Annotated in this window: 54 protein-coding genes, 8 tRNA genes, 2 rRNA genes and 1 other annotated feature (2 of these 65 cut by a window edge); of the genes, 11 read left to right on the top strand and 53 right to left on the bottom strand. The window is 39.7% G+C overall.

Annotated elements, in window-relative coordinates:
- The 8 genes from IGI68_RS05200 to IGI68_RS05165 all read right to left on the bottom strand — a co-directional run.
- Window positions 1–682, bottom strand: the 5' portion of a protein-coding gene (locus tag IGI68_RS05200) for an SDR family NAD(P)-dependent oxidoreductase (RefSeq protein ID WP_071874684.1). It extends 92 nt beyond the left edge of the window; the window shows 682 of its 774 coding nt (coding positions 1–682); it begins with the start codon at window positions 680–682; its stop codon lies beyond the left edge, outside the window.
- The gene (locus tag IGI68_RS05195) at window positions 683–1,159 is read right to left on the bottom strand and encodes an S-ribosylhomocysteine lyase (RefSeq protein ID WP_071874685.1); all 477 of its coding nucleotides are present in this window, start codon (window positions 1,157–1,159) and stop codon (window positions 683–685) included.
- 73 nt (window positions 1,160–1,232) lie between these two features.
- Window positions 1,233–1,466 (bottom strand) — a binding site (T-box leader).
- 116 nt (window positions 1,467–1,582) lie between these two features.
- Window positions 1,583–2,179 (bottom strand): nitroreductase family protein, encoded by a 597-nt coding sequence (locus tag IGI68_RS05190; protein ID WP_438731037.1) that lies wholly within the window; start codon window positions 2,177–2,179, stop codon window positions 1,583–1,585.
- Window positions 2,180–2,413: 234 nt separating this feature from the next.
- Entirely contained in the window at window positions 2,414–3,247 is an 834-nt protein-coding gene (locus IGI68_RS05185) for an energy-coupling factor transporter transmembrane component T family protein (protein WP_438731034.1), read from the bottom strand.
- Window positions 3,244–4,950 carry an ABC transporter ATP-binding protein gene (locus IGI68_RS05180; protein WP_438731030.1) on the bottom strand — a complete coding sequence of 569 codons (1,707 nt, stop codon included), beginning with the start codon at window positions 4,948–4,950 and terminating at the stop codon, window positions 3,244–3,246. The genes IGI68_RS05185 and IGI68_RS05180 overlap by 4 nt, the downstream gene beginning before the upstream one ends.
- A gap of 82 nt (window positions 4,951–5,032) precedes the next feature.
- On the bottom strand, window positions 5,033–5,581 hold the full coding sequence (locus IGI68_RS05175; RefSeq protein ID WP_071874689.1) for an ECF-type riboflavin transporter substrate-binding protein: 549 nt from the start codon (window positions 5,579–5,581) through the stop codon (window positions 5,033–5,035).
- The gene (locus IGI68_RS05170; protein WP_071874690.1) at window positions 5,578–6,447 is read right to left on the bottom strand and encodes an SAM hydrolase/SAM-dependent halogenase family protein; all 870 of its coding nucleotides are present in this window, start codon (window positions 6,445–6,447) and stop codon (window positions 5,578–5,580) included. The genes IGI68_RS05175 and IGI68_RS05170 overlap by 4 nt, the downstream gene beginning before the upstream one ends.
- 205 nt (window positions 6,448–6,652) lie before the next feature.
- The gene (locus IGI68_RS05165; RefSeq protein ID WP_438731026.1) at window positions 6,653–7,687 is read right to left on the bottom strand and encodes an NADH:flavin oxidoreductase/NADH oxidase; all 1,035 of its coding nucleotides are present in this window, start codon (window positions 7,685–7,687) and stop codon (window positions 6,653–6,655) included.
- 207 nt (window positions 7,688–7,894) lie between these two features.
- On the opposite strand from IGI68_RS05165, the gene IGI68_RS05160 reads away from it, so the two are divergent.
- Window positions 7,895–8,860 carry a phosphoglycerate dehydrogenase gene (locus IGI68_RS05160; RefSeq protein ID WP_071874691.1) on the top strand — a complete coding sequence of 322 codons (966 nt, stop codon included), beginning with the start codon at window positions 7,895–7,897 and terminating at the stop codon, window positions 8,858–8,860.
- A gap of 162 nt (window positions 8,861–9,022) precedes the next feature.
- Here the strand turns inward: IGI68_RS05160 and IGI68_RS05155 are convergent, their stop codons facing one another.
- The 13 genes from IGI68_RS05155 to IGI68_RS05095 all read right to left on the bottom strand — a co-directional run bounded on the left by IGI68_RS05155 (window position 9,023) and on the right by IGI68_RS05095 (window position 21,192).
- Window positions 9,023–9,463: a hypothetical protein gene (locus IGI68_RS05155; protein ID WP_084131217.1), complete on the bottom strand. Its 441-nt coding sequence runs from the start codon at window positions 9,461–9,463 to the stop codon at window positions 9,023–9,025.
- Between the two features lie 99 nt (window positions 9,464–9,562).
- Entirely contained in the window at window positions 9,563–10,594 is a 1,032-nt protein-coding gene (locus IGI68_RS05150) for a M42 family metallopeptidase (RefSeq protein WP_071874692.1), read from the bottom strand.
- Window positions 10,595–10,714: 120 nt separating this feature from the next.
- Complete coding sequence (locus IGI68_RS05145) at window positions 10,715–11,479, bottom strand: SDR family oxidoreductase (protein ID WP_438731021.1); 765 nt, start codon at window positions 11,477–11,479, stop codon at window positions 10,715–10,717.
- Between the two features lie 34 nt (window positions 11,480–11,513).
- The gene (gene folE / locus IGI68_RS05140; RefSeq protein ID WP_071874748.1) at window positions 11,514–12,164 is read right to left on the bottom strand and encodes a GTP cyclohydrolase I FolE; all 651 of its coding nucleotides are present in this window, start codon (window positions 12,162–12,164) and stop codon (window positions 11,514–11,516) included.
- A 254-nt stretch (window positions 12,165–12,418) separates the two neighbouring features.
- Window positions 12,419–12,556, bottom strand: coding sequence for a hypothetical protein (locus IGI68_RS05135; RefSeq protein WP_071874694.1), 138 nt, complete (start codon window positions 12,554–12,556; stop codon window positions 12,419–12,421).
- A 285-nt stretch (window positions 12,557–12,841) separates the two neighbouring features.
- On the bottom strand, window positions 12,842–14,035 hold the full coding sequence (locus tag IGI68_RS05130; protein ID WP_071874695.1) for an MFS transporter: 1,194 nt from the start codon (window positions 14,033–14,035) through the stop codon (window positions 12,842–12,844).
- Window positions 14,036–14,342: 307 nt separating this feature from the next.
- The gene (locus IGI68_RS05125) at window positions 14,343–15,218 is read right to left on the bottom strand and encodes a DUF1295 domain-containing protein (protein WP_273232561.1); all 876 of its coding nucleotides are present in this window, start codon (window positions 15,216–15,218) and stop codon (window positions 14,343–14,345) included.
- Window positions 15,219–15,667: 449 nt separating this feature from the next.
- Window positions 15,668–16,681, bottom strand: coding sequence for a PfkB family carbohydrate kinase (locus IGI68_RS05120; protein ID WP_438731016.1), 1,014 nt, complete (start codon window positions 16,679–16,681; stop codon window positions 15,668–15,670).
- A gap of 1 nt (window position 16,682) precedes the next feature.
- Window positions 16,683–17,330, bottom strand: coding sequence for a bifunctional 4-hydroxy-2-oxoglutarate aldolase/2-dehydro-3-deoxy-phosphogluconate aldolase (locus IGI68_RS05115; protein WP_438731014.1), 648 nt, complete (start codon window positions 17,328–17,330; stop codon window positions 16,683–16,685).
- Window positions 17,327–18,508, bottom strand: a complete 1,182-nt coding sequence (locus tag IGI68_RS05110) for an MFS transporter (protein ID WP_438731011.1) — start codon at window positions 18,506–18,508, stop codon at window positions 17,327–17,329. Before IGI68_RS05110 ends, IGI68_RS05115 begins: the two co-directional genes overlap by 4 nt.
- Before the next feature lie 116 nt (window positions 18,509–18,624).
- Complete coding sequence (locus IGI68_RS05105; protein ID WP_438731008.1) at window positions 18,625–19,416, bottom strand: gluconate 5-dehydrogenase; 792 nt, start codon at window positions 19,414–19,416, stop codon at window positions 18,625–18,627.
- A gap of 47 nt (window positions 19,417–19,463) precedes the next feature.
- Window positions 19,464–20,300: a 5-dehydro-4-deoxy-D-glucuronate isomerase gene (gene kduI, locus IGI68_RS05100; RefSeq protein ID WP_438731005.1), complete on the bottom strand. Its 837-nt coding sequence runs from the start codon at window positions 20,298–20,300 to the stop codon at window positions 19,464–19,466.
- A 127-nt stretch (window positions 20,301–20,427) separates the two neighbouring features.
- A complete protein-coding gene (locus tag IGI68_RS05095) occupies window positions 20,428–21,192 on the bottom strand; it encodes an IclR family transcriptional regulator (protein WP_438731002.1) in 765 nt (254 codons plus the stop codon).
- Window positions 21,193–21,422: 230 nt separating this feature from the next.
- On the opposite strand from IGI68_RS05095, the gene IGI68_RS05090 reads away from it, so the two are divergent.
- Window positions 21,423–22,253 (top strand): sugar phosphate isomerase/epimerase family protein, encoded by an 831-nt coding sequence (locus IGI68_RS05090; protein WP_438730999.1) that lies wholly within the window; start codon window positions 21,423–21,425, stop codon window positions 22,251–22,253.
- 178 nt (window positions 22,254–22,431) lie between these two features.
- On the opposite strand, the gene IGI68_RS05085 is transcribed toward IGI68_RS05090, so the two are convergent.
- From IGI68_RS05085 to IGI68_RS05045, 9 genes are all read right to left on the bottom strand, one after another.
- On the bottom strand, window positions 22,432–23,946 hold the full coding sequence (locus IGI68_RS05085) for an extracellular solute-binding protein (protein ID WP_438730996.1): 1,515 nt from the start codon (window positions 23,944–23,946) through the stop codon (window positions 22,432–22,434).
- 57 nt (window positions 23,947–24,003) lie between these two features.
- Window positions 24,004–25,581 (bottom strand): glycoside hydrolase family 43 protein, encoded by a 1,578-nt coding sequence (locus IGI68_RS05080; protein WP_438730993.1) that lies wholly within the window; start codon window positions 25,579–25,581, stop codon window positions 24,004–24,006.
- Window positions 25,582–25,611: 30 nt separating this feature from the next.
- Window positions 25,612–26,007: a DUF4064 domain-containing protein gene (locus tag IGI68_RS05075; RefSeq protein WP_438730990.1), complete on the bottom strand. Its 396-nt coding sequence runs from the start codon at window positions 26,005–26,007 to the stop codon at window positions 25,612–25,614.
- Entirely contained in the window at window positions 25,991–26,908 is a 918-nt protein-coding gene (locus IGI68_RS05070; protein WP_438730987.1) for a pectinesterase family protein, read from the bottom strand. Before IGI68_RS05070 ends, IGI68_RS05075 begins: the two co-directional genes overlap by 17 nt.
- Entirely contained in the window at window positions 26,878–27,771 is an 894-nt protein-coding gene (locus IGI68_RS05065; protein WP_438730984.1) for a dienelactone hydrolase family protein, read from the bottom strand. Before IGI68_RS05065 ends, IGI68_RS05070 begins: the two co-directional genes overlap by 31 nt.
- A gap of 6 nt (window positions 27,772–27,777) precedes the next feature.
- The gene (locus IGI68_RS05060) at window positions 27,778–29,031 is read right to left on the bottom strand and encodes a glycoside hydrolase family 28 protein (RefSeq protein ID WP_071874750.1); all 1,254 of its coding nucleotides are present in this window, start codon (window positions 29,029–29,031) and stop codon (window positions 27,778–27,780) included.
- 86 nt (window positions 29,032–29,117) lie between these two features.
- On the bottom strand, window positions 29,118–30,221 hold the full coding sequence (locus IGI68_RS05055) for a glycoside hydrolase family 88/105 protein (RefSeq protein ID WP_438730981.1): 1,104 nt from the start codon (window positions 30,219–30,221) through the stop codon (window positions 29,118–29,120).
- 36 nt (window positions 30,222–30,257) lie between these two features.
- Complete coding sequence (locus IGI68_RS05050) at window positions 30,258–30,890, bottom strand: DUF624 domain-containing protein (RefSeq protein ID WP_438730978.1); 633 nt, start codon at window positions 30,888–30,890, stop codon at window positions 30,258–30,260.
- 21 nt (window positions 30,891–30,911) lie between these two features.
- Window positions 30,912–31,877: an ABC transporter permease gene (locus IGI68_RS05045; protein WP_438730975.1), complete on the bottom strand. Its 966-nt coding sequence runs from the start codon at window positions 31,875–31,877 to the stop codon at window positions 30,912–30,914.
- A 273-nt stretch (window positions 31,878–32,150) separates the two neighbouring features.
- On the opposite strand from IGI68_RS05045, the gene IGI68_RS05040 reads away from it, so the two are divergent.
- Entirely contained in the window at window positions 32,151–33,050 is a 900-nt protein-coding gene (locus tag IGI68_RS05040) for a carbohydrate ABC transporter permease (RefSeq protein ID WP_071874721.1), read from the top strand.
- A gap of 112 nt (window positions 33,051–33,162) precedes the next feature.
- Here IGI68_RS05040 and IGI68_RS05035 read toward each other — a convergent pair whose 3' ends face one another.
- Complete coding sequence (locus tag IGI68_RS05035; RefSeq protein ID WP_438730971.1) at window positions 33,163–35,421, bottom strand: helix-turn-helix domain-containing protein; 2,259 nt, start codon at window positions 35,419–35,421, stop codon at window positions 33,163–33,165.
- A gap of 259 nt (window positions 35,422–35,680) precedes the next feature.
- On the opposite strand from IGI68_RS05035, the gene IGI68_RS05030 reads away from it, so the two are divergent.
- The 7 genes from IGI68_RS05030 to IGI68_RS05000 all read left to right on the top strand — a co-directional run bounded on the left by IGI68_RS05030 (window position 35,681) and on the right by IGI68_RS05000 (window position 43,752).
- A complete protein-coding gene (locus tag IGI68_RS05030) occupies window positions 35,681–36,688 on the top strand; it encodes a LacI family DNA-binding transcriptional regulator (RefSeq protein ID WP_071874723.1) in 1,008 nt (335 codons plus the stop codon).
- A gap of 67 nt (window positions 36,689–36,755) precedes the next feature.
- A complete protein-coding gene (locus IGI68_RS05025; RefSeq protein ID WP_438730968.1) occupies window positions 36,756–38,177 on the top strand; it encodes a tagaturonate reductase in 1,422 nt (473 codons plus the stop codon).
- On the top strand, window positions 38,178–39,686 hold the full coding sequence (locus IGI68_RS05020; protein ID WP_438730965.1) for a UxaA family hydrolase: 1,509 nt from the start codon (window positions 38,178–38,180) through the stop codon (window positions 39,684–39,686).
- 100 nt (window positions 39,687–39,786) lie between these two features.
- A complete protein-coding gene (gene uxaC / locus IGI68_RS05015; RefSeq protein ID WP_438730962.1) occupies window positions 39,787–41,175 on the top strand; it encodes a glucuronate isomerase in 1,389 nt (462 codons plus the stop codon).
- Window positions 41,176–41,198: 23 nt separating this feature from the next.
- The gene (locus IGI68_RS05010; RefSeq protein ID WP_438730959.1) at window positions 41,199–41,921 is read left to right on the top strand and encodes an alpha/beta hydrolase; all 723 of its coding nucleotides are present in this window, start codon (window positions 41,199–41,201) and stop codon (window positions 41,919–41,921) included.
- 24 nt (window positions 41,922–41,945) lie between these two features.
- Window positions 41,946–42,668, top strand: a complete 723-nt coding sequence (locus IGI68_RS05005) for a rhamnogalacturonan acetylesterase (RefSeq protein WP_438730956.1) — start codon at window positions 41,946–41,948, stop codon at window positions 42,666–42,668.
- Entirely contained in the window at window positions 42,652–43,752 is a 1,101-nt protein-coding gene (locus IGI68_RS05000) for a mandelate racemase/muconate lactonizing enzyme family protein (RefSeq protein ID WP_438730953.1), read from the top strand. Before IGI68_RS05005 ends, IGI68_RS05000 begins: the two co-directional genes overlap by 17 nt.
- A 149-nt stretch (window positions 43,753–43,901) precedes the next feature.
- Here the strand turns inward: IGI68_RS05000 and IGI68_RS04995 are convergent, their stop codons facing one another.
- The 5 genes from IGI68_RS04995 to IGI68_RS04975 all read right to left on the bottom strand — a co-directional run bounded on the left by IGI68_RS04995 (window position 43,902) and on the right by IGI68_RS04975 (window position 46,735).
- Window positions 43,902–44,081, bottom strand: coding sequence for a hypothetical protein (locus tag IGI68_RS04995; protein WP_438730950.1), 180 nt, complete (start codon window positions 44,079–44,081; stop codon window positions 43,902–43,904).
- Between the two features lie 327 nt (window positions 44,082–44,408).
- Window positions 44,409–44,801 carry a 30S ribosomal protein S9 gene (gene rpsI, locus IGI68_RS04990; protein WP_071874730.1) on the bottom strand — a complete coding sequence of 131 codons (393 nt, stop codon included), beginning with the start codon at window positions 44,799–44,801 and terminating at the stop codon, window positions 44,409–44,411.
- A gap of 15 nt (window positions 44,802–44,816) precedes the next feature.
- The gene (gene rplM, locus IGI68_RS04985; RefSeq protein ID WP_342741497.1) at window positions 44,817–45,245 is read right to left on the bottom strand and encodes a 50S ribosomal protein L13; all 429 of its coding nucleotides are present in this window, start codon (window positions 45,243–45,245) and stop codon (window positions 44,817–44,819) included.
- 195 nt (window positions 45,246–45,440) lie between these two features.
- Window positions 45,441–45,929 carry a DNA starvation/stationary phase protection protein gene (locus IGI68_RS04980; RefSeq protein ID WP_273231972.1) on the bottom strand — a complete coding sequence of 163 codons (489 nt, stop codon included), beginning with the start codon at window positions 45,927–45,929 and terminating at the stop codon, window positions 45,441–45,443.
- Window positions 45,930–46,015: 86 nt separating this feature from the next.
- Window positions 46,016–46,735, bottom strand: coding sequence for a DUF5105 domain-containing protein (locus IGI68_RS04975; RefSeq protein WP_438730946.1), 720 nt, complete (start codon window positions 46,733–46,735; stop codon window positions 46,016–46,018).
- 115 nt (window positions 46,736–46,850) lie between these two features.
- On the opposite strand from IGI68_RS04975, the gene IGI68_RS04970 reads away from it, so the two are divergent.
- Window positions 46,851–47,516 (top strand): prepilin peptidase, encoded by a 666-nt coding sequence (locus IGI68_RS04970; protein ID WP_438730943.1) that lies wholly within the window; start codon window positions 46,851–46,853, stop codon window positions 47,514–47,516.
- A 47-nt stretch (window positions 47,517–47,563) separates the two neighbouring features.
- On the opposite strand, the gene IGI68_RS04965 is transcribed toward IGI68_RS04970, so the two are convergent.
- The 17 genes from IGI68_RS04965 to IGI68_RS04885 form a co-directional block, all read right to left on the bottom strand.
- The gene (locus IGI68_RS04965) at window positions 47,564–48,910 is read right to left on the bottom strand and encodes a C40 family peptidase (RefSeq protein ID WP_438730940.1); all 1,347 of its coding nucleotides are present in this window, start codon (window positions 48,908–48,910) and stop codon (window positions 47,564–47,566) included.
- Window positions 48,911–49,090: 180 nt separating this feature from the next.
- Window positions 49,091–50,476 (bottom strand): sialidase family protein, encoded by a 1,386-nt coding sequence (locus IGI68_RS04960; RefSeq protein WP_438730937.1) that lies wholly within the window; start codon window positions 50,474–50,476, stop codon window positions 49,091–49,093.
- Window positions 50,477–50,566: 90 nt separating this feature from the next.
- Window positions 50,567–51,073, bottom strand: coding sequence for a rod shape-determining protein MreD (gene mreD, locus IGI68_RS04955; RefSeq protein ID WP_071874737.1), 507 nt, complete (start codon window positions 51,071–51,073; stop codon window positions 50,567–50,569).
- A 2-nt stretch (window positions 51,074–51,075) separates the two neighbouring features.
- Complete coding sequence (gene mreC, locus IGI68_RS04950) at window positions 51,076–51,933, bottom strand: rod shape-determining protein MreC (protein WP_071874738.1); 858 nt, start codon at window positions 51,931–51,933, stop codon at window positions 51,076–51,078.
- Window positions 51,934–52,059: 126 nt separating this feature from the next.
- A complete protein-coding gene (locus IGI68_RS04945; RefSeq protein WP_071874739.1) occupies window positions 52,060–52,698 on the bottom strand; it encodes a thiamine diphosphokinase in 639 nt (212 codons plus the stop codon).
- On the bottom strand, window positions 52,695–53,348 hold the full coding sequence (gene rpe / locus IGI68_RS04940) for a ribulose-phosphate 3-epimerase (RefSeq protein WP_071874740.1): 654 nt from the start codon (window positions 53,346–53,348) through the stop codon (window positions 52,695–52,697). Before rpe ends, IGI68_RS04945 begins: the two co-directional genes overlap by 4 nt.
- Window positions 53,349–53,362: 14 nt before the next feature.
- Window positions 53,363–54,244, bottom strand: coding sequence for a ribosome small subunit-dependent GTPase A (gene rsgA, locus IGI68_RS04935; RefSeq protein WP_071874741.1), 882 nt, complete (start codon window positions 54,242–54,244; stop codon window positions 53,363–53,365).
- Between the two features lie 151 nt (window positions 54,245–54,395).
- Window positions 54,396–54,469 (bottom strand) — tRNA-Pro (locus tag IGI68_RS04930).
- Between the two features lie 13 nt (window positions 54,470–54,482).
- Window positions 54,483–54,556 (bottom strand) — tRNA-Arg (locus tag IGI68_RS04925).
- Window positions 54,557–54,565: 9 nt separating this feature from the next.
- A tRNA-Leu gene (locus IGI68_RS04920) sits at window positions 54,566–54,651 on the bottom strand.
- Window positions 54,652–54,666: 15 nt separating this feature from the next.
- Window positions 54,667–54,738 (bottom strand) — tRNA-Gly (locus IGI68_RS04915).
- Between the two features lie 16 nt (window positions 54,739–54,754).
- Window positions 54,755–54,827, bottom strand: a tRNA-Thr gene (locus IGI68_RS04910).
- Between the two features lie 10 nt (window positions 54,828–54,837).
- A tRNA-Leu gene (locus tag IGI68_RS04905) sits at window positions 54,838–54,919 on the bottom strand.
- A gap of 19 nt (window positions 54,920–54,938) precedes the next feature.
- Window positions 54,939–55,011 (bottom strand) — tRNA-Lys (locus IGI68_RS04900).
- A gap of 4 nt (window positions 55,012–55,015) precedes the next feature.
- Window positions 55,016–55,088: transfer RNA gene (locus IGI68_RS04895), tRNA-Val, on the bottom strand.
- A gap of 31 nt (window positions 55,089–55,119) precedes the next feature.
- Window positions 55,120–55,235: ribosomal RNA gene (gene rrf, locus IGI68_RS04890) — 5S ribosomal RNA — on the bottom strand.
- A gap of 87 nt (window positions 55,236–55,322) precedes the next feature.
- Window positions 55,323–57,671: ribosomal RNA gene (locus IGI68_RS04885) — 23S ribosomal RNA — on the bottom strand (it continues 566 nt past the right edge of the window).

The following is a 57,671-nucleotide window of genomic DNA, read 5'->3' as shown; positions in this document are numbered from 1 at the left end:
CGTCTTGTGGATTTCCTGTTCGACCAAGTGGCACTTGGCTTTGATCTTCGGCCAAGACTTCCTCCTTGGTCATTCCACGTAGTAACCCACCATCGATGCGTTCTCGGTGCTTCATCGGCGTTTCGATAATTCCTGGACAAACCGCATTGACTAAGATTCCTTGATTCGCTACTTCAATTGCTAACGTTTTCGTCAGTCCTAAGACTGCATGCTTGGAAGCCACATAAGCCGACATGCCACGATAGCCATTTTTCCCCGCTTGAGACGCAATTAAAATGACCCGGCCTGACTTTTGATGTTTCTGCATGAGTCGCACAATATATTTACAACTAAGATAAACGCCTCGTGCATTGACTTCTTGGACTTTGTCATAATCTTGCGTGGCACTTTCCGTCAAAAAAGCCATCGTAGAAATCCCTGCGACTGCTACAAAGACATCTGGAATCAATTGTTGTTCTTCTAATTGGTTAACCAGACCAATTAGTTGTGATTCTTTTGCGATATTGACATGAATTTGGTAGTGATTGGGCGAAAGTTGCGTCAATTCCTGTGCGACATAACCAATGTCCGCAGCAATGACGATTGCCTCTTCCTTCAAAAAAGTCTCCACGACTGCTGCCCCAATCCCTTGTTTTGTTCCGATAACAAGGACCACTTGTTTGTTCAATGACGGAAACACCATTTATTTCACCACACGACGCTCAAACGCATCTTCACTAATTCCTTCTGCTAAAATAATTTTGGCATACTCTTTGGCGCCAAATAAAGAATGATCTCGGTAATTCCCACAACTTTCGATGCTGACACCTTGGATATCTTCGAATTTCGTCTCATAGGCAATAATCGTTAAGACTTCGGTCAAAGCTTCTGCGACTTCCTTCGAACTTGGCACACCCCAGGTAATTAAGTGGAAACCTGTCCGGCAACCAAAAGGAGAAATATCAATAATGCCCTCAATTCGGTCACGGAGTAAATCCGCTAGTAAGTGTTCAAAGGTATGAACGACACCGGTTGGTAATTCTTTTTCATTCGGTTGTAAGAAACGAAGATCATAATTTGCAATAACATCGCCTTTAACCCCTTGCTCCTGTGCGATTAATCGAACATAAGGTGCTTTCACCTTTGTGTGATCGAGTGTAAAACTTTCTACTTCTGCCATTTTTTCTTCCTCCTTGAATCATCCATTTTTTCTTAAAATAAAAAAACCGCCCCTTTGCCAATATAAATATCGACAAAGGGACGGAGAATTCCGTGTTACCACCCAAATTTATGCTACTTTTACAAGTAACACCTCTACAGTTCTATTCCATAAAACCTGGTGAGATAACGGTCACACCCGTCAATCAAGCGTTAACCTGATCGAAAACTCTGAGTTCATCTTCACCATTTTATTTGTTCCTCTTTTTCACCAGTCGGAGGTCTCTTTTAACAAATGCCATCGCTACTCTTCTCATCAACGTTTCATATGAACTTAACGATACTTTAACGAAAAGTGTTTTGCTTGTCAAGCATTATTTCTTTTTTAAACGTAAAAAAAGCTATCGGATAATTTCTTATCTGATAGCTTAAATTGTAACAATTATTATTTAATTACCATGAAACGATCAGCATCGTCCATGAAATCTTTTGGTGCAGCTGATGATTCGATAGAACCAAATGGCATTTGACCTGTTAATTTCCAATTAGCAGGGATGTTCCAAGTTGCAGCAACTTCTTCATCAATGATTGGATTGTAATGTTGTAAGTTCGCACCAATATTGGCTTCTGCTAAAGCAACCCATACAGAATGTTGCGCGATTCCTGCTGATTGATCGGACCAAATTGGGAAGTTTTCTGCATAAAGAGCAAATTGTTCTTGTAAAGAACGAACAACGTCCATATCTTCAAAGAATAAGATCGTGCCTTTACCTGCTGCAAAGCTCGCTAATTTCGCTTGTGTATTCGGGAAAGCTTCTTCCGGTGTTAGTGGTTCTAATGTTTTTTCAACGATATTCCATAATTTTTGATGTGCGTCGTCCATTAAAATCACGACACGAGACGTTTGAGAATTAAAAGAAGAAGGGCTTGCTTTGACTGCCGCTTTAATTAATGCGGTCACTTCTTCCTCTGAGATTGGTAACTCATTTCCAATTGCATAGATTGAACGACGATTTTCGAATAATTTGATTGCTTCTGACATGTTAATGATACTCCTTCATATGTATTGAGTGCGTTATGAGAAACAACACTCGCATTTTTTTTAGTGTAAGAGACGATAAACAACTATCTCCCACGAGACACTTGCTTATTCCCTCGATTTCGAGATAACTATTATACTATAAATCAATTTGATTTATCCGTCAATAAATTGAACTCAACAAAAAACGATAAAAGAAAACCGAATGACGAAATGGTTTCTTTTATCGTTGTGCTTTTAAATAAATGGATTGTAAAACCTGCCACCATTCACTTGGAAGAGCCATAATGTGATCAGCAGCAAAATCAAAGCACCGACTACTAAGACACTATCTTTTACCTTAAATGGTTGTCCAACATACCACGTACGCGTCTTTTTTTGACCAAAGCGACGAAGTTCCATCGCCGTACTAATACTTTCAATCCGGTCTAAACTAGAAAAAATCAACGGAACAACGATTTGTGCGGTCCCTTTGACTCGTTGTAAGAACTTGCCTTTTTTCGACATTTCAAACCCTCTTGCTTGTTGCGCTTGTGAAATCGTAAAAAATTCTTCTTGAATATCAGGAATATAACGCAAGGCCAACGATACAGCGTAACTAATTTTATAGCTCACACCAATTTTGTTTAAACTAGAAGCAAAAGAACTGGGATTCGTCGTCAGTAGAAATACGAGCGCTAATGGAATCGTGCAAAAATATTTTAACACTAAGTTCACTAAATAAAAGACTTGCTCTTGAGTTAAGGTAAAACGCCCAATACCTTCAAAAATAAGATGCCGCGTTCCATAAAGTTTCACCCCATACTCCGGTTCAAAAAGATAGACCGTGACTAGATTCAACAAAGAGAAAATCGCAATAAACTTAATCACAAACGAAACTTGATGCCATTTGATATGGGCTAGGGGAAATAATCCCACGGAAAATAAACTCACGAATAGTAAGAAACGGGTATCATACGTCGTCATACATGCGATGGAAACCACTAACAAGAAAATCAATTTGGCAGTTGGATTCAGATTGTGAATCCTCGTCTTTCCTGGATGGTACCCTAATGTTTGATGCTCCTTCATCGGACTCTTCCCCCTTCCTCAAATGCAATGAAGCGTTGGGTAAAACCAATTGGATCGGTTAAACCAAGACGTGTCGCAAAGGTGAACAACGTTGTTTCTTTGAGCGCCGCTTCTTTGACGAGTGGAGGTGACGTCAAGATGTCAATCGGCGCGCCATCTGCTAAAATTTTTCCGTCGTTGATGACTAAGGTACGCTCACTATATTCTAACATCAAGTGCATATCGTGGGTAATCATCACAATTGTTTTTCCAAGACGATTGAGCTCATCTAAAAACACCATCATTTCGGTATAATGGCGATAATCTTGCCCCGCCGTTGGTTCATCCAGAATCAACATCTCTGGTTCTAAAACTAAAATTGACGCAATCGTTACACGCTTCTTTTGTCCGTAACTTAAGGCTGAAATGGGCCAATGACGAAATGGATACAAGCCACAAACATGTAACACTTTTTCGACTCGTGTCTGAATATCTGCCGGGTCAACACCTCTGAGTCGCAACCCGAGTGCCACTTCATCAAAAATCATTTTTTGCGAAATCATCTGATTCGGATTTTGTAAGACGTAGCCAATTTTGTCTGCGCGTTCTTTAATCGAATCGCTCGTTAAGTCCGTCCCTTGCCACGTCATCTTTCCTTGTGCCGAAATAAAGCCACAAATCGCTTTAAATAACGTCGATTTCCCTGCACCATTGCGACCGACAATACTAATTTTCTCCCCTTGATGAATCGTCGTACTTAAGTGGTCTAGAACAAAAGGATCTTGTTTACGATATTGATACGACACGTCCGTTAACGTTAAAAGAGGCGTCTTTTTTTGTTTTTTCTTTGACTCTTGTGTGATACCTTGCCAGCTTTTCAAGGCGTCTTTTAAGCCAGGACCTTGTACGTGATAGAGATTTGCAATTTCAGAAACTGTTGCTAAATCAACATTAGCCGCTTTCATCGCGGTAATATATAACGGTTCGCGAATCCCACTTTCCGTTAAAAGATTCGTTTTGAGTAACGCGTCAGGATGTTGATCGGCAATAATTTCGCCTTCGTTAAATACGATAATCCGATCAACGGGGCATTCTAAAACATCTTCTAAGCGGTGCTCAATAATCACAACCGTCGTATCGCCTTCATTATGAATGCGATCAATTAAATGAATCGCTTCTTTACCCGCCGCCGGATCAAGATTGGCTAACGGCTCATCAAATAATAGAATAGGCGCTTCATTAATCAAGACTCCCGCCATCGATACCCGCTGCTTTTGACCACCTGATAAATCTTGCGGACGTTTATCCAAATGCTGGTTCACATCCACCACTTCTGCCCATCGCGCGACTTGTTGCTTCATTTCTTCTTGAGCAACCGTATCATTTTCGAGCACAAAGGCGATGTCTTCTGCCACGGTTAAGCCTATAAATTGACTATCGGTATCTTGGAGGACCGTACTCGTACTAAAGGAGAGATCAAAGAGCGAGTGTTGTGCCAAATTTTTACCGTCAATGACGACCTCACCCGTGATAGTCCCTTCATATTGATTCGGAATTAAGCCATTGATACAATTGGCAAAAGTTGATTTCCCACTACCTGAAGGTCCAACGATTAAGATTTTCTCCCCTTCATAAATCGTCATATTCACATTTTTTAGCGTGGGTTCAGATTGACTATGATACTGAAAGGTAAAGTTTTCAAAACTAATTATTGCTTTTCTCATCGTTTTCTCCTTCATTTTTGAGTCTCACTTTCACAAGAACAGACAAAAAGCCGAGTCCGTTCACTCGGCTATTTTCATCTACCTAATCTTTTTTTAAGCTACCTTGCTTAATTTGTGTTGCAGCATAAGCCTTCATTAATAATGTGCCAATAATTCCCACTGCGACAATATTTAAGCTCGCAGAAATAAGACCTTGAGTATAGACTTTATTTACGGGTTCACTATAGATTAATACGTCTAACGTTGGGGCAATTAATCCCCAAACAATGGCATTGCCAATCACTTGATAGACATTAAACGTGATCATGTCTTTTTTATCAAAAACACCTTGTCGTAAATTAATTTTACGTCCTGCGAAGCCATAAATCAAGCCTATAATCCCAGAACAGACAATCCAACTCCACCACGCACTCCCATAGGTTGTAAAGTCTTTTAACGTGTGACCAATCAAACCGATTAAAGCTCCTGCAACCGGTCCGTAAACGACTGACATTAACGCCAAGAACGGATACGATGTTTCAAGGTTGGTATTCGTAAAAATAGGAATCACTGCAAAACGGCCTAAAATGACAAAAACTGCCGACCCAATCCCAATGGCAACAATTGTTTTAACTGAAAGTTCTTTTTTCATTCTGTTTCCTCCTCAAAAATAATTTTCTTCGCTTTGCGTAATTCTAATTTCCAGTCAATCCCCGTGCCAATATGATACAAATCAGAAAACGAATCTTGGTTGACGGCAATGCCAATATTGACTAAAGAATTGACATACACCAACGGTTCTCCAATGTTCACATCCGCAAATGACTTCGCAAATTGAAGTAAATTTTGATACACTTTTTTCCCTTTATGATAAATCGTTACTTGTAATAAATCGCCATGTGTAATATTCGTTTGTTTGAAAAATGCTAATGGAATATTCGTCCATAGTGAACCAAAACGAACGTCAAGCACGTCAATACTACCGGTTAAGCGATTATTTTCAATTTTTGCTTCGTCTATCGTCAATAATTCGACACTATTTAAGGCTGTCACGTCGCCTAATTCTTCAAAGGTAATTTCACCACTTGCTAAACGGGCGCCATTATAAGCGTAAATATCCCGTCCATGAAACGTGTGGCTTTCTTCCGAATGCGGTAAACGACTGGTGATTTCATCAATTTCACGAATCTCCTCAATCCCATCATAATGCTGTATATGCGTTAATGTGCCGTTGTCCGGCGTAATAATATAATGGCCGGATGTTGTTTTGCAGACGATACTCCGACGTGTACTTCCCACACCAGGATCAACGACTGAGACAAAAACGGTCCCTGCTGGCCAATATTTAACCGTTTGGTATAAACGATAAGACGCTACCCAAATATCGTAAGGCGGAATTTCATGCGTTAAATCACTAATTTTAATTTCCCCGCTGACCATTCTCGCCACGCCATACATCGCACTAACCGCACCGTCCCCTAAACCAAAATCTGTTTGTAAAACTAAATCGTTTGCCATCGCATTGTCCACCTGCTCTTTTCATTTAATTCTCATCATTTTACAATCTTTGGAGATGAAATACAATCAAAAAAAAGCAAATGATTGATTTTAAAGACTTGATTAGATCTTAGATTTAAAAAAAGCACTTATTTTTATCATGGTATTCTCATTTAATTGATTAACGAGACAATCATCCTCTAATGACGCGTTTCATTAACACTCATTATTTTTTCCCTCTCGCATACGATCCATTAAAGACTTCAAACTCCTGATCGTGTAGGTCCGTTGCAGCGTCGGCTAACCAATTTGCATTTCGGATTAAGCCTCGCCCAATCGCGACTAAATCAACTTGTCCAGTCTGTAATAATGATTCACACAAGCCCGGATTATCCAGTAGCCCTACGGCAACGACCGGAACCGTCACGGCTTGTTTCAAGGCAACAGCATAGGGTACTTGATAACCGGGATAAACCGGGATATTTGGCGTACGATCAAGGACACCACCGGTTGAGATGTCGAGACAATCGATCCCATCTGCTTCCAACCATCGCCCAATTACTTGCCATTCTTCGAGACTATTTTGTTCATCATCGGGAGCATAATCCGTTAAGGACAACCGAATCCAGAGGGAACCTTGGTAAAACTGACGAATCTCCGCAATGATTTCTTTCACAAAACGATACCGATTTTCTAAACTCCCACCATATTCGTCCGTCCGTTGATTCGTTTGAGGAGATAAAAATTGATTGATTAAATAGCCATGTGCCCCATGTAATTCAATCATATCAACGCCCGCTGTTACGGCACGTTTAGTTGCCTCAATAAAGGCTTGTTGCACTTGCCGAATCTCATCAAGCGTCATCTCATGTGGTGTTTGATACGCTGCACTAAATGTAATGGCACTCGGGGCTAATGGATAAATCGCATCTTTGGCTTTTCGTCCACCATGATTTAACTGAATCCCAACCTTGCTCCCTAAAAAATGAAGACTATCCACTAATTCCTGTAGTTTTTGTGCTTGAGTGTCGTTCCATAGTCCCAAATCTTGATCGGTTAAGCGACCATCGGGTGTTACGGCGGTTGCTTCAATGATAATCAGTCCGACTTTCCCAATCGCACGCGCGCCATAATGCGCAACGTGAAACGGCGTGATTTCGCCATCTTTTTCATGGACTTCATACATACACATCGGTGGCATGACTACCCGATTGTTTAAAGACAATTTCGCTAAATTAACTGGTGACAACAATAATGACATGCTTCTTTTCTCTCCTTTATACTTTCGCTTCGATTGACGAGGTAACGATTGATCGTAACAATCGCTACTGTTCGCATTTCAAAGATGATTTGATTGGTTGTCAATTTCTAAATGACGCCTATTTCGTATTTTACCACACTCCATTCGTTTCTACTTTTACGAATCTTTGTTACACTGAAAGTATCACATCGTAAAGGAGCTTCTATTATGGAATCGAAAATCATTTATCTTGTTCAAGAACTAGACGCCCGTCATCAAGAAACATTACACCAACTAGCGCCGAACTATGAATTTCGCACACAAGAAAATCCACCAACCACGTCAGAGTTGCCGTTTGTGGAAATGATGCTAGGGTGGGATCCGGAAATTGGCAAAGACATTTTAGCTTTAGAAAAGAGTCACTTGCGATGGATCCAAGCCAATAGTGCTGGCGTTGATTATCTCGACCTTGTAACGTTAAGAGAAAAAGGGATTTTACTGAGTAATATGAGTGGGATTCACGCAATTCCGATTGCCGAATCGGTTATCGGGATGCTTTTAGCACGTTATCGAGGGATTCAAACAGCGATTCGTGCGCAAACAGCCAAACAGTGGTTACCGCATACAGAAATTACCTATGATGAATTAAACGGGAAAAAAATGGTCATTATCGGTGCCGGAAAGATTGGGCAGCAACTTGCAAGTATCGCAACTGCACTGGGCGTGGAGGTTTCCGGGGTCAATCGTAGTGGACGACAACTCGAGCATTTCGCTACCGTTTATCGTCAAAGCGACTTATGCACTCATCTCAATAAATTTGATATTGTCGTGAATATCTTGCCGTTAACCAATGAAACGCATCATTTTTATAACGACGCCTTTTTTTCACAGGTCAAACCTGGTGCGCAGTTTATTAACGTTGGGCGTGGCGCAAGTGTCGACACCGCGGCAATCATTCGAGCACTCGAAGAAAAACAACTTTCTTTTGTCGGTCTCGATGTGTTCGAGACCGAACCACTTGAAGAAACCAGTCCGTTATGGACGATGGAAAATGTGATGATTACGCCGCATATTGCAGGACTAGTGCGGCACTTCCAACAAAAAATCATGACGATTTACGAAGCCAATCTCACGAGCTACCTTCAAACAGGAACGCTAGCCCGTAACGAGGTCGACTTGACTTCAGGATATTAACGTACTTGCGAGTGGAATGAAAAATGATCTTATTCTGATAAACTGAATGAAAAATGATCTTATTCTGATAAACTGGAGGAATCATTAAAAAAAGGGGCTCTTTTCATGACTCGCATGACGGATCATTTTGGCTAGAGCAGCCTTTTATCCCTTATTACCCCCTCAAATAGTTGGATCACTGAGAGGTTTCTGCGATTTGTCTTGCTTCGCCAAAAATGTCTCACAACGACCAATCCAACAATCTTCATATTCTGCTTGCGACACAATTTTGTCAGATAAATCAAGAATCTCGTGTAGTTGTGCCACTTGACACCAATCCACGCATTGGTGATACAGATTTTCTAATTCGTCAGAGATGATGTCCTCCTCTATGATCACTGGCAAAGCTCGAACGCCCTTTTGTGCCGCAACAAAGGCTCGTGTATGGCCGTCGATGAGGACTGGTTTTTCACTCCACGAAAAGGAACGAATCGTAATTGGTGAAAAGTTCGTCAAATCAGACGAAAACCATTCATTTATTTTCACAATCTTCGCATGCGATAAAAATAATTGGCTCAATTGAAGCTCTTTTATTGTCAGTATCTTTTCCTTAAAGTTATCCACTGTGGAAAACTCCTTCCGCTTTTTATTTTATTTACCCACAATTTAATAGAATAAAAGGTTGTGACGCTCGTGGGTCACAACCTTTTTTGAGCTATTCTTCTATCCCATTGGACTTAGTAAATAAGTCTCCACTAAACGATACGTCGCTTCAATCGAATCACGATGGGTCCGCTCGTAAGCGTGACTTGCTTCAATTCCGGCACCAATTAGTCCATGTTTCACATCTGCTCCTGCACGCATCGCCGCAGAAGCATCACTGCCATAAAACGGATAAATATCTAATTTATAAGGAATATCGTGCGCTTTACATAACGCCACAAAATGATTACGTAACCCTAAATGATATGGTCCCGTTCCATCTTTGACACAAATAGAAACCGTGTATTCATCGGTTTGTTGGTCATCACCCATCGCACCCATATCCACCGCTACGTATTCAACGACACGCGGATCAATGTTTGAATTGCCGCCATACCCAATCTCTTCATTATTTGAAAATAAGAAGCAAGTCGTATACGGTAATTCAATGTTTTCTTCTTTGATTTTTTGTAAAAATGCGACTAAAATTGCGGCACTCACTTTGTCATCTAAATGACGCGACTTAATAAAACCACTCGGTGTGATTTCAGTACGGGGATCAAAACTAATAAAATCGCCCACTTCAATTCCTAACGCTTGTGTTTCTTCGGCATTGGTCACTTTCTCGTCCAAGCGAATCTCCATATTGCTTTGATTTCGTTCCGCTGTCCCTGCGTCTTGATAGACATGAACACTCGTTTGATGCATTAAAATCGTACCAGTAATTTCTTTGCCTGCTTGCGTATGAACGGTACAATATTCGCCTTCAATCGCATTGTATTTAAATCCACCAATCAAATCCATTTTAAGTCGTCCGTCAGGTTTAATCGCTCGAACAATCGCGCCTAATGTATCCACGTGCGCCGTAATAAAGCGTTGTTGTTCCGTATTTTGACCCGGAACGGTCACAATTAAGCTGCCTTTACGATTTTGTTGCGTATCATACCCTATTTTTCCTAATTCCTCTTCTAAAAACGACATAATTTCAGTCGTGTAACCTGTAGGTGAAGGGATTGTGGTTAAGCTTTTTGTTAATTCTAATAAGTTCTCCATTAAAACACTCCTTTACTCAATACCTTTTTATTATAGCGGATATTTTGACCGGTGAGGAGTCTTTCAGCAGAAAACAAAATTTGTTATGGAGTAAAACATCGGCCTTTTTATCCCACCGTGTCATTCTTGGTTTCGTTTTGCTAATACGTCTTTGCCACCGGTCACCTCAATGATTGCACCCGAAATTTTATCGGCATTATCCTCACATAAAAAGGCCACTGTTCGCGCAATGTCTTCTCCCACTTCCGGACGCATCTGGACGTCAGCCACCATCCGAGCATCCTCAATCGTCATTTCTTTCCACTGACTCGTAATATCACCCGGACAAACCATATTGACTGTGATCCCATTGTCGGACTCTTCTAAAGCAAGCGTTCGAATCAATGAGGCACTCCCCGTTTTAGCCGCCGCATAAGCGCCACGATACTTCCAAGCAGGCGCATGACCGACTCGATCAAAACCGAGCATGACAATCCTACCCCAGCGCTGGGCTTGCATCACGGGTAGTAGGACTTTTAATAAATAGAAAAAACTATTTAGATTTCCATCAATCATCTGTTGCCACTCCACGATGGTATACTCACTGATTGTTTTCTTTTCTCGTATAAAAGGACCGGCATTATGCACGAGGATATCAATACTGCCCATCTTAGCGATACTTTCGGTCGTGACTCGCTGTACATCTAACCTATTCGCCATATCACCTTGAAGGACAAGTACTTTAACACCATATGTTTCAGCGATAAACGCCGCTGTTTCTTCCGCTTCTTTTTGACTGTGGACGTAATTTATCACTAGATTAATGCCTTTTTTCGCCAGTTCAATTGCACTCATCTTTCCTAACCCTTTCGCACTACCCGTCACCAATGCGACTCTATTTTTCATGATTCCAACCCCTTTTTCCTGATTTAAAACACGCTTATCCTTTAATAAGGGTTAAAAATTCTGCACGCGCCTCGGCTTTTTCAGCAAAAATCCCTCTGACAGCTGACGTCGTCGTCATGGCACTCGTGTTTTTGACCCCACGACTACACATACACGTATGTTTAGCTTCTACGACCACCATTGTCCCAATCGGTTCAAGAATCTCCTCTAACGCTTCCGCTATTTGCATTGTCAGACGTTCTTGGACTTGAAAACGGCGTGCATAACCTTCTACCATCCGGGCGATTTTCGAGAGTCCCGTCACTTTTTCATTAGGGATATACCCCACATGCACCACACCAAAAAAAGGCGCGAAATGATGTTCACACATCGAATAAAATTCAATCTCTTTGACTAACACCAACTCTTGATATGGAACATCAAAAATTTTGTGCAAATGCGCCTTTGGATCTTCTCGATAACCTTGAGTATATTCTAAAAACGCTTTCAAAAAACGGTACGGAGTCTCGCGTACGCCTTCTCGATCAGAATCATCCCCACAAAAATCAATCAATCGCTTCATCGCATCTTCAAGCATCATCATTTCCTCCAGTTTAGGCGTTAACAACGCTGGATTACTGGCTAATTCCGGAAAATTATTCATTAACAATTGTTTTTCACGGATTTCATTTTTTTCATCAATCATCTCTGCCACTTCCCTTCTCATTCCTACTTATGTAATTTGTGTTTCCTCCTCAAGTATAAAAATCTTTGTCAAATAACACAACTGATTGAGACTTTCCTTTACCAAAAGACACTCTTTTTGAAGTACGATCCTAAAACGTCTTTACTTATCCACATTAAATGTTGTGGATAACCATTTAGAGGTGTTAGGCGACAGCCACAGTTTCCATAAAAAAAGACAATTTCTCTGATGGGAGAAACTGTCTTTTTTATGACTTATTTATTGTAAATCTTTGGACCCTTACGCATATTCTTACGATCATTTTTTGGTGCTTCCATGTCTTTTGACCGGCCGCCACTTTGTTTCTTTTTAATTAACTCGAGCATTTTTTCTTTTTTCTCTTGTGGATTCATTTCATACACTCCTCTTATTCCGTAACACTGACACTACCATTATTAGAATGAATCATTAATTGTTTTATACATGAGAAAGCACGCCCTACTTTACAGCCCTTCGTTCCAAAAAGGATGAGGATTCGTCTGTCTTTCTCTTGACAATATTCGCTTGATCTTCCTTCGTAATCATACATGAAAAAGTGTCAACTCACAAATAAAAGTTCGCTTCTAACAGACAATCTTAATGAAATAAAAGACAATTCACGCTAACAACATCGCTCTTTCATGTCCACTCACTTCTTGCTATAGCGAATGGTTCTGCCCTAGTGAATCTGCAGACCGTTCATATTTCTGACCTGATAATAAAATGAAAAAGCCGATTAATGAAAAGAAACTCGCAGTCGCTAAAAGCGTCGTTAAATTAGTCGCTTCCAAAATCACACCACTCAGTAAACTACCGACACCACTACCAATTCCTAAGTAACAAACTCCAACGGCGGCTTGCGCCTTCACCGCATCTTTCGCAGGAAGAATCGTCCGGATAAATTGAATATTCCCGGCCCAAAACAAGCCATTCCCAAGCATTTGCATCATTTGTGCGATATTTAAAAGCAACAGATTCGGTGCTAACATAATCAAGAAAATCCGTAAAAACGCAAAGAAAAACGATAATAACATTAATCGGTAAATCCCTAAGCGATCCGCTAGACGCGTAAAAATAATCGCGGCAGGGATTTCACTCGCAGCCAGTAAAAAAGTTCCCAAGCCGTAATCACGGTTATTCCCACCTAACGAACGATACACATCAATTAAAAAACTCGAACTTAATTCTTTTCCAATAAACGAAAAAATAATCGCGATTAAAAATAATTTGAAAAAAGGAAACGCACGCAATAATGCAGGATAAGAAAAAGACTGATTTTCGGATTCATGATGCGTGGCATCGGCCCCTTTCACACGATCTATTTTCAAAATAAAAAAGAGCAACGGAAAAAATAAGAAAAATTGCGCCACTAAAATCCGTTCCGGAGCGACAAACAAGCCTATCAAAAGCGCGCTAATCGCATAGCTCAATGAACCCGCCCCCCGTGCCACCGGATAGTTAATTTTCTGACCTTTATAAAAATATAACGTCGACATCGCATCGATAAATGAAACCATCCCATAAGTCACAATGCCATACATCATAAAAATGAACGTCATTCCAAAAAATCCCGGATTTAAAATTTGAATCCCAGTCATCATCATACTAATGATGATCATCACCGCAATCAATTGATTAAAAGAAATCACAGACTTAAATTTGTCCATCACATTGGCAATAATCGGTTGAAAAATGACACTAAATAACGCTCGTAGCGCCAAGAAAAAACCAATTTGCGTATGATTAAATCCTTGTGTTTGTAAAACAGGTACCATATAACCAATAAAACAGGCGGACATCGCATAAAAACTACACTGCAACATCACATATTGATAATGCAACTTTTTCTCCATCGTGACCTCACTTTGATTGTGATAAATCCCTTCGCACCTCTACATCCTAAGCTCGCAAATCAAGGATTTATCGCTAATTTCAAATACTTTTTGAACCAGCTTCATCATACCTTCCCTCTTAGGTTTCTTCAAGCCATTTTTTCGGGAAAAGGGCAACAAAAAAAAACGATAAAGTGACTACCGAATCGGTCATTCAATCGCCCAATACTTTACCCTTCTTTGCTATCAAAAAAAGATGCATGAGGGATAAATGACTTATCCCTCACACATCTTTTCATCAACATTATTAAAAAACAAACAATACTGTTTATTTTTTAGCCCAAGGGAAAATCATTGGAACTCTCTTCGTATATTCTTCCCATGAAGCATATTTTTCCATGTTTTTCTCGAGTAGTGGTGTAGAGACTTTTATTAACACCGTCGTCATTAACACAGGTGAGATGATTAACAGTAGATAATAAAACGGGTTAACAGAATTCGTAAAAATCAACGTAATACCACTTGCGTATAATCCAATCCAAATTAAGATTTCGCCAAAATAATTAGGATGACGTGTAATCGACCACAAGCCTGTTTGTAACAGCGTACGCGATCCTTTCGCGATATGTCGTCTTAATTGTTCGTCACCAACGACTTCAAAAAACAAGCCGACAAACGCGATCAATAAGGCGAGATAAACCAAATACTGATGATTTGACCCAATACTAAATTGGTTGTATTTGATGACCGTATAACTAGCTGACCCAACGACAAAGTTAATAATTCCTTGCACCATGAACACTCGGAAAAAAGCAATGATGACGACTTTATCGCCCCACTCTTCTCGCCACTGTGCATATCTGAAATCTTCAGGTTTTCCATAGTTTCGTCTCAATAAACGGGCGGAGAGTCTCACACCCCAGACAGTAATAAAACCAACAATGACATACGATAAAATCGTCGGGTTTTCAGTGACAAATAACGTCAGCCAACTTCCAACAACGAACCCCATCCCCCAACCAATATCAACAATTGAATTGTTTTTAATAGCGGTTGCAATAAGGAAGATTATCGTAAAATAGGCATAGGTGAACATTAATGGAACCACCAATCCATCAAAACCGGTCTTCGTAAAACCTTGTGTTGCGATTGCGAATGTTGCCAAAAATAACAACGTATAAATGACTACTCTTTTTTTATCCACAAAGTGCCTCCTCTAAATTTTTATTTATTGTATCATACTACCCATAAAAAGACAGAGATAAGCGCTTAATTTTGGCGATAACATACTTAGGATTGGATGCATAACAGCCATTGATGTGGATCTTATTTTTTCTATCTAACTATTCATTCTAGTACCATCTAACAAGCGCTACTCTTCACGTTATTTTTAAAATAAATAACTCTAACACACTTATCGGCTATCTTCACCAATATTACCGTCTGTTAGAGTCGCTCACTATCTTTTTATTGATTCATCTCTACACGCTATACTGCGATTTGGACTGCGGAAGCCCATGGAGAGGTATATTTATGTTGGAATCATTTTTTTCGACAAAAAGTTAATAAGGCTCCCTATTTGAACCATTCTCAATTACTTGCGGTTCATAAATCGGCATAGACACGACACTTCTTAAAACAAGGTCCTTACTCCTATCGATTAATTTTACTGGAATCAGATTGAACAAATAATTCCACTTCTTTTTCAGTTAAAGATAACGCATCACCTGCAACTGTATGTTTTAAAACTGTATTTCCTGTCGCAAAATCAATGATCTCTTGCGCGTCTTTTCCTTCTAATAGTCCGTGCAACACCCCTGCTGAGAAGGCATCGCCTCCGCCAATTCGATCGACGATATAAGGAATATGGTATTTCTTTGACGTGTAGTAGGTTTCGTTAAGCCATAACGTTCCTGTGAGATAATTTTCATCACTTGAAACGACCTCGCGACGTGTCGAATAAAAAACCTCGATATTCGGATATTTTTCTTGCATTTTTTGGTAGTAGTAAGCGAGTGCTTCTTCTTCAGATAGCTCTCTATTTGCAGCCTCTATCCCCAAAATATTCACGGCATCAAGCGCTCCCATTGAACAATAATCAACATCCGGTAAAATTTGTGCAAAGACTTTGGCAGCTTCTGGTAACCCCCATAATTTGCCACGATAATTACTATCAAAAGAGACTAAAACGCCACGCTTTTTTGCTTCCTTGACAAAATCAATCGTCAACTGTGCTAAAAACGGTGATAGAGCCGGTGTGATACCTGAAACATGAAACAAAGAAACATCCTCAAAAAGATGATCATAGTCCCATTCATTGGTTTCTAAAAGTGAAAAAGTGGAAGATTTTCGATCATACACGACTGATGTCGCTCGCGGACCAGCACCGGTTTCGACAAAGTAACTGCCCATTCGTCCTTCCCCAAAATGAACCTGATCAGTATTCACTCCATAACGCTTCAATTGGTAAAGTGAACCTTGACCAAAGGGATTGTCCGGAATTTTTGACACTAAGGTGACGTCATGGCCAAAACCAGATAAGCCAATCGCTACGTTCGCTTCACTTCCACCATAGTGTAAATGTAGCGCTGCTGCATGACTTAATTGTTCGCCTTTCGTCGTTGAATATCTTAATAATAGTTCTCCTAAGGTTAACACTTTACTCAATTTATTCACCTCGAATTTCGCGTAATTTTGCGATATAAGATTGGGCATTTTTGGTCACGACTTCATAATTATCTCCTGTTAAACCACGCGTTAAATCGCTCCCAATTCCTACTGAAATCACACCATTCGCAAACCACTCAGCCATATTATCTAAATTCACGCCACCCGTTGGCATTAAATTTACGTATGGCAGTGGTCCTTTAACGTCTTTGATAAAGCGAGATCCAACAATATCTCCAGGAAAGACTTTAATGATATCAACCCCTGCTTTTAAAGCCGTCGTCATTTCAGTAATCGTCATACAACCAGGCATGTAAGGAATTTGGTATAAATTACATATTGTGGCAACTTCTGCATCAAATGCCGGACTTACAATAAAATCCGCGCCATTTTCAATCGCCAAGCGGGCTGTCACTGGATCCAATACGGTACCAGCTCCAATCACAACTGTTGGATCTTCTGCATAATATTCCGTTAAATCCGCAATCAGTTCGCTGGCATTGGGAGTGGTATAAGCGACCTCTAATGCCTTTAATTCTCCCGCCACACTTGCTTTACAGATCCCTAATCCTTGTTCTTTTGATTGCCCACGGATAACTGCTACCACACCATTTTCTATCAACTGGTTTAATGTTTTTACTTTTTTCATACTATTCCTTCTTTCTTTTCATTGACTAACCGATACCAAAGCACTCCGATAAGCATGACAATAATGGCTACAATTACTGCTGAAAATCCGGCAAAAACGCTCACTTTTTCCGACAAAACACCTGTAATTGTCGGCATTAAAATCGCTCCGATACCTCCGATGATTAATAACCAGCCCATCGCCATTGGATATTTTTTTATCGAAACACCTGCGATGGTCATGGCTGTTGGGTAAACCCCTCCCATTGTGAATCCAAGACCAAGAACAGAAAATACGATCATGCTTAAATTCGTACTCATTAATAACAAGAAGTAAAAAATCGTCATACCGATGCTAATAGCTGTAATCAAATTTCCTTTTTTAAAACGGTACCCATAAAACACACAGAACAATCGTCCTAGTAAAATCGCTATCCACAATAAAGATGAAATGAGTTGTGCTTGGGTCACTTGGAGGATATCCGAGTCAATAAAATATTTTACCAACCATCCTGTAATGACGGATTCCGCACACAAGTAAAAAAATAAAATGACGATTGTATTTAAAAATAATGGATCTTTAAAAAATGAATAATCTTTAATTTTTTGTTTGGTAGTTTCAACTTGCTCATTGACTTCCATTTTACTAAACAACACTTGAGAAATCGCGATTAATACAATGATGAATCCCGCCGTCCACTTCCAACCACTATCACCAAAGATTCGAGTCGCTACGACGACTAAAAAAGGTGAGATTAAAGCCCCAATTGCAAACGTGCTATGTAACAAATTGGATGCTGCGGGATCGCTATGTGAAATGTCATTCACCGTTTTATTGTTAAAATTCGAAATACTCCCTCGACTAATTCCAGTGAAGAAAAAAGCCATAATCAGTAAAATCGGATTACCGGTCACAATCATGATGAAAAAACCAAGCATCACAAAACTGCTTAAAAAAAGAATCGAATGTTTACGTCCATAATAAACAGGTAAAATCCCCGCAACTAACCCCGCAATTAAATTCCCTAACTGATGTCCCGACAAGAGCAAGCCACTGACGGTGTCGCTTAATTGATATTCTGCGCTAATTAGCGGAATCATTGCTCCAAAAACCATTGCATAAAAACCGTTTACAAAAAAGATAAAATAACAACATAACAATATGTATTTATCTGAATCGTTCAATTCGTTGTATCTCATTTATCCCTATCCCATCGTTTTCTATCATCAAAAAAGGCTAGGATTAAACTCAATATTGACGTTTATCCTAGCCTTTTTCCATAAAGCTGAAAATTAATCTTCATTCAACCTAATTTTTATGGTTGTTTCCCAATGTAAGCTAAAATGCCACCATCAACATATAAAACATGCCCATTTACAAAATCAGAAGCTTCCGAAGATAAGAATACTGCTGCTCCTTGTAAATCTTCTACTGTTCCCCAACGGGCAGCTGGTGTTTTGGCAATAATGAAATCATTAAACGGATGGCCTTCTTCACGTAAAGGTGCCGTTTGTGGTGTTGCGATGTAGCCAGGGCCAATGCCGTTACATTGAATATTATGCTCGCCAAACTCCGAACAAATATTTTTCGTTAACATTTTCAAGCCACCTTTAGCCGCTGCATACGCACTTACAGTTTCGCGACCCAGTTCACTCATCATTGAACAAATATTAATGATTTTACCGTGTCCTTTTTCAATCATTCCTGGTAATACGGCTTTTGCCATAATAAATTGTCCTGTTAAATCGATATCAACCACTTGACGGAAATCTTCGGCAGACATCTCTAACATTGGAATGCGCTTGATGATACCCGCATTATTCACCAGAATATCAATGACGCCAACTTCTTCTTCGATTTGTTTCACCGCTGCAGCAACTGCTTCTTCATCTGTAATATCAAAGACATAGCCTTTTGCATCGATGCCTAATTTTTCATAATCCGCCTTTGCTTCATCAATGGCTTCTTGCGTCAAACTGTTATAAACAATTTTTGCGCCTGCTTCTGCTAAAGCGGTTGCAATTCCAAAACCAATTCCATAAATACCACCCGTAACTAACGCCACTTTACCGTCTAAACGAAATGAATCCATGCTAAAATTTGACATATTCCTTCTCCTCTTCCGTTTTAAAGATTTTTAGTTTCTCTTTTTAGCTATTTCAAATCTTTCATATCAACCATGTCCATGTCTGTATAGGTGATATTTTCGCCACACATCGCCCAGATAAACGTATAGTCTGATGTTGCCACACCCGTATGGATTGACCAACTTGGTGAAATACATGCTTGTTCATTCGAAATAACTAAATGTTTGGTTTCCTCTGGTGTACCCATGAAGTGGAAGACACGTGTATCTGGATCCATATCAAAGTAGAGGTACGTTTCCATTCGGCGTTCATGCGTGTGACAAGGCATCGTATTCCATGCAGAGCCCTCTTCTAAAATAGTGTACCCCATTTGTAATTGACAACTTTCGCACACATTCGGATGCACATATTGGAAAATTTTACGTTGATTTAACGTTTTTGCCTCACCTGTCTCAAATGGCGTAATGGCATCAATGCTAATTTTGACATTTGGATAAACTTTATGGGCTGGAACAGAAACACAGTAGAACTTCGCCGGATTATTCGCATCATCCGATTTAAATTCAATTTGTTTCGTTTCTTTGCCAATATAATAACCATCTTGTTTCTTCATTGTTTCTTCATTACCATTAATGACAATTGAACCGGGTCCCCCAATATTGATGACACCAAGTTCGCGACGTTCTAAGAAATACTCGACTCCTAATTCACTTGATAATTTGATCTCTAGACTTTTCGTTGTGGGTGTGACACCACCGAAAATCATCCGATCATTATGGGTGTATGTTAATAACACTTTGCCCGGAACAAATAGTTCTTCAACTAAAAATTCCTCTCTTAGTTCTTCCGTTGAAAAATGACGAATCATTGATGGGCTACTACCATATCTTGTTTCCATTTCCATTTTGATAACCTCGCTTTTAATTTCCTATTAAGAAATATCTTTTCTAAAAAAGAAATTCTATACTTTAATTATAACGAGTAACAAAAAAAATGCAAGCCCTTTCTAGCAAAAAAATAAATCCACCCTATTAAGGATGGATTTTAGCTTCGATACGATTTTTTGCTTCAGTCATTTTTTCAATTATGTGATCAACATATTCTTGCGTCCCTCGAAATTTAGGCATACTCACACTAAAAGCTCCTTCAATGTTTTCTTTCCCTCGAATTGGCATCGCAATACAAAAACAATCTTTTTCCATTTCTTCATCGTCATACGCGACGGCTGTTTGCCGTATTTCTTCTAGTTCTTTTTCGAGTAAAAATTTGTTCGTAATCGTTTTTTCTGTATAAGCAGTCAGTGGAACCCGCGAAAAATATTGGTCTAGCATTTCATCATTATAAGAAGATAAAAAGATTTTTCCCATTGCTGTACTATATAGTGGACGGCTTACTCCCACTTTTGATGACATGAAAATCGATTGTTTTTTTGGTTCTAACTTATCTAAATAGACTAATTCTTGACCGTTAGGGATTCCTAGATGAATGGTTTCATCGACACCCAGTTGCAACTTTTCTAACTCTGGTGTGGCAACATTTTTTAAAATCGAATGCTCAAAATATTGACTACTATATTTTACTAAAGAAGGGCCTAAAAAATACGTTTTCTCGCGTTCGTTGCGACTGACATAGCCAATCAATAATAAGGTATCTAAAATTTTTAACGTTGTAGACGTCGTCATTTCGACTGCCTCTGCAATTCGTTTAAGCCCGACACCTTGGCTTTGTAATGCTAAAAAGTCTAAAATTTTTGCAGCTCGGATTAACACCGTGCCATATGGTTTTTTATCTTCCATCTCACTATTCCTTTCCTATTCGGAAAACAAAATCATTTTACAGGAAATTCTAACATAAAACTTGGGAAAAATCTATCTCTTTTAGTCGTTGCCCATTTTCATTTGAATTATTTCCCTCTAAACAAGTCGAATTTTCATTCATCCTCACTAAAATAAGACCGCTTACAACGAAATTGTGATACACTAATTGTAAGCGATTATTTAATTAATTCAACTAAAAGGAGAGTATTATGTATAATTTAGTCATTCGCGGACATGATTTGTCGAATATTTCGACTCCCGAGCAATTAGCACAACAAACGAAAAGCGTTGGAATTCATAACTTACAATTTGCCTTAGGGGCTTCTTTTCCTCAACTGGATTCTTCAGCTAACGCGCTTAATCCTGGTATGGGAACATACTTTAAAAACTTATTTGCCAAACATGATATCCAAATTGCGTTACTGAGTTGTTACTCTAATTTAATTCATCCTGATCCGATTAAACGAGAAGAAATTTTGCATAAATTTGAAACCTATTTACGTGATGCGCACTTTTTTGGGGCATCGATGGTGGCAAGTGAAACTGGATCCGTACTCCCAAACTTAGGGTATACCGAAGACAATTTCAGCGATACGGTTTTTACTGATTTAGTAAAAGTTGTAGAAAGACTGGTTAAAACCGGTGAAAGGCATCGAACTTTAGTTGGGATTGAAGCCGGTTTAAACCATCCGCTATCTTCTATTGAAAGAACAAAACAACTACTTGAAGCGGTTGATTCAGATTATCTTGGCATTATTTTGGATCCGACTAACCTCATTACGATTGAGACTCATGAATCGATTGTAGGCATCGTGGAAGAAGCATTTCAACAATATGGTTCTAAAATTTGCGCTTTTCATTTAAAAGATTTTATGATTAAAGATGGAAAAATCGTACCCACTTCATTAGGCAAAGGACTGATTGATTATCCCGCCATTTTAAAGATTATTCAACAGTATAAACCCTACTGCTATATTGTCTTGGAGCAAACAAAAGATGAAGACATCCGCGTAGCCAAAGAACTGATCGCAAATCTCTGATTGTTTTAATTTCATCATCATACAATCTAAAAATCCGTTAACCAATTTTTGGCCAACGGATTTTTTAGATTGTTTTATTTTTAAAAAACTTGAGTATCGATCAACGGTGAACTCGATTTCAGCCAAAACAAGCAACTCCACAAAGCGAGCTGCTTGTTTTCACCTTCATTAGAAGACGTTATTTTGTTTCTTTGTAACTTGCCGTGAATTCATCGATAATCGTTTGTCCGCCATTTTTCTTAAATGTCTCAACCGCTTGATCAAAACCATCCATTTCAATTTCACCCATCATATATTTATAATAGGCATCACTAATTCCTTCCACTAATGTTGACCATTGGGTATTGTAAGTTTCTGACGTTAATGGTTGCGACGGATCAACGATCGCATAAGCTTCATTGTCAGCGATTTTCTCATTCGCTAAGTTGACTAATGGATCAGTCGATTTAAATGTTTTCACTAATTCAGATGGACGAGAAGAAGAAAATGGTTGTACTTCTTGTTGCCATTTCGTATCGTCAATCTTTTCATATGCACCATCTGCATTGATTTCATAGTGTACATCTTCTATCCCTTGAGTCATCAAGGTATACGGCTCTTCATCCATCAAATCATTAATAAATTTTAGGACTACTTTCAAATCTTCTTCTGTTTTCACTTTATCTTTCGGAATGGCTAACCAACCACCCATTCCGCCATTCGTATCTGATAAAATCCGACGTTCAACATCGCCATAAGTAATATCATTGATTAGTTCCCACTCCATGCCTTCTTGAGGCGTTCCTTTGGCACCATCGACATAGTTACGTGCTTCTTGTAACCCAGTAATCACAATTCCCCCTTTGCCTTGAATAATGTAATCTTTTTGATCATTTTTAGCCATCACCGCAAAATCTGAATTCATCCAACCATTTTGATAAATGTCACGGAACCACTCCATCGCTTCTTTATATTCCTCTTGCATAAAGGAAGGCAGGACTTGTTCATCTTCTGTTACAGCAAACCAGTTGTCTGCTCCAAAATAACCCGATAGCGAGCGGAAACCAACGTTAAATGATTCATTACGTTCAACAAAGCCAACAGTATCATCTTTGCCGTTACCGTCAGGATCGTTTTCTGTGAAAGCTTGAGCTACTTTGGCTAAGTCTTCGACTGTATGAGGCACATCTAACCCTAAATTTTCTAACCAATCTTTTCTTACCGCTACCCCATAGCGAGCAATTGGTTTTTGGAAAGGAACGCCATAAATTTTGCCATTAATTCGAGAAGATTGGAGTCGTTCTTCTGAAATATTCGATAAGTTCGGATATTCTTGCAAATAGGGTTCCACATCCCAGAACATTCCTGACGCAAGCGAGCTACGAACGGTTGTATTCTTAATATCCGCTAGCGTCACAATATCTGTGAGTGAATTGGATGCTAGCGCTGCATTAATTCGTTCTGATTTTGAGGCATCTGGTACCCAGCTGAAATCAATGTTCATGCCCGTATATTCTTCCAATTTATTCTCAACATCACCTGAAGGCGGAGCAGCTGTGTGAAGCATCGCCATCCATGAAATCGTATCTTTCGTGGATGCAGCTACTTCGTTACCCCCTTTGTCAGTAGCAGAGCCGTCTGTCCCACCATTTCCACAAGCTCCTAATACTAACGCTGATAACAATAATGCACCCATGATTTTTTTGTTTTTCATTTTTTTCTTCCTTTCGTTCTCTTTATTTTTTATTTGTTAAAGCTTTTAAGACCCTTTTTATTCCTTGTTTGAACCATGAATCGGTGAATAATCAAAGAAAGCAAAGTCGGCATGAATTCCTTCTTTTAAATCTAGATCTTGCACTCCTATGCCAATAAAATTGCCCGTAAAACCTCCAGCTAAAAAGAGTAAATCTTGTTCTTCACCTAATTTCGCCCAAGGTTCATTTTGAGATTGTCGCCAATAATAATTTCCTGTTGTTTCCTTGACAACGATTTTTAGATCGAGCGGTTGCTCCCTGATAAGGACGACTGTCGAAAACAAAGTATGTTCCCCATTTTGACAACGCATCATGCGTAAGACGCGTCCTTGATCGTCATCAAATGTCATATAGCCATATAAATAATTGCTTTCATTTAAATACAAGAATAGTCCCGCCATCTGATTAAATGTTTTTGGCATAAACTCAAGTTGAGTCGTCGCTTCGAATGAAAAATCTTTTTGACGAATCGCAAGTAAATGATTTTCAAAAGATGATTGAGGAGATTCTCCTGAAACAAGCCGTAAATAACCTGGGCGACTCGTTACGTCACACCAATTCGAACTTGGTAATATGCGTCGTGCATTCCATTCCTTATTCAAAATGTTAGAACTAAAATCATCGTGAAATGCAGTGTCAATTTGTTGTTCAATTTCTTTGGTTGTTTCGATTAATGTAACCGCTTCAGGTTTTGTGGTGCCGTTCGCTAAACGTAACCAACCATCGGACGTCCATACGACTTCCTGAATCGCGGTTTCGCGTCCTAAAATGGCCTTCCCTTGAAGTGGTCTTGTCGTTAAATACGCCATGTACCACTTACCGTTTAACCCTTCCACTAAACTTCCATGTCCCGTACATTGAAGAGGTGAATCTGGTAGATTGCTTGCCGTCAACATTGGATAGTTTGGATCGAGCTCATATGGGCCAGTAATCTTTTTCGCGCGACACACCGTGACACTATGATTCACCCCGGTTCCACCTTCCGCCGTGACTAAATAATAGTACCCATTTCTTTTATATAGATGGGGTGCTTCCGTTTTAGCTAAAACCGTCCCGTCAAAAATCTTGTAGACTTCCCCAATTAATGTTTGGCTTATTGGATCATATTCTTGCAACACAATCCCTGCTGATTTGTTGCTAGTCGTGACGCGATAATCCCATATCTCATTTAAAAACCAGTACCGACCATCCTCATCATGAAACAATGAGGGATCAAACCCACTCGAATTGAGATAAATCGGTTCACTCCAAGGTCCCGTCATTCTTTCAGCCGTAATCAAATAGTTATGGACATCTTTAAATGGTCGCGTCGTATTTTTAACATCGGAATAAATACAATAAAATAATCCATCGCGATAACTCAATTGTGGTGCCCAAATACTTCCATCTTTTGGATTTCCTTGTAAATTCACTTGTTCAGTCAAAATATCCGTTAAGTGTGACCAGTTTACTAAATCATTTGATTGATAGACACGTAGTCCCGGTAACCACTCAAAAGATGAAACAACAATATAATACGTCTCTTCTACTTTTAAAATAGTTGGATCAGGATTAAATCCTCTTAAAATTGGATTTTGAATTTGTGTTTGAACCATCTGTTTGTTTACTTCCTTATCTATTTTATTTTATCTTTTCTTAAAACAAAGACCACCGGCTACGAAAAAGGGGAAAGCCAATACAAATGCTAAAAACTGGCTTCCTACTAAGGTTATTAGACCTGTTGCTATGTATAATAACCCCGTTAAACGGCGATCATATCGACTATTTAAAAATAAACTAGCAAGTGCCGTCATCACCAAAACAAGGACCACTGTGATACCAAACCAGTTTCCTAAGCGGTGGAAAAATTCTAATCCTTGATCCACCGATACCTCGCTTAGTTGCTCGGCAAAGACAGGTAAAAAGGTTTCTTTGTATTGAATACTCGTTAATTCGCGCATAATCAAGGATAACGGACCTAGGATTAGCGTTACGAGTCCAGCTGTAATCCAACCGATCCATAATTCAAGTCTTCTTTTCATTCGTCTTTGCTCCTTCCAAAGTCATCCAATTCGCTCTTTGCGGTAGGATTGCATAAGTACAATCTATTTCCTTATAGCACACGCTTTTTTGAGCTGAAACTTTATCCCAATCATGCCAACCAGCACTCGTCAACCACTTGTCAAAGATACATTTTTCAAAACGAGTCTTTGCATGGTCACGCCACGGTCGGCCCAGATAATACGGACTCTCGCCAGAAATCTGACAGTTCATAAAAATGAATCCTTCTGCTCCTTTTGGCGTAGAGGCAGCTGTTAGATAGTTCACTTGTGCCCTCTTCCGGCTATAAATGTGACAAGAAGTGAACAGGGCTTGCCCACCACCAAAAATAAAATCAATCGTTCCCGAAATCTTACATTCATTAAAATAAGACAGTTGCTGCGAAAAGACTCGAGAGCGCCAAGGACTCAGTAAGGGGGTTTCATCCTTAGTCATTATTGGTAAGGGACCTAAACATAATGTATCTTGATAGGCATCTAAAGAACAACGATTAATCGTGACATTGGTTCCTTCTATATAGAGTGCTACTGCTTGTGCTGCGACGTGATCTGGACCTGCCGTATTTTTGATGGTGATTCCTTCTAAAGTGACGTCTTTTGCATTGATAAACACTGTAGCGGTTTGAAAGGTCCCACGTAGTTCACCATTAGGTAGCAAGTCTTTGGCTGACCAATTGCCTTCAATCCTGACATCGCCAATACCGATGAGCGTTAAACCATCATTGTATATGCTGATATTTTCTTCATATACTCCAGGATAGACGATAATTTTTTGGATTAATTTCTTTTTTGAAGCACAGACAATAGCTTGTTGAATCGTCTGATAATTGCCACTACCATCTTTTGCAACCGTTACAGATGCTGGCGTAAAAACTGAATCCATCGTTCACGCATCTCCCTTGTTTCTTGGTGTCCACCATCTAATATTTCACATGCCCACTGATTACTTGCCTGTTGATCAAGATAACTTTTATGTAATCGCTTGTCCAAATCTGTCACTCCAACGAGTGGGCACAGAGGATCCGCGCGCCCAATCAAGCATAGTCGTGCCCGGGGAACAATCAACTGTTGGATATCATTCGTCGTTAGTTCTTTTAAAATACCTGGCACGTAGTAATAAAATCCATGACGGTCTAAACGCTTTTCTTTTATCAACGCCTCATATTCCACTTGAGCGGCAATGTCAACCACGACATGGATCCGTTCATCTAACGCTGCTAACCACCAGCTCATCATTCCGCCCATTGACATTCCCATCGTTGCCACTTTTTCTGGGTTTACTTCTGGACGGTCCAGTAAGTATGTTAAAAATTGTTGATTATCATAAATCCGCATACCCCAAAGCGTGTGCCCCTTCAGAAGAAATTCTTTGAATAATTCACTTTCTTTTTGTTTATTTCGTTCGCCAAATCCCCACATATCAATGACACCGACTGCATACCCTTCTTTTGTTAACGTTTGCAAAAAACTCGTAGGCTGTAAATAATCGCTACTTTGAATCAGCTCTTCTTTACCTTTCGTAAAATCACCGCCATGCGAATGATTAAATAATACTAGTGGGCATGATTGAACTTGAGCGGTTGGAGGATACGCAAAGTATGCTGGAACGGTTTCAATTTCATTTAATTCTAGGAGGATTGTTTCTAACACATAATCCGGCGTGACCACTTTCGACAGAATCGTTGCGCGCGGCTCAACTAAAAGTCCTGGTCCTAAACAAGTGAGGATTTTTGCTTTTATATCCATCACTTTCTACTCAATTTTTTCTTGATTGGCATAGGAATCATGAATTTGGATACCTTGACTGTTCTCAATATGGAAGATTTCTCCCTCTACGCCGTCTAATGTTATCCGGTCAAAGCGGACGTTCGTCGCGCATCCAATATAAAATCCACTTTTTTGCATATCTTCAATTCCCGTCATCATTGCCGGTTTGCCAGGTATGGCATCTTTTGCCATTGAAATAGCAATATCATGGAACGTGATATCGCTCACTGGTTGTTCCGTTAAACCATAAATAAATCCTGCTGATGCGTGGACATTACGCGCTGTAATATCCGCAAAGTGAATACGACGGAACATTGGTGTTTCTTCTGTAATCGGATAGGCAGCTTTATCCCACACGTATTGATCTTTTCCACGTGGACCACAGAAATAATATAAATTCAAAATAAAGGGACAGCTAACGTTATCCATCACAATGTTACTGACGCGAATATCTTCAATCGTTCCACCACGACCGCGCCTTGATTTCAAGCGAATTCCGCGATCGGTGTCTTGGAATGTACAATTACTAATCGTTACATTTCGGATATCACCACTCATCTCACTCCCTAACACCACCCCACCATGGCCGTGAATCATATGACAATTCGTAATCGTAATATTCTCGCAAGACACCCGTTCTTTTGTGTCTTCCGTCCCTGCTTTAATTGCGATACAGTCATCGCCGACGTCAATTTGACAATTACTAATGCGTACATTTTTACACGATTCAGGATCAATACCATCTGTATTTGGGGAATCAGCAGGATTCTTAATTTTTACATTCTCAACGGTAACACCATGACACAAAATAGGATTGACCGTCCAACTAGGTGAATTAATCATCGAGATATCTTTAATCGTCACATTTTCACACGAATCAAAACTGATTAATTTCGGTCGCGGATAGTTTAACTTTTCTCGCTCATTACGGAAAATTTGCCACCATTTTTGGCCATTTCCATCTAACAATCCAAATCCAGTCACCGCAATGTTCTGAACATTTTCGGCATATAAACAAGAAGCATATACTTCACGCTTAACCCCTTCCCATCGCGAAATGACAACTGGATAATCTTCTTGATTATCAGAAAATTTTAACACACTACCTGGTAACAAATGAAGCTCGATATGACTTTTTAAGCGCAATGAAGCCGTATAAAATTCACCGGCTGGTACACTTACACGTCCGCCACCTTTTGCAGCAACCGTATCAATTGCTTTTTGAATTTTATCCGTCATTAATTCGCCATTTGGTTTCGCTCCAAATTCTGTGATTAACACTTCCAACTTTCTTCCTCCTTACAAATTCATCATTTTATAGAACACTATTCAAGTAACGGTTCATTTTCAAGTGCGGCTTGTAAAAATGCCCCGTACCCTTTGAAATCATTCGTAATAATTGGTTCGCTGATATAGTACACAAAGGAACCATCACGAGCGTCTTCTCCACCCAGTCCAGCTACTTCACAATTTCTCGTTAAATTGAGCCATCCTTCATTGGTTAAAAAAATAAATTCATTGATCACGCCTTGATAAGTTTCCTGACTAAAAGATCGCCATTCGTCGGATAAGACTTTTAGTCTAAGCGCTTTAGCCGTCGCGTAAGCAATCATGCTGGAAGCAGAAGCTTCTAAATAATTTCCATGTCGCTCCCCTTGATCCAACACTTGATACCACACGTGTGTATTTTCATCGCGAACTTTTTTTAATGCCTTTAAGCACCTCACAAAAATTTCTTCTAACGTTTTCGTATCCGTTGAACCTTGCAAGAGTTCAATGGTATCGACCAGTGCCATCATATACCAACCCATTGAACGTCCCCAAAAATTTGGTGATAAACCGGTTTGAGGATTTGCCCAAAATTGTTCTTTTTTTTCATCCCAAGCATGATACAACAGACCCGTTTGTTGATCGACCGTCCGATTGTAGCATAACTCAAAATGATGGATCACTTCTGCCATTCGTTCACCCTTTTTAAAAGTAAGCAAATATTCTGCTAAAAAAGGCGTTCCCATGTACAAGCCATCTAACCAAATTTGATTGGGATAAATCTTCTTATGCCAAAAACCGCCTTCTGACGTACGAGGCATATTTTCTAATTGCTGAAATAATAAATCTAAAGCTTTTTTGTACTTTTCGTTTTTGGTTTCTTTATACAATAAAAATAGTAATTTGCCGTTATTGACATAATCGATATTCATCGATTCATAGTTGTATCCTTTAATGGAACCATCTTCCTGAATATAATAATCCATCGTTTCCTGGATATAATCATAATAAACAGCTTCATTTGTTTGAAGATACGCCATTTTAACCCCTTGTAGGACAACCCCTATATCATACGACCATTTCCCATGGTATGTTTTCGTTTGAGGTAAAATAGGATACCTTTCAAATAACGTCGTTAAAGCTACTTGAGAAAGTTTCATGAACATCTTTCCCTCCTTCTATTTATAGTAATGACTCTATCTTGATTCAAAAATCATTGCCGAATCGACTTTTTTAGGAGTAAACTCTTTTAAAATCAACTTTCCAGCATACCCCACAACAAAACCAACAAAGCCTACTCCCCAAATAATTAGTAACGCCAGTGAAATCATCGATGCGATCATATAGGTAATCGTAATAATGGTCCAAGCTAAAATAGAATAATGTAAATAACCTAATCCGATTAAAGCAGCCCCTTGTAATATTTCTCTGATCGTCTCAAACGTTGTCGCTGCCATCACCGTATAAATATGACTGGTCGCAAACAACACGATGATGAAAATAAGCACATTTGCGACTTGAAAGTACCATTGGCTTAACGTAAATAGATTGATAATGACGATTGCAAAAACCGCTATAATTAGCCAACTAATCAATAAAGACTGGCGAAACCTTTCTTTGAAAAAAGTATAGAAACTGCGTGCCACAGGAGGTTGTTCTCCCAAGCGCAGCCACTTATCATAATAGGCCATCATTGCATAAGTCGCCGGACCTACTCCGAAAAGACCAAGTCCTAACAGGGTAAATAGGCTCCATAAGAAACTTAAATAAGCAATGATTAAAACGTTCGTCATATAGACATTGATTTTACTAATTTTTTCCATCGTCATTTTCTTGTTTCCTTTCTATCCTTAGTAGATTCCTTCTTCGCCCACTTTACGCGCTGCTTTGTTCGCTAAGACAACTAGAACTAATCCGACTAAGCCTTTAAATAGACCCACAGCTGTGGAATAACTTAATTGTCCATTTTGAATCCCGGCAGTATAGACGAAGGTATCAAAAATTTGAGCGACTTCTTTATTCATTGGGTTCATTAATAGGAACATATGCTCAAATCCCATATCTAACACGTGACCAATTTTCAAAATAAATAAGGTAATAATCGTTGGTCGAATACAAGGTAAGGTAATGTGCCACATTTTACGTAGTTTTCCAGCACCATCCATATCAGCTGCCTCATATAATTGTTCATCCACATTGGTGATCGCCGCTAGATAAACAATCGTTCCCCAGCCTGCACCTTTCCACATTTGTTGGAAAATATAAATGGGACGTAACCATTCTGTGTTTGTTAAAAAAGAAATTTTTTCTCCGCCAAAATAAGTGATGATATTATTAAAGACGCCACCTTCTGTTGTTAATAGAACATAAAAAATCGAAACAACCACTACCCAAGACATGAAATGGGGTAAGTAAATCACCGTTTGGACAAATTTTTTGAATCTTGCAGCCCGTAATTCATTTAACATCAATGCTAGTATAATCGGAAATGGAAATGAAAAAGCAATATCCAAACCAAAAATGACGAGCGTATTTCTCATTAACATGAAAAACGTATCTTCGGTAAATAATCGAATAAAATGTTTCATTCCTACAAAGGGACTACCCAAGATTCCTAAAAAAGGTTGATAGTCTTGGAAAGCAATAATTAAACCTCCCATTGGAATATATTTAAAAATTACAAAATATAAGATTCCTGGGAAGAGCATGATATAAAGCGCTCGGTTTGTTTTAATTTGTGCCCATTTTTTTTGACGTTTGATTGCTTTTATTTTTTTCTCATCTACTTGATTGGTTAATACTCCAGCTGTTTCCATGCGACTGTTTCCTCCGTTTTCATTTATTTATCACATCCAAATCATAGTCGATATGTGAAATTACGTATATAATCATTTTAACGCTTAAGAAAGCGCGTACATTATTTCAACAGAAGGATTCTTTCTTTTTTTATCAAAAAATATAAAAACCCTTACATATCAATGTTTACAACAAATTGAGAAAGAATGAACATTTAAAAATGATTATATACGTTATCTCGAGGCCGTGATAAAGTAACGATGATCAATAAAATGAATTAGGAGGAATATATTATGCAAGCAACACCATCTTTAAAAAAGAATAAAATCAAAGTAGCGACAAGCGAAAGAATCGTTCATGTATTCATTGTGTCATTTCTAACAATTTTTACATTATTGTGTTTACTACCCTTTTTAAATGTTTTAGGAAGTTCCTTTGCAACATCGGCTGAAATCTCAACACGAACCTTTATTTTGATTCCACGAACGTTTACTCTAAATGCATATCGTTACATTTTATCAACACCCACTATTTTTAAAAGTATTGGTGTTTCATTATATGTAACCATTCTAGGTACGTTTCTTAGTATGGTTGTAACATCCTTTATGGCATACGCATTATCAAGAAAATATTTACATGGACGATCATTTTTCAATTTTCTTGTTGTCTTTACGATGTTATTTAGTGGCGGAATGATTCCATCCTTCATCCTAGTTAAAAACCTTGGTTTAATTGATACATTATGGGCTTTAATATTGCCTTCTGCGGTGAGTGCTTATAATATGATTATTATGCGTAATTTTTTCCAAGGAATTCCTGATAGTTTAGAAGAATCAGCAAAAATGGATGGTTGTTCTGATTGGGGTGTGTTCTTCAAGATCATTCTTCCTCTTTCATTACCTTCCATTGCTACAATCTCTTTATTTTATGCCGTCACTTACTGGAATACGTATCAAAATGCGATTTTATATATCAATGATTCCAACAAATGGCCTATCCAAGTATTGTTGCGTCAAATCGTAATTGTTTCAAGTGGCTTAAACGCTGATGCAGCTAGTGTTGACATTGTCCCACCTGCACAATCAATCAAAATGGCGGTGATTGTCGTTGCAACCATTCCAATGTTAATCGCTTATCCTTTTGTCCAAAAATATTTTGTTAAAGGCGCGATGGTTGGATCGGTTAAAGGTTAGCTTTCCTTAATTTAGATTAAAAAAAATCCATGGAGAAATGTTCTTCATGGATTTTTGATAATCTTTTTTAGCGGACTCTTGTGATGAATGGGGCCTATCTTGACTGACAATTTTACCGTTGATGACGATTAGAATGTTGCTTACGATACTCCCCTGGTGTCATATTCTCTTTCTTTTTAAAGAAACGAATAAAATTTTGTGGATTCGTATATCGTAACCGCTCAGAAATTGCTTTAACCGTCATATCTGTTTCAATTAACCATTTTTTGGCAATCGTTAATCGATAGTTTTGTAAATAATCGGTGAAATTCCATCCCATTTCTTTCTTAAATACATTACTCAAATAGTTAGAACTATAATGTAATTGGTCCGCAATGCTTTCGAGTGAAATATCGTGATCGTATTGTTGATGGACCAACGCAAGCATTTGATCGGAGAGATTACGCATTTGTCGATCCGTTGTTTTTTGAATCGAATTCACAATTGGCTCAATCAAGGTTTGATAAATAATTTGTTGGATTTCAGAAGGATTATCCTTATTTAATACATCTAAATAGACCTTACGATTATTTAAGAGCATCTCATAGTCAGCTCCCAGTAATTGTCCTAACTGAGTGATACTATTGATTAACTGAAACAGCGCATTTTCAATTGTAATCGGATTAGTATTTTGTTGCCAAATTAATGTCATCAGGTGTTGATACGCTTTTTTTGTTTCAACTTGATTGGTACTGCGCATCGCATCCAAAAATAGTTGCTCTGCTTCTCTCGGATATTTCATCACCGTTTTTTGATCGAGTTGGGGCGCTATTTCATTATAAAAAATTGTCGCTTCTTGACCTAAATGAATGCGAAAATGAAGTGCTTCTTTAGCAGTATCTAGCGCTTGTTTGCTATCGGTTAGATCGTCATATTCTAACGAGATCCCAAAACTAATTTTTATTTTCAAATAATCAGAAGCAGCTTGACGAATCGCCTGACAATAGTCAATGACTTTTTGCTTATCTTCCGTTACTGGCAGACATAAGAGCGTGGCTTGCGTATCTTGGTTCAACACAATTGGTTGAAAACGAGACGTCGGAGGAATGATTTCTGACACAATATTTTCAATTGAAACAAGAAATAGATCTTCTGTTGTATGATCACGTCCACCCAAATCATCAATTTGAATCAATAAAACGATGAATCGTTCATCGCCTTTAAAGTGATAATTTAGCTGTTTCAGTTTTTCGTTTAAAGTCTCATAAGACATGCGATTACGAAATAAATTTAATAAAAATAACGTTTCTAATTCTGGAATTTGATGTTGGATTTTTGCAGAAAGATCGAGGTTTGATTCCACAATCGTATCAATTCCCGTGAGGATTTGATTGATTTCAGCTTTACGGCTTTTGCTCGGTGAATCAATCGCTAGTAAATCACGAATTTTTCGTAACGGTTGAGCGGCTGTATTTGCGACTAAATACGTAACAATCATAAAAAACAACCATAACACGATTGTGATAAAGGCCAGTCCTGAACCTAGTCCTAAAATGGATTGACGAATAGTCGCTTTAGTGAGTGCGGTAACGTAAACCCATTGGTTATAATCAGATTGCGAATAAATATATGTCTCCTTACCGGACTGTTCGAAGCTTCCTACTTTTTGATCGAGTGTCAGCATTTTGGCAGACAGTTCGTTCGCCTGCTCGGTGTGATTCGAAAAAAGTAGCTGCCCTTTTCGATTATAAATCGCTAAAAATTCATCTTGTGATGCGTCAAATAAACTCGTAAACGCTTGGCGACTAACGCTAGCAATCCCTACTGCCGAACGCTCTGTGCTAAAAGTAGGGAGTTGAATATACATTTTAATGCCATTATTATCTGGTTTCCAAAGAATGTATTGATCGGATTCACTCATAGAATCACTAATTTGTGCCACTGCTTCTTCTGTCAGCTGATTTAAAGAACCATTATTAATTTCCCAGCCATGCGTTAAACTGACCAGACGATAGGAAGCATTTCCAATGCCAATCGCACCAATATAAGCTAGTTCTGAACTAATTTCCCTTACTGCTACGTAATCTTGAAATGTAAGTGGTCGACTAATCAGATTTTTAAAAGAGGTTGTATTACTATAGGTCGTAAAAGAATATTCGATTGTTTGAATTTTTTGTTCAATATTCCCTTTGATTTGATTAATATTACTTTTTCGATCCGCAATTAAATTTTCTTGTAACGTATTGTAGGTTTTTTGATACGTATAGAGGCTAAATCCGGCAATTAAAACGGTACCAATTAAAACGATTGGAAAAAAAATACTATAAAAGAAATTAGAACGATGCATGAATCGTTCCTTGAAAAATAGTTTGACCCTTTTCAAAGGTAACATGTTAACAACACCTTTCACATGTCATTATTTTAGCATAAATAAAATGAGAATGTTACTGCTTTTCACCCTTCTTATTTCACGTGTGCATTTTTTGTAAGCTTATCCCCCTCTTTTTAGTAAAAAAAAAGTGACCGCCATTGTTTAACGTGTGCATCATTGATTTAACAATATTCTTTGTTGACACTCTTATTCTTCTATTATACAATGTAACCGTAAACATTCAATGACTTATTTACTAAAAAGAAGAAGGGGGTCCTCTATGGTTACCATTAAAGACATTGCCAAACAATTGGGGATTTCTCATACAACCGTTTCAAGAGCTTTAAATAATAGTCCACTTGTGAAACCAGAGACGAGAGAACATATAAAAAGTGTGGCGAAGGAATTAAACTATGTCCCAAACTTTAACGCGAAAAGTCTCGTCAATCAAAAAAATTATATGATTGGTTTATTTTTTTCCAGTATTAGCCAAGGAACGAGTTCCAGTTTTCTTGTCGATACCATTACTGGCATTCGGTCGGTTCTAGAAGCCAGTTATTCACTCTCTGTAGAAGGAATTGATGAAATACAGAACTTCTCCGATATTAATTTCCAACGCTACGATGGCATCTTAGTAATGAGTCAGAGCGAAACGGATCAAGCGTTTATCGAATATTTAAAACAACAAAACTTGCCTTTTGTTGTAGTGAATCGTTTAGTCGATGATCCGGAAATTATGAATGTCGTGGCCGACGACGCAGAAGGTGTCATGACAGGAATTGAGTATGCGATTACTCTTGGGCACAAAAAAATCGGTTATATTGGCGGGCTCGAAGTCTTTCACTCTTCGAATGAACGACGAAAAGGGCTGATCGCCATGTTAGAAAAACATGAGTTACCCATTGTGCCAGCATTTTTCCGGTCTGGAAACTACAGCTTAGAAAGCGGATTTCAACAAATGACCCAGCTGCTCAAAAATCAAGAACTTCCGACCCTGATTTTTTGTGCGAATGATGATATGGCGATTGGTGCGATGCGGGCAATCGATGCCGCTGGATTAACAGTCCCAAATGATCTTTCGATTATTGGCTTTGATAATACACCCATTACTTCTTACTTGAATCCACCGCTAACGACGATTCATAAACCGTTAAATAAAATCAGTCGACTAGGGACTGAATTATTATTAAAGCAAATCAATCAAGAAGCAATTGCAAAGACCCATTACGAAATTCCAACAACTTTGATGGTGCGTCAATCCGTCAAAAACTTATTAACCGTTACTTAAACAAAGACTCGTTCTTTGTTTTTAAATAAAATGTTCACGTGTGCATACGCGAGAAAGGAAAAATAATATGACAAAAAAACTAACTCAAAAAGAATTCCCTGAAACAAAAAATGACCTCCCAGTAAAAGTAGTGCAATTTGGAGAAGGTAATTTCATGCGTGCCTTTGTGGATTGGCAAATTCAACAAATGAATAAACAACAGCTCTTCAATGGTACCGTAGCGGTCGTCCAACCAATTAATCAAGGACTTGGCGAAATGTTACGTGCACAAGACAATCTATACACTGTTTTATTAGAAGGCTTAATCGACGGGGAACTGGTTGAGACAAGCGAGATTATAAACGTTTTAGATACTGTCATTAATCCGTACCAAGCTTACGCAGAATATCTCGCTTTAGCAGAAAATAAAGACCTCGAATTTGTCGTTTCAAATACAACCGAAGCTGGTATCCAATTTAATCCAAATGATCGTTTAGAAGATGCGCCTCAACAAAGTTATCCAGGAAAACTCACTGCCTTCTTATACCAACGTTATCAAGCAAAATTACCAGGTTTAACGATTATTCCTTGTGAGCTCATCGATCGAAATGGGGACAAATTAAAAGAAATCGTCTTACGCTATATTGAATTATGGGAATTACCGCATGCATTTAAAGAATGGATCGAAAATGACAACACCTTTTGCTGTAGTTTAGTTGATCGAATTGTTCCTGGCTATCCGCGTGATACTGCCAAAGAATGGTCAGAAAAATTGGGCTACGAAGATCAGTTAATGGTGAAAGCGGAACCCTTTATGCTTTGGGTAATCGAAGGACCACAAAGCTTAACAGAATCTCTTCCATTAACAAAAGCAGGATTAAATGTCATTGTGACCGACGATATGACCCCTTATCGCGAGCGCAAAGTCCATTTATTAAACGGTCCACATACGGCGATGGTTCCACTTGCGTTATTAGCTGGTTTATCAACGGTCGACGAAGTCATGAATGATGACGACTTCCGCCCCTTCATCGATGACTTGTTTACCAAAGAACTCATTCCGATGTTGAACTTACCAAAATCCGAGTTAGACGAATACGCAGATCAAATTAAAGAACGTTTTTTAAATCCGTTTGCTCATCATCAACTATCTGCTATCTCATTAAATAGTATCTCCAAATTCAAAGCACGTTTACTCCCAATTTTGACTCGTTACATCCAGAAAAATAACCATGTACCAACATATTTAGCGACATCGCTTGCTGCCTTAATTTTATCATATCGAGGAGATCAAGTGACACCTGCGGATGATCAAGACATTGTCACCTTTTTTGAAACAGCATGGCAAACACCCGCTACCGTTGTCGTAAGTGTGCTGTCTAACACCCATTTATGGGGTGAAAATTTAACGGTTTTACCTGGCTTAAGTGAAACCGTGCAACTAAAACTCGATGCACTTGAAACCAATGGCGCGCGTCAAGTGGTTCAAGATTTGAAAGGAGAAAAATAAATGACGACGACTACGATTCAAGCACCTGATTTATTAAAACTAAATATCCGTGATAATGTCGCTGTTGCCTTACGCCCGATTACTGCTGGAGAACAGATCTCAATCGATGACTATACCGTTACCGCATTAAAAGACATCCCTCAAGGTCATAAAATTGCACTCATCCCTTTAACAAAAGATGACCATGTTATCAAATACGGCTCGCCCATCGGACATGTCCTAGAAGATGTGGCACCAGGCGAATGGTTGCATACCCATAACGTGAAAACAAATTTAGCGGGCGAATTAGAATATCGTTACCAACCAGAATTACACCAACGCACCTATCCTAAACAAGAATTAACGTTTAAAGGGTATCGTCGTGCCAATGGAAAAGTCGGGATCCGAAATGATTTATTTATTGTGCCGACAGTTGGCTGTGTCAATGGCGTAGCCGAACTAATTATCAAAGAATTTAAAGCAAAGCATCCCGATTTAGGTCCTTTTGATAATGTCACCATTTTAAAACATCCTTATGGTTGTTCCCAATTAGGGACGGATCATTCGAATACACGTGAAATCTTAATCGATACGGTCAAACATCCCAATGCTGGTGGCGTACTTGTTTTTGGCTTAGGCTGTGAAAACAACACCATTCCGGCTTTCAAAGAACATTTAGGCGAATACGATGAAAATCGCGTGAAATTCCTTGTCGCCCAAGAAGTCTATAATGAGATCCAACAAGGCGTTGATTTATTAGAAGAGTTATTCATCGCCGCTAAAGACGATCATCGTGAAGACGTTCCGCTCAGTGAATTGAATGTCGGTCTTAAATGTGGTGGATCGGATGGCTTTTCTGGTATTACCGCGAATCCATTACTCGGAGCCTTCTCCGATTTCTTAATCTCACAAGGTGGAAGTACCATTTTAACCGAAGTACCCGAAATGTTTGGCGCAGAAGAGGTGCTGATGGCGCGCGCCGAGAACGAAGACATTTTCGAACAAATCGTTCACTTAATTAATGATTTCAAACAATACTTCCTTTCTTTTGGCGAGCCAGTTTATGAAAACCCCTCACCTGGGAATAAAGCGGGCGGCATTACCACTTTAGAAGACAAATCGTTAGGTTGCACGCAAAAGGCTGGTACCGCACCTGTTGTCGATGTATTGAAATACGGTGAGAAATTACGCAAAAAAGGCTTAAGTTTATTACAAGCTCCGGGGAATGATTTAGTTGCCTCTTCCGCCCTTGCCTCTTCCGATTGTCAATTAGTCTTATTTACGACTGGTCGTGGAACACCGTTTGGCTCATATGTGCCAACGATTAAAGTCGCGACCAACTCGACCATTTTTGAACGCAAAGGCCACTGGATGGACTTTAACGCTGGGACATTATTAGAACGTCCAATGGAAGACGTGTTACAAGAGTTTATTGATAAAATCATCGCCGTTGCAAGTGGCGAAGAAACTCGAAATGAACAAAATGATGTACGCGAAATCGCGATTTTTAAAACAGGTGTTACTTTGTAGAAACGATCAAGGCCATATACTTTTCACCACCCACATAACTTTCATCCTGTGGGTGGTGAAGAAAACGGCTAAATCGAAAAATGTTAGGAGACGAAATGAGATGTTTTTAAATGATGATTTTTTACTACCAAATGAGTGGGCCAAGACACTGTTCCATCAACATGCTGCGAAAATGCCCATCATCGATTACCATTGCCACTTAGACCCAAAAGAAATTTATGAAAATAAGCCGTTTAAAAATATAACGGAAGCTTGGCTTGGCGGGGATCACTATAAATGGCGTTTAATGCGTGCTTGCGGAGTACCCGAATCACACATTACGGGCGATGCCTCTGATTACGATAAATTCTTGGCTTGGTGTCAAACAATGCCCAAAACGATTGGCAATCCGCTTTATACTTGGACACACCTAGAATTAAAACGTTTCTTTGGCGTGGATCTCGTGATCAATGAAAAAAATGCACCAGAAATTTGGGAGCGTGCGAATGCGAAATTAGCTACAGCCGATTTTTGTCGCCGCGAAATAATCAAAAACTCCAACGTCAAAGTGATTTGTACAACAGATGATCCGATTGATGACCTTGCTTATCATCAACGCTTAGCAAAAGAAGAAGTTGCTTTCAAAGTATTACCGACTTTCCGACCAGATAAAGCGTTAAATCTGGATAAACCTGATTTTGAACAATGGATTACTCAATTAGGCGAGGTATACGGCACACCGATTGATTCCTATCAAGAATTAATCTCAGCATTAGAGTCTCGCGTCCAGTACTTCCATGACCAAGGAGGGCGTTTATCAGACCACGCACTAGATGTTTTACACTATGAGGCAGCTTCCCCAGAAGCGTTAGAAGCAATTTTTGTGAAAGCATTAAAGCAAGAAGCATTAAGCCCCACTGAAATTGCCACTTATAAAACAGAAACCTTAACGCACTTATTCCATTTCTATCACGCACGCAACTGGACCGCTCAATTACACATTCATGCGTATCGCAATTGTAACGACCGCATGTACCAACAATTAGGACCGGACACGGGCTATGACGGAATTAATGATTTATCTTTGACCATTCCTTTACAACAATTATTGAATCGGGCAGATACAACCGATCAATTACCAAAGACCATTCTCTATTCGTTGAATCCGAATGACTATCCGGTCATTGTTGCGTTAATGAGTTGTTTCCAAAAAGAGAGTCCAGGAAAATTACAACTTGGTTCTGGTTGGTGGTATAACGATACTTTAGCTGGAATGCGTCAACAATTGACCGTTTTCGCGGATGGCAGTCCATTAGCAAACTTTGTCGGCATGTTAACCGATTCTCGTAGTTTCTTATCGTATACGCGACATGAATACTTCCGTCGTGTTTTATGTGGCTTCATTAGTGAAATCGTCGAACGTGGCGAAGCACCCGCAGATGAAGCGTACTTAGGGAAAATCGTAGAAGATATTAGTTATCATAATGCCGCTAATTATTTTAATTTTTAAATTCATGAAAAGGGAGCATCTTTGTGAAAATTGATCACACACTTGAAAAACCGATTCACACGAGTTATACCCTTCACTTGATTGATGAAACACGCCGTCCATTTATTTTAATTTGTCCCGGTGGTGGATATACACATCTCGCTTATGAAAAAGAAGGGCTTGCGATTCAACATTGGTTAAAGGAGGCGGGCTATCATACCGGTATTTTGGCTTACCAAGTCCAACATATTCACTACAAAACATTCCTATCCGATATCGAAAAAATCATGAGTGAATTACGCACCCACCCTGTTCTCGATCAGATTTTTGTTCTGGGATTTTCTGCTGGAGCACACGTCGCCGGTTTAATTGGCAGCAAGATTAGCCCTAGACCCGATGGCTTGTTACTTGCCTATCCGGTTGTCAGCTTTGTCGAACCTTTTAGTCATCGCGGTAGTTGGCAAAATCTACTGGGAGAAACTGCCAGTTTTGAGTTGCGTTCACAGTTCTCGTTAGAAAAAATCGTTGATACAAAGACGCCTCCTTGCTTCATTTGGCATACCATTACCGATCAAGCTGTTCCGGTTGAAAACAGTCTTTGTCTCCTTACAGCCTTGAAAGCAAAACAGGTTCCGGTAGAGTGTCACCTTTTCCCTGAAGGCCGACACGGTTTAGGAATACTTCCTGAAGTTCCTCATCTCTTACAATGGCAAGGTCTAGCCGAAAATTGGCTAAAAGAAAGACAATCACAAAATGAACGCTACTGAATAATGCATTAAAAGGAGAAGATTATGCCAACTATTTTTATTGCTGGCGATTCTACCGCCGCAACTAAAGCAGAGAATCGTCGCCCAGAAACTGGCTGGGGTGAAAAACTGGCCACTTACTTCGATCAAAAACTGCAGATTGAAAATCATGCAATGAATGGGCGAAGTTCCAAATCTTTTATTCATGAACAGCGACTCGAAACAATCAAGAATCGACTCGCACCTGGAGACTATCTCTTTATTCAGTTTGGCCATAACGATCAAAAAATAGATGAAAGTCGCGGGACATTACCCTATGGTAGTTATTTAACTTATTTAACACAATACATCGAAGCCGCTAAAGAGAAAGTCGCCTGCCCCGTTTTATTGACACCGATTAGTCGTCGAGATTACTTACCTGATGGGAGTCTCAATCCTCTAACTCTTGGGGAGTATCCAGATGCGATGAAACAATTAGCCCAAATGCATGATGTCGTCGTCCTCGATATTTTTGCCAAAACACAAGAATGGCTTAAGTCGTACTCACCAGAAGAAACAACTAAATTCTTTTTGCATGGTAAGCCAAATGAGTTCACTTATTATCCTGAAGGGGTTTGTGATAATACGCACTTAAGCAATCTCGGAGCCGCAACAATCGCAGCCATTATTGCGCAAGCCGTTCAAGAAAGTCAATTGCCACTCAAGCATTACCTACGTGATTCACCAATCAAAAACTGTAAGGAGGATTTTAATGTCGACAATTATTGAAGTTGTAACAGAATATTACCGCATTCCCCTACCTGAAATTATGGAGGATGCAAAACACGGTCTCCATACCCATTTTGAAGTCCCGATTGTCAAAATCACTACCGAAGACGGCCGAACAGGTGTTGGCTATACGTATACAGGGGGCTTTGGTGGAGAGTCGATTGCCAAACTCATCGACAAAGAACTCAAACATATTTTATTAGGTAAAGATGCCTCTTGTATCGAATCACTCTGGGATCAAATGAACTGGGGCATCCACTATGTTGCACGCGGCGGACTCGCAAGCTTTGCGATTGCAGCCTGTGACATTGCACTATGGGATTTACGTGCCAAAAAAGCAGATGAACCACTCTATAAATTACTCGGTGGCCACAGCAATAAAGTCAAATGTTACGGTGGCGCGATTGATTTGAACTTCCCGCTAGAGAAATTACTGGCAAACAATCAAAAATACTTAGACATGGGCCTAAAAGCCGTCAAAATCAAACTCGGACAACCAACACTAGCCGAAGATATTGAACGAATCAAAGCGGTTCGTGAACTCATCGGACCAGATGTCGTGTTTATGGTGGACGCCAACATGAGCTGGTCGGTTGAAAAAGCGATTAAAGCAGCGAAATTAATGGCGCCCTATAATATTTTATTCCTTGAAGAACCCACCATTCCAGAAGATTACGAGGGCTATGCACGAATTGCCCAAGAAGGACACATTGCCGTCGCAGGAGGCGAAAACTTACGTACTCCGATCGAATTCATGCATATGATTCAATATGGGCACGTTGACTTCCCACAACCAGATGCCTCAAACTGTGGAGGCATTACGGGTTGGCTTAAAGTCGCTACCTTAACCCAAGTGCATAACCTCTCTGTTTCGACTCACGGCATGCAAGAACTCCATGTGAGCTTACTAGCCGCGATGCCTAACGCGGGCTATCTCGAAATGCATAGCTTCCCTATTGACCAATACACCACACGTCCCCTTGTCATCGATCCAGAAGATGGACACGCTGTTGCACCCGAAATCCCCGGTACAGGCGTCATCTTCGATTGGGACAAACTCGCCCCTCATAGAATGCCGTTTTAATCTAACGGCATTCCTCGATTAGGATTATCAAAAAAGAGAGCATTCATCTGCTCTCTTTTTTGATTTCATTCGATTTTACTGATGATGGTACTGAGTTAACGATCCTCTATCTATAACCTCTACTTCTGTTTTTTATCTATGAATACACCCTAAATAATGGGGACTGTATAGTAAATCAAAATAACCCCGCCTAAAGCAATTAATAGATGTCCCGGCACAATTTCATAAGAAGCCGTTTCCAAGATATATCCATTATCAAACCGAAGAAACTGAAATCCAATGATTAAAGACATTAGTCCTAAAATAAGATTGCTCGATACTTTCTTCATGTTAGTTCATTCCTTTTATTTTAAATGAATCGTAATCTGATATTTTATTTAAACGAAAAGTGCAATTAAAATGTAAGCGTTATATAAGGGATGGTTTGTAAAAAAGACACTCTCCAATAAATGGAAAGTGCCTTGAAACGTCTTAATGGATTGGTACTCGATTTCAAAGGAAACCCCCGTCCCATACTGTATTCGTAAGCGAATAAATTCGCAACGACACAAAAAAAGGAAACTGCGCTCAGCCTTGCTTCGCCCAGTACGAGTCTCGTAACAAACAAAAAAACCATTCCAAAAAGAAATGGTTTTTTGTTTGAACGATAATCGCAATTAACGTTTTGAGAATTGTGAAGCTTTACGAGCTTTCTTAAGACCTGGTTTTTTACGTTCCACCATACGAGCGTCACGAGTTAATAGACCTGCTTGTTTTAAAGCTGGACGGAAATCAGGATCTACAGTTAATAATGCACGTGCGATACCATGACGGATTGCACCTGATTGTCCTGCGTAGCCTCCACCGTTAACGTTCACTAATACGTCATATGCGCCTTTTGTTTCAGTTACGCCAAAAGGTTGGTTGATAACTTCACGTAGGTCAGCATGTGGGATATATGTTTCAATGTCTTTTTTGTTAATAGTAATTTTACCAGTTCCTGGTACTAAACGTACGCGAGCAACTGCGTTTTTACGACGGCCTGTGCCGATATATTGAGCTTGTGCCAATGAAATTCCCTCCTATTAAATTAAGTTTGTAAGATCCAATACTTCTGGTTGTTGTGCTGCATGTGGGTGTGTTCCTTCAGCATAAACGTGTAATTTCATGCCTTGAGCACGACCTAAAGTATTTTTAGGTAACATACCTTTAACAGAAGTTTCGATTAGACGACGAGAGTTTTTCTCACGTAATTCTCCAGCTGAGATTGATTTAATTCCGCCGATGTATCCTGAGTGACGGTAGTAAATTTTTCCACTTGCTTTATTACCTGTTAATTTAACTTTATCTGCATTAATGACAATTACAAAATCACCTGTATCCACATGGGGAGTGAATGTTGGTTTATTTTTTCCACGTAGAATTGATGCTACGACTGATGAAAGACGACCCATAGGAACATCTGTTGCATCAACTACATACCATTTACGTTCTACTTCGCCAGTTTTGGCCATATATGTTGTACGCACTGTATTTTTCCTCCAATTTCAATTTCGAATGTTTGACATGCATTTGAGTTTCCGGGGCTCTTAATGGGGCAAACAATACCATTTAATATGATACCTAGATTTCACGCGAATGTCAATCATTTTCTATTGAAAAAAAGAAATAAAAATATCCCTCAAAAAAATTGAGGGATATCGCGAATGTTATCTTGTCATTTCAGAATAAGCGGGGTCAATTTCTGGGGCAAAGCCTAATTTTGCTTGAAGCATCCAGATTTTTTTCTCGATATCTGTATTGAAGCTCGTAAAGATATCTTGCGTGCTGTCGTCGCCTTCTTCGCCAGCTACTTCGATGCCTTTTTTGTACAAATCAGCTAAATAGCGGTAACCAGAAACAAGTGTTGCCATGCGTTCTGGAATCGTACGTTCATATGTTCCAACTTCGTCTTTAATACCAGTATGATCAATAAACTCTTGTAAGGTGGAATAAGGTGCACCATCTAAGGTAATTAAACGCTCTGAGATTACATCTAATTGCGCATTGATTTCATCCATGAATTCGTCCATCAAAGGATGTAACGTTAGGAATTCTGGACCGCGCATATACCAGTGGGTTTGATGAATCACAACTGAAAACTGACTTAAATCCGCCACTAGTTGATTTAATATTTCTTTCGTTTGTTCGTATTTCATCTTAACATCTCCTCACTTTCTTGTATATCTAGCATAGTACGAAACAACGAAAATGTACAATAATAATGATTATTTGAGAAACTTTCTCAATTTGTCGGTTCTCCCATCGATGGTACCTCTATCTCATTCAATGCTTCCGTCATCGCGTTCGTTAATTCTTCTTGAGACCGCATGCCTGAGAAGAAAGCAAGATACAAGCTGGCTAGGGATTCGTCTTGACCGTTAACGATTTCCCATTTCCCTCGATTGACTTTTAACTGTAACGTTACTTCTGTACTCGTGTCATTTGCCTCGATTGTCGGAATCTTTTCTTGCATAATGGCCACGGTTGTCGCAATTAACGTTTTCTCATCTTTAACCAACTCATTGTCGTTTTGAATACGGACTAACAGCTCCGTAATCGATTCTTTAAATAATTGTAGTAAATTGAATCCTTGTATCTCATACGTTACATGATATATCGGCTTGGTTTCTGTAATGTTTTTGATTTGGTAACTCGTCGTTTCGCGCATTTGTTGCATCAACATTTCGGAAATCTCCATCGCGAGCTGCTCGTCCACTGCTTCACCTGTCTGTAATATCCCTTGGGTAAAATTCTCTTCAAACAGTGTCCGTTGTTCGACGAAAATTTCCGTTAATTCTTCACTATTCGCAAAATTTATTTGGAAAGCTTCCGTTTGTTGATCATAAATCATCGTATCAATCAAGATATTTGCCGCTTCCTCCGCGGGAATTGCCTTTGTACAACCGCTTATAAATAAGAGCATGAATAATAAAGCACCTATCACGGTTCCTGTTTTTTTCATTTCTTTCCCTCCATTGTTTGATCACTCCTTATTATTCAATAAAGCGAAGCAATTTGTCTAGTATTCACCCTTTTTTGCGTATCTTCTTAAAAGAATATAGAAAAAGGAGAATAGAATGAAACTTTTTTATATTGGCTGTTGTATCGGTTCCGTGCTCACGGTAATTGCGCGCTATCTACCACTAAACCAAGAAGCCCGTCCTTCTTGCTCTGACGATCGCACTTCTCATCCTGCGCAAGCATCCTTTTTTTCATTGATTCCTCTTTGCTATCGTGATGTTTCTTGTCAAAAAAATGGTTATTTTGTTCATGGATTGAGTGCACTTATTTACGGTTGTGTCTTTGTTTTCTCACTGCAACAAGAAACACTGATGTTAAAGTGTCTACTTCTCTGTTGGCTAACAATGGCTTTTTTACTGTCAATGACCGATCTCTTCTACTTTATTGTCGAACCCAAACTCTTATATCCATTCGGGTTTTTGCTATGGCTCCTTCATTTCTATTTTCAGTCTCCTTTTTACTGGCAAACTGGTGTCTTCATGCTCTTTTGCTTATTCATCGTGACCTTCTTCTTTCAATCTTATCTCGGGCTGGGAGATGTCCTCTTGTTACTCATTTGGGGACCTTGGCTATCGTTATATGAATTATTTTTACTTTTAGCGATTGCCAGTTGTTTGGCTCTGGTCTTTTTTTGCCTCTATTTCTTAGTGAACAAAAAACAGCTCGGCTATCTCCCTTTTGTTCCGTTTCTAAGCCTCGGTCTTTGGTATCTTCTTACTTAGTACACACGAAAAAAGCTGACGAAATGAACTCGTCAGCTTTTATTTCATTACATACGTACTGCGAAACTTGGTCCCCATGAACCAACAGAACTAACGCTTACGCTTTGACCTGGAGATGGTGCATGGATGTATTGTCCGCCACCTAAAGCAATGGCTACATGGTAAGTACTACCTGCAGAACCCCAGAAATACAAATCGCCTGGTTGTGCTTCGGCAACAGAAATTTTTGTGCCAGCACTTTCTTGAGGAACAGTCCAACCACCGATTTCACGGCCAGTTGCGTTACGGAAAACATAGCTTGTAAAGCCTGAACAGTCAAAACCACTTGGTGTTTTTCCACCCCATACATAAGGTACGCCTAAATATTTATACGCTTCTGCAATCACCGAAGAACCATTCCCTGAAGGTGCTGGAGCTGGTGTAGGCGTTGGAGCAACTGGAGCTGGAGCTGGTGTTTCGACGCTCGTATTTGACTCCTCCGTTGTACTTGATGATGGCGTATTAGACGATGACGTGTTATTACTGCTTGATGACGTCTGACTATTACTTGAATTATTATTGGTACTTGTTTGTGAATTATTTGTTTGGTTATTCGTTGTTTGATTTGTTGTATTACTTGTTGCGGCTTGTGCTTCTTCTTGTGCTTGAGCTTCTTGCGCTGCTTGGCGTTGTGCTTGAGCCGCTAAACGTGCTTCTTCAGCAATTCGAGCTTGTTCTGCTTCTGCTGCTGCTTTACGTTCTTTGATTGCTTCTTTTTCACTTTCTTTTGACGCTTGTTGTAAAGCATAATCTGCTTTAGCGACCGCTAAGTCTGCTTGACTACGTTCTAATTCACCTTTTTGTGCTTCTAGCGTGACTTGCGTTTCTTGAATTTCACCTAATTTGGTTTCATTTTCAATCTTTTTATCTTCTACTGCTTGTTTATCTTCTTTTTGTTGTGTCACTAAATCATTATTAGCATTCACGATCGTTGACATCGCTTGAACACGACCAATCGCATCTGTAATTGAGTCAGCATTAATGACCGCTTCAATTAAAGTTGTTTGGCTCCCATTTACTTGGACGTCACGCGCTTGATTACGAATCGCTTCTTCACGACGTTCAATACGGACTTCTAAATCAGCAATTTCTTGTTGTAATTGCTCTGTTTCTTTTGTTAATGTTTCTTTTTTCGCAAAAAGTTCTTGTGCTTTGGCATTGATGCCTGCAACTTCTGCTTCTAAACCACTAATTTGCGATTGTAAAGCTGCTTGTTTACTTTGTAATTCAGTAATTTCTTTATTTTTTTGTTCAATTTGCGTATCAAAGTCATCTGCAAAAGCAATCGCAGGCGCTGCTACTACGGTAAACAATAAAGAACAGGCGAGTAATGATGATAAAATTCGTTTCTTCAAGTGATATTCCTCCGATTGATTGACTGTATTTAAACTATTTTTAATTTGTTTTAAAATTTCTTAATTAATATTAACGACAAGCTGATTGTAACACAGGTGTATGACAGGATGATAAAACAAATGTTACAAATATGTTTCAATCTCGCTTTTTTATCACAACTGTTCTTATTTTCTTCATTTTCAAGGTTGTAAAGACTCAAAAAGTGGTGTTTCACCGGATTCGTTTCGTATTTCTTTCAAATCAATTTTTTTGAAAATCAATCGAATCAGACCGTCAGACGACCATTGTTTCTCATATAATAGACCAATCGTACCGTGTTCTAGAACAGTCATGGCAGAATAGATGAAGGAGCCTTGCTCTATTAACTGTTCCCCTGACCATGTGAGTCCATTATCCAGACTAAAAAGTAAGACACCATTTTCTCTCTTGTGGGTTGAACGAGGGCCTAAAAACAACAGTCCTTGTTGATTATCTAATCGATACGGGAGGACACTAAATTGGCATACCGGATTGATTAAGGTTTCTTCAAAGGTAATTTCACCCCAACTGACGCCGCCATCTAGACTAATCGCCTTTGCTACACACCCTTTTCCATAATGATTTCGCATATACAGTCTGAGCGATCCATCCAGTTGTTCAATCACCTGTGATTCTGTTAATTCATATTTTTTTAATGCTTCTCCCAAACTTTCCGCAGAAATATCACTTAAAGAAACAGGACGTCCATCATTAGGTGATGCTCCACGTTGCCAAGTCTGTCCATGATCATCGCTATAAATAACGCTACAAGAGAAAAAACCACTTTTATTCATAAAATAAATTGGAAAAAGCAACCGTCCTGGATACCGACCGTGTTCCAGTTGAATCCCTCTACTAGGACCCGTTCCAATAAAACTCATCCATTCTTCTTTCACTTGGTTATTTAACTCAATTGGATTCGACCAACTATGACCTTCATCATCGCTAAAAATGAGTTGTAAATAGCTTGTCGGTGCTTCATAAAGTTGTTCTTCCTTTAACTCATTGAATTTTTCATAGATTGTTCCTAAGCGACGTTCACCTTTAAAGACGTAGCCCTCTGTATCTACACGATAGTCGGTTAATGTTTCGTCATCTTTCGTGTATACTCGTCCGTTATTTGCTATGACGTAAGGATAATAATGACGATTATACACGATTTTCCGATCTTGTTGATCATAGCCTGTCCCTATCCAACTATTAAAAGCACCTATTCCTCCTGGGCTATGAGAATAAAGTAACCAAATGCGTTCATTCAGTTGATCTTGGACTAAAGAACAATCAATTGCTGCCGGACCATTGACCCCTTTATCACCCAAAAATTCAATGGTTGTTTGAATCGGCTCCCATGTCTCACCTTGATCAAAACTCCTTCGAATCACATTTTTTATTTCGTTTGGATTATCTCTTTGATTGGTCATTCGAGCATCTGCCGCTGCAATTAATGTTTTCTTTTTTGTATAAAGCAATGCTGGAATCCGAAAAGCACTTGATTGATGATCTCCGGGTTTAAATAATATCTCTTCTTTTAAAACGCTTTCATTCATAAGTATGCTGTCTCCTTTATTCGCTTAACGATGATAAAAAAACTGTCTCAATCAGTGTACCAAAAAAGGACAACGATTGAGACAGTTTTTTTATTTTTTCCAGAATATTTTTTTGAGAGGATAAATACTCAATAAATAGAGACCTATATTTAAAAGTAACGTCGGTGCTAACAATTGTGTCACAAAATAAATCAAATCGATTCGAATTAAATTGAACATTAATTGCAGTCCAACAATGAATAGTTCAAAGAAAGTGACAAATATAATCATACCAAAAAAAAGATTAAAATCATTTTCAAATAAGATGCCATATATCAGGTACATCAACCAGATTGTCACTGGAAATACTACCGCATAAATACCTAAAATCCCTAGGTAATATAAGTCAAAGAGACTGCCAATGATCAAAGCAACGGTAATCATATAATGTTTAGGCAATTGCTTTACAGCAATTAACATAGCAATCAAAACGAGATGCGCACGCCAAATGTAATGATTCTGACTCGTCGCGATGAATACTTGCGTCAGATGCGCGTCAATTAACATCAAGAAAAAAAATAAAACAGGAGTGAAATAATAGAGGTTTCTCCTAATCATTTTTATTCATCACCTACTCCGCGCTTAATCACCGTCACGACGAGCAAGTCAGACATTTGGGCATAAGGTTTGACGTACACTTGTCGCGTTAAACCAAAACGATCCGTACTTTCTTTTAACGTTGTACCAATCGGTAAATCTGCTGGTGAGCCGCCACCCAATCCTGATGTTTGAACGACAGCGCCTGCTTCGATTTCTTTTACTCCAGTGATTTGCTCAATCACAAGGACCTCTTTATCCGCGTCATAGCCTTTCAAAATACCAAATGCTTCCCCCTCTTTAGTTGAAATCCGGACGGGAAATTGATTACTATTTTGGTTACTTGACGTTAATAATTCCACTTTAGAAGAGGCCTTATTTACTTCAATAATACGTCCGATTAATCCTGCATTCGAAACAACCGGCATGTTCGCTTCTACGCCATCATTCTTTCCACGATCGATGACCATGATATCTTGCCATGTATCAGGTGAACGAGAGATGACATTGCTTGTAATTTTTTCAAAATCAGTAAGCGTGGCTTGCAAATTCAATTCTTCTGTTAACGTCGCAATTTCTCGCTCATGATTTTTGTTTTGTTGCAACAATTCATCATATTGATCAATTTTCTCTTTCAAGCGTTCATTTTCTTCATACGTCACGAAAAGATTTTCTACCGCACTAGCACCACTACTAATCCAACGAAAAGGAGCTGTAATCGTTCGATCGATGATTGAAATCGTATCCGTAATGAGCGATTGCGCAAAGAATGGTTTATCCGCAACTGCTCGTCTTGCAATCGTAACACTCAACGTCGTCACAATAATAATCACAAGAATCAACGTAATAATTATATTTTTATTTGGGTTAAATTTTTTCACAAAGTGCACCTCATATTATACAGACTGATAGGGTAAATTGTACCACTAAATGATAGGAAACAAAAGAAAAGACGAGACTCTTAAGCTTTTTTGAACACTTTTTTCAAAAAGGCCAGTCCCGACTTTTTATTCATCTTTTGATTGAATCACAGCTATGATTCCTTCATCAAAAGAAATATAGGCTGTTTTTTCAATAAACTCATTACTTGCGAGTGACATCGGATGAGGAATCGTCACTTGATTAAGCGTATACTTACTGTATCGCAAGGTTAAATTCTCAACAGGTGTTAGGCAACAATAGCCCAGGTATTTCATTTCGGGTATCTGCTCGATTTTATATTCGCCAGGCAACAGATAGCTTACCGTATTTTGCCGATCTCTCAGCATAATTTGCGCACTATACGGTTTGAAACGTGGTTCGAGAACCATCCATAAGTTGGCTAAAAAGTGATCGAGACGACCACCTGTCATTCCAATCATTTCAAATGTTGCCGCTTGATAGTGTGTCAACGCATAGGAGAGCGCGAGCTGTGTATCAGTCTCATCTTTTTCAGCAGGAGCTGTGATGATCTTAATAGCATGCTCAAAGACAGACTCTTTTTCAACAGGAGATAACGAATCAAAATCCCCAATTGCTAAGTCTACGCGATAGCCTGCTTCGAGTAAATAGAGACTTCCCCGGTCAATGCCGATATACACGTCATATTCACTCGTAAGCGCGGGCCAACTAGCAGTAGACCCTCCAGCTACTAGTAAAACTTTCATCCTCTTAGCGCCTCTTTTAAGCATGCAATTTGTTTCGCGGGATCTTCAGCGTCATAGATATAACTACCTGCCACAAAAACATTAGCTCCTGCTTCTTTGCAACGCTTGGCAGTTTCTGGGACAATTCCACCATCTACTTGAATATCATAATGATAGCCATTTTCCGCTCTCAAATCCGCTAGCTCTTTAATTTTAATGAGGCACTCTTCGATAAACTGTTGACCACCAAAACCAGGATTGACCGTCATCACCAGTACTTGATCAACCATACCCAATATATGTTTAATCGCACAAACCGGTGTCCCAGGATTAATCACAACTTCTGCTTTGACATTTTTTTCTTTGATTAACTGAATCGTTCGGTGAATATGAGAATCGGCTTCAACATGGACACCAATAATATCAGCGCCAGCTTCCACAAAATCATTAATATAACGTTCTGGTTGAGCAATCATTAAATGAACGTCTAAAGGTAATTTCGTATGAGGACGTAATGCTTTTACAACATTAGCTCCAAAGGTAATATTCGGAACAAACTGACCATCCATTACATCCATATGAATATAGTCAGCTCCATGTTTTTCAACAAATGCGACATCTCTTTGTAAATTTGCAAAATCTGCACTTAAAATCGACGGGGCTATTTTCATTGTCTTCTCATCTCCTATTTCTTTTTACGATACATTGGTTTTCTATTTTCAACTTCATTTAAAAATTGAGTATAATTCTCATAGCGTGTTTGCGCAATGGTTCCCTCCGTTACTGCTTCTTTCACGGCACAGTTGGGCTCATTGATATGTGAGCACTCTCTAAAGCGACATTGGCTAGCTACTTTAACAAACTCTGGGAATAAACGCGGCAATTCTCTCGCTTCGACCGTTAGAAAATCAATGGAGCCAAAACCAGGCGTATCCGCAACCAATCCTCCGGCAATCGGCAACAATTCAACGTGTCGCGTCGTATGCTTCCCACGACCTAACGCACTTGAAATTTCACCTGTTTCTAACGCTAAATCGGGTACAATTCGATTTAATAAAGTTGATTTACCCGCACCAGATTGCCCCATGAATACTGTCAATTTCTGAGAAAAAGTCGCTTCAATTTGTTTTAACGACGTCTCATCTTCTGTAGCAACAATTACGGGATAGCCAATTTCTTCATAGACTTTTTTCACTTCATTCACTAATGAATCATCTTCTAATAAATCGACTTTCGTTAGATAAATAAGAGGATTTATATCTTCGAATTCTAATGACACTAAAAAACGATCCAATAAATTATAAGAAAAATTAGGCTCTACTAAGCTGCTAACGACGACTCCTTGATCGACATTCGAAACAGCCGGACGTACTAGTTGATTTTTTCGAGGAAAAACTTCTAACAAATACCCGTCCGTCAAATTACTACTTTCAAAGACAACGTTATCCCCCACCAATGGCGTGATCTTACGTTTACGAAAATTTCCCCTCGCTCGTGTTTGATACGTGATGCCTTCACTTTCAATATAATAAAAGCCACTTAGCGCTTTTGTAATTTTTCCTTCCAAGTATACGCCTCCTCTTTCTCTTTGTCTCTACTATTGTATCACATTTAATCAGCAAATAAATATGCCATTCGAGTCGATAACATCACTAAAACTCGAAGACAACAAAAAAAGCATAACTAATAATTAGTCATGCTTTACACTTTGATCAGTATCGGGAAGACAGGATTCGAACCTGCGACCCCTTGGTCCCAAACCAAGTGCTCTACCAAGCTGAGCTACTTCCCGTAAAACAGCTTAATGCACCCAAGAGGAGTCGAACCTCTAACCGCTTGATTCGTAGTCAAGTACTCTATCCAATTGAGCTATGGGTGCAAAAAAAAATGCCGAGGGCCGGAATCGAACCGGCACGATGATCACTCATCGCAGGATTTTAAGTCCTGTGCGTCTGCCAGTTCCGCCACCCCGGCATAAGAATTGGCTAAAGCGGAAAACGGGGTTCGAACCCGCGACCCCCACCTTGGCAAGGTGGTGCTCTACCACTGAGCTATTTCCGCAAATATTTTACTAAAATGCCGGCTAAAGGATTTGAACCCTCGACCCTCTGATTACAAATCAGATGCTCTACCAACTGAGCTAAGCCGGCGTATTTCTCATGCGGGTGAAGGGATTTGAACCCCCACGCCTTGCGGCGCTAGATCCTAAGTCTAGTGCGTCTGCCAATTCCGCCACACCCGCGTTTGAAAATTGATTAAAATGAGTCGTACAGGGCTTGAACCTGTGACCCTCTGATTAAAAGTCAGATGCTCTACCAACTGAGCTAACGACTCATGATGGGGGTTAACGGGATCGAACCGCTGACCCTCTGCTTGTAAGGCAGATGCTCTCCCAGCTGAGCTAAACCCCCATAATGAATGAGTGAATTATATATCAAATTCGCGTGGCGACGTCCTGCTCTCACAAAGGGAAACCCTTCACTACAATCGGCGCTAAGAAGCTTAACTTCTGTGTTCGGCATGGGTACAGGTGTATCCTTCTTGCTATCGCCACCACACTATTTGATTATTTGAGTAAGTGTTGCTCACTCAAAACTGGATTTGAAGAAAATCATTGTACCATACCAAGTTTTTATTTTAACATTTTGGTTAAGTCCTCGATCGATTAGTATCAGTCCGCTCCGTACATCGCTGCACTTCCACTCCTGACCTATCTACCTGATCATCTCTCAGGGATCTTACTTTCTTAAAGAAATGGGAAATCTCATCTTGAGGTGGGCTTCACACTTAGATGCTTTCAGCGTTTATCCCTTCCCTACATAGCTACCCAGCGATGCCTCTGGCGAGACAACTGGTACACCAGCGGTAAGTCCATCCCGGTCCTCTCGTACTAAGGACAGCTCCTCTCAAATTTCCAACGCCCGCGACGGATAGGGACCGAACTGTCTCACGACGTTCTGAACCCAGCTCGCGTGCCGCTTTAATGGGCGAACAGCCCAACCCTTGGGACCGACTACAGCCCCAGGATGCGACGAGCCGACATCGAGGTGCCAAACCTCCCCGTCGATGTGGACTCTTGGGGGAGATAAGCCTGTTATCCCCAGGGTAGCTTTTATCCGTTGAGCGATGGCCCTTCCATGCGGAACCACCGGATCACTAAGCCCGACTTTCGTCCCTGCTCGAGTTGTAGCTCTCGCAGTCAAGCTCCCTTTTGCCTTTGCACTCTACGAATGATTTCCAACCATTCTGAGGGAACCTTTGGGCGCCTCCGTTACCTTTTAGGAGGCGACCGCCCCAGTCAAACTGCCCATCTGACACTGTCTCCCATCACGATTAGTGATGCGGGTTAGAGTGGCCATAACGCAAGGGTAGTATCCCACCATTGCCTCCATCGAAACTAGCGTCCCGATCTCTACGGCTCCTACCTATCCTGTACATGCGGTACAGACACTCAATATCAAATTACAGTAAAGCTCCATGGGGTCTTTCCGTCCTGTCGCGGGTAACCTGCATCTTCACAGGTACTAAAATTTCACCGAGTCTCTCGTTGAGACAGTGCCCAAATCGTTACGCCTTTCGTGCGGGTCGGAACTTACCCGACAAGGAATTTCGCTACCTTAGGACCGTTATAGTTACGGCCGCCGTTTACTGGGGCTTCAATTCGTACCTTCGCTTGTGCTAAGCACTCCTCTTAACCTTCCAGCACCGGGCAGGCGTCAGCCCCTATACTTCATCTTTCGATTTTGCAGAGACCTGTGTTTTTGATAAACAGTCGCTTGGGCCTATTCACTGCGGCTGTTCTTGCGAACAGCACCCCTTCTCCCGAAGTTACGGGGTCATTTTGCCGAGTTCCTTAACGAGAGTTCTCTCGCACACCTTAGGATACTCTCCTCGACTACCTGTGTCGGTTTACGGTACGGGCCGTTGTTTTCTAACTAGAAGCTTTTCTCGGCAGTGTGACATCAGAAACTTCGGTACTTAAATTTCCCTCCCCATCACAACTTGTCCTTAATGAATGAAAGCATTTGACTCTCACTCGGACTTATTGCTTGGACAGACATTTCCAATCGTCTGCATTTCTTAGCCTACTGCGTCCCTCCATCGCTCAAACAAAAACAACGGGTACAGGAATATCAACCTGTTGTCCATCGCCTACGCCTATCGGCCTCGGCTTAGGTCCCGACTAACCCTGGGCGGACGAGCCTTCCCCAGGAAACCTTAGTCATACGGTGGACAGGATTCTCACCTGTCTTTCGCTACTCATACCGGCATTCTCACTTCTAAGCGCTCCAGCAGTCCTCACGGTCTACCTTCGACGCCCTTAGAACGCTCTCCTACCAGTGTACATACGTACACTCCACAGCTTCGGTAATATGTTTAGCCCCGGTAAATTTTCGGCGCAGGGTCACTCGACTAGTGAGCTATTACGCACTCTTTAAATGATGGCTGCTTCTGAGCCAACATCCTAGTTGTCTGTGCAACCCCACATCCTTTTCCACTTAACATATATTTTGGGACCTTAGCTGGTGGTCTGGGCTGTTTCCCTTTCGACTATGGATCTTATCACTCACAGTCTGACTGCCAGATATAAATGTATGGCATTCGGAGTTTATCTGAATTCGGTAACCCTAGACGGGCCCCTAGTCCAAACAGTGCTCTACCTCCATCATTCTTAAAATCTGACGCTAGCCCTAAAGCTATTTCGGAGAGAACCAGCTATCTCCAAGTTCGTTTGGAATTTCTCCGCTACCCACACCTCATCCCCGCATTTTTCAACATACGTGGGTTCGGTCCTCCAGTGCGTTTTACCGCACCTTCAACCTGGACATGGGTAGATCACTTGGTTTCGGGTCTACGACCACCTACTCATTCGCCCTATTCAGACTCGCTTTCGCTACGGCTCCGTCTCTTCGACTTAACCTCGCAGATAATCGTAACTCGCCGGTTCATTCTACAAAAGGCACGCTATCACCCATTAACGGGCTCTAACTTGT

The organism is Enterococcus sp. DIV1314a (genome assembly GCF_051713805.1).
GTDB classification, from domain to species: Bacteria; Bacillota; Bacilli; order Lactobacillales; family Enterococcaceae; genus Enterococcus_I; species Enterococcus_I aquimarinus.
Note: the sequence above shows the minus strand (reverse complement) of the source record. Positions and strands in the feature narration are given on the sequence as shown.

What these genes read in the sequence shown, in the direction of transcription:
- IGI68_RS05195 (WP_071874685.1), bottom strand. Translation starts at nt 1,159, where the DNA reads ATGGCAGAAGTAGAAAGTTTTACACTCGATCACACAAAGGTGAAAGCA.
- IGI68_RS05190 (WP_438731037.1), bottom strand. Translation starts at nt 2,179, where the DNA reads ATGTCAGAAGCAATCAAATTATTCGAAAATCGTCGTTCAATCTATGCA.
- IGI68_RS05185 (WP_438731034.1), bottom strand. Translation starts at nt 3,247, where the DNA reads ATGAAGGAGCATCAAACATTAGGGTACCATCCAGGAAAGACGAGGATT.
- IGI68_RS05180 (WP_438731030.1), bottom strand. Translation starts at nt 4,950, where the DNA reads ATGAGAAAAGCAATAATTAGTTTTGAAAACTTTACCTTTCAGTATCAT.
- IGI68_RS05175 (WP_071874689.1), bottom strand. Translation starts at nt 5,581, where the DNA reads ATGAAAAAAGAACTTTCAGTTAAAACAATTGTTGCCATTGGGATTGGG.
- IGI68_RS05170 (WP_071874690.1), bottom strand. Translation starts at nt 6,447, where the DNA reads ATGGCAAACGATTTAGTTTTACAAACAGATTTTGGTTTAGGGGACGGT.
- IGI68_RS05165 (WP_438731026.1), bottom strand. Translation starts at nt 7,687, where the DNA reads ATGTCATTATTGTTGTCACCAGTTAATTTAGCGAAATTGTCTTTAAAC.
- IGI68_RS05160 (WP_071874691.1), top strand. Translation starts at nt 7,895, where the DNA reads ATGGAATCGAAAATCATTTATCTTGTTCAAGAACTAGACGCCCGTCAT.
- IGI68_RS05150 (WP_071874692.1), bottom strand. Translation starts at nt 10,594, where the DNA reads ATGGAGAACTTATTAGAATTAACAAAAAGCTTAACCACAATCCCTTCA.
- IGI68_RS05145 (WP_438731021.1), bottom strand. Translation starts at nt 11,479, where the DNA reads ATGAAAAATAGAGTCGCATTGGTGACGGGTAGTGCGAAAGGGTTAGGA.
- folE (WP_071874748.1), bottom strand. Translation starts at nt 12,164, where the DNA reads ATGATTGATGAAAAAAATGAAATCCGTGAAAAACAATTGTTAATGAAT.
- IGI68_RS05135 (WP_071874694.1), bottom strand. Translation starts at nt 12,556, where the DNA reads ATGAATCCACAAGAGAAAAAAGAAAAAATGCTCGAGTTAATTAAAAAG.
- IGI68_RS05130 (WP_071874695.1), bottom strand. Translation starts at nt 14,035, where the DNA reads ATGGAGAAAAAGTTGCATTATCAATATGTGATGTTGCAGTGTAGTTTT.
- IGI68_RS05115 (WP_438731014.1), bottom strand. Translation starts at nt 17,330, where the DNA reads ATGAAAAAAGTAAAAACATTAAACCAGTTGATAGAAAATGGTGTGGTA.
- IGI68_RS05110 (WP_438731011.1), bottom strand. Translation starts at nt 18,508, where the DNA reads ATGAGATACAACGAATTGAACGATTCAGATAAATACATATTGTTATGT.
- IGI68_RS05105 (WP_438731008.1), bottom strand. Translation starts at nt 19,416, where the DNA reads ATGTCAAATTTTAGCATGGATTCATTTCGTTTAGACGGTAAAGTGGCG.
- kduI (WP_438731005.1), bottom strand. Translation starts at nt 20,300, where the DNA reads ATGGAAATGGAAACAAGATATGGTAGTAGCCCATCAATGATTCGTCAT.
- IGI68_RS05095 (WP_438731002.1), bottom strand. Translation starts at nt 21,192, where the DNA reads ATGGAAGATAAAAAACCATATGGCACGGTGTTAATCCGAGCTGCAAAA.
- IGI68_RS05090 (WP_438730999.1), top strand. Translation starts at nt 21,423, where the DNA reads ATGTATAATTTAGTCATTCGCGGACATGATTTGTCGAATATTTCGACT.
- IGI68_RS05085 (WP_438730996.1), bottom strand. Translation starts at nt 23,946, where the DNA reads ATGAAAAACAAAAAAATCATGGGTGCATTATTGTTATCAGCGTTAGTA.
- IGI68_RS05080 (WP_438730993.1), bottom strand. Translation starts at nt 25,581, where the DNA reads ATGGTTCAAACACAAATTCAAAATCCAATTTTAAGAGGATTTAATCCT.
- IGI68_RS05075 (WP_438730990.1), bottom strand. Translation starts at nt 26,007, where the DNA reads ATGAAAAGAAGACTTGAATTATGGATCGGTTGGATTACAGCTGGACTC.
- IGI68_RS05070 (WP_438730987.1), bottom strand. Translation starts at nt 26,908, where the DNA reads ATGGATTCAGTTTTTACGCCAGCATCTGTAACGGTTGCAAAAGATGGT.
- IGI68_RS05065 (WP_438730984.1), bottom strand. Translation starts at nt 27,771, where the DNA reads ATGGATATAAAAGCAAAAATCCTCACTTGTTTAGGACCAGGACTTTTA.
- IGI68_RS05060 (WP_071874750.1), bottom strand. Translation starts at nt 29,031, where the DNA reads ATGACGGATAAAATTCAAAAAGCAATTGATACGGTTGCTGCAAAAGGT.
- IGI68_RS05055 (WP_438730981.1), bottom strand. Translation starts at nt 30,221, where the DNA reads ATGAAACTTTCTCAAGTAGCTTTAACGACGTTATTTGAAAGGTATCCT.
- IGI68_RS05050 (WP_438730978.1), bottom strand. Translation starts at nt 30,890, where the DNA reads ATGACGATGGAAAAAATTAGTAAAATCAATGTCTATATGACGAACGTT.
- IGI68_RS05045 (WP_438730975.1), bottom strand. Translation starts at nt 31,877, where the DNA reads ATGGAAACAGCTGGAGTATTAACCAATCAAGTAGATGAGAAAAAAATA.
- IGI68_RS05040 (WP_071874721.1), top strand. Translation starts at nt 32,151, where the DNA reads ATGCAAGCAACACCATCTTTAAAAAAGAATAAAATCAAAGTAGCGACA.
- IGI68_RS05035 (WP_438730971.1), bottom strand. Translation starts at nt 35,421, where the DNA reads ATGTTACCTTTGAAAAGGGTCAAACTATTTTTCAAGGAACGATTCATG.
- IGI68_RS05030 (WP_071874723.1), top strand. Translation starts at nt 35,681, where the DNA reads ATGGTTACCATTAAAGACATTGCCAAACAATTGGGGATTTCTCATACA.
- IGI68_RS05025 (WP_438730968.1), top strand. Translation starts at nt 36,756, where the DNA reads ATGACAAAAAAACTAACTCAAAAAGAATTCCCTGAAACAAAAAATGAC.
- IGI68_RS05020 (WP_438730965.1), top strand. Translation starts at nt 38,178, where the DNA reads ATGACGACGACTACGATTCAAGCACCTGATTTATTAAAACTAAATATC.
- uxaC (WP_438730962.1), top strand. Translation starts at nt 39,787, where the DNA reads ATGTTTTTAAATGATGATTTTTTACTACCAAATGAGTGGGCCAAGACA.
- IGI68_RS05005 (WP_438730956.1), top strand. Translation starts at nt 41,946, where the DNA reads ATGCCAACTATTTTTATTGCTGGCGATTCTACCGCCGCAACTAAAGCA.
- IGI68_RS05000 (WP_438730953.1), top strand. Translation starts at nt 42,652, where the DNA reads ATGTCGACAATTATTGAAGTTGTAACAGAATATTACCGCATTCCCCTA.
- IGI68_RS04995 (WP_438730950.1), bottom strand. Translation starts at nt 44,081, where the DNA reads ATGAAGAAAGTATCGAGCAATCTTATTTTAGGACTAATGTCTTTAATC.
- rplM (WP_342741497.1), bottom strand. Translation starts at nt 45,245, where the DNA reads ATGGCCAAAACTGGCGAAGTAGAACGTAAATGGTATGTAGTTGATGCA.
- IGI68_RS04980 (WP_273231972.1), bottom strand. Translation starts at nt 45,929, where the DNA reads ATGAAATACGAACAAACGAAAGAAATATTAAATCAACTAGTGGCGGAT.
- IGI68_RS04975 (WP_438730946.1), bottom strand. Translation starts at nt 46,735, where the DNA reads ATGAAAAAAACAGGAACCGTGATAGGTGCTTTATTATTCATGCTCTTA.
- IGI68_RS04970 (WP_438730943.1), top strand. Translation starts at nt 46,851, where the DNA reads ATGAAACTTTTTTATATTGGCTGTTGTATCGGTTCCGTGCTCACGGTA.
- IGI68_RS04960 (WP_438730937.1), bottom strand. Translation starts at nt 50,476, where the DNA reads ATGAATGAAAGCGTTTTAAAAGAAGAGATATTATTTAAACCCGGAGAT.
- mreD (WP_071874737.1), bottom strand. Translation starts at nt 51,073, where the DNA reads ATGATTAGGAGAAACCTCTATTATTTCACTCCTGTTTTATTTTTTTTC.
- IGI68_RS04945 (WP_071874739.1), bottom strand. Translation starts at nt 52,698, where the DNA reads ATGAAAGTTTTACTAGTAGCTGGAGGGTCTACTGCTAGTTGGCCCGCG.
- rpe (WP_071874740.1), bottom strand. Translation starts at nt 53,348, where the DNA reads ATGAAAATAGCCCCGTCGATTTTAAGTGCAGATTTTGCAAATTTACAA.